This window comes from Paenibacillus sp. MZ04-78.2, assembly GCF_024213375.1.
Lineage (GTDB): Bacteria > Bacillota > Bacilli > Paenibacillales > NBRC-103111 > Paenibacillus_G.
Map to the genome: position 1 here is coordinate 1 of NZ_JANAVJ010000017.1, position 57,671 is coordinate 57,671.

General features: G+C 53.9%; 51 protein-coding genes (1 of these 51 running past the window's edge). 11 read left to right on the top strand and 40 right to left on the bottom strand.

All coding sequences use genetic code 11. The features are described from left to right. From NLX71_RS14060 to NLX71_RS14155, 20 genes are all read right to left on the bottom strand, one after another. A partial coding sequence (locus NLX71_RS14060; RefSeq protein WP_254364306.1) for a transposase occupies positions 1–307 on the bottom strand: 307 nt, incomplete at its 3' end. A 350-nt stretch (positions 308–657) separates the two neighbouring features. Next, on the bottom strand, positions 658–1,113 hold the full coding sequence (locus NLX71_RS14065) for a DUF6630 family protein (protein ID WP_254364307.1): 456 nt from the start codon (positions 1,111–1,113) through the stop codon (positions 658–660). A 21-nt stretch (positions 1,114–1,134) separates the two neighbouring features. Then, positions 1,135–2,109: a hypothetical protein gene (locus NLX71_RS14070; protein ID WP_254364308.1), complete on the bottom strand. Its 975-nt coding sequence runs from the start codon at positions 2,107–2,109 to the stop codon at positions 1,135–1,137. Between the two features lie 21 nt (positions 2,110–2,130). Then, complete coding sequence (locus tag NLX71_RS14075) at positions 2,131–5,145, bottom strand: phage late control D family protein (RefSeq protein ID WP_254364309.1); 3,015 nt, start codon at positions 5,143–5,145, stop codon at positions 2,131–2,133. 21 nt (positions 5,146–5,166) lie between these two features. Next, a complete protein-coding gene (locus tag NLX71_RS14080) occupies positions 5,167–5,583 on the bottom strand; it encodes a DUF4280 domain-containing protein (protein ID WP_254364310.1) in 417 nt (138 codons plus the stop codon). A 63-nt stretch (positions 5,584–5,646) separates the two neighbouring features. Further along, positions 5,647–6,171 carry a hypothetical protein gene (locus tag NLX71_RS14085; RefSeq protein ID WP_254364311.1) on the bottom strand — a complete coding sequence of 175 codons (525 nt, stop codon included), beginning with the start codon at positions 6,169–6,171 and terminating at the stop codon, positions 5,647–5,649. Position 6,172: 1 nt separating this feature from the next. Next, positions 6,173–6,784 (bottom strand): hypothetical protein, encoded by a 612-nt coding sequence (locus tag NLX71_RS14090; RefSeq protein WP_254364312.1) that lies wholly within the window; start codon positions 6,782–6,784, stop codon positions 6,173–6,175. After that, on the bottom strand, positions 6,781–8,196 hold the full coding sequence (locus NLX71_RS14095) for a contractile injection system protein, VgrG/Pvc8 family (RefSeq protein ID WP_254364313.1): 1,416 nt from the start codon (positions 8,194–8,196) through the stop codon (positions 6,781–6,783). Before NLX71_RS14095 ends, NLX71_RS14090 begins: the two co-directional genes overlap by 4 nt. Beyond that, positions 8,193–8,792: a hypothetical protein gene (locus tag NLX71_RS14100; protein ID WP_254364314.1), complete on the bottom strand. Its 600-nt coding sequence runs from the start codon at positions 8,790–8,792 to the stop codon at positions 8,193–8,195. The genes NLX71_RS14095 and NLX71_RS14100 overlap by 4 nt, the downstream gene beginning before the upstream one ends. 23 nt (positions 8,793–8,815) lie before the next feature. After that, the gene (locus tag NLX71_RS14105) at positions 8,816–9,589 is read right to left on the bottom strand and encodes a DNA and RNA helicase (RefSeq protein ID WP_254364315.1); all 774 of its coding nucleotides are present in this window, start codon (positions 9,587–9,589) and stop codon (positions 8,816–8,818) included. 10 nt (positions 9,590–9,599) lie between these two features. After that, positions 9,600–12,248 carry an acetate and sugar kinases/Hsc70/actin family protein gene (locus NLX71_RS14110; RefSeq protein WP_254364316.1) on the bottom strand — a complete coding sequence of 883 codons (2,649 nt, stop codon included), beginning with the start codon at positions 12,246–12,248 and terminating at the stop codon, positions 9,600–9,602. A gap of 198 nt (positions 12,249–12,446) precedes the next feature. Next, positions 12,447–13,145: an iron-dependent peroxidase gene (locus tag NLX71_RS14115; protein ID WP_254364317.1), complete on the bottom strand. Its 699-nt coding sequence runs from the start codon at positions 13,143–13,145 to the stop codon at positions 12,447–12,449. Continuing rightward, positions 13,136–14,413, bottom strand: a complete 1,278-nt coding sequence (locus NLX71_RS14120) for a normocyte-binding protein (protein WP_254364318.1) — start codon at positions 14,411–14,413, stop codon at positions 13,136–13,138. Before NLX71_RS14120 ends, NLX71_RS14115 begins: the two co-directional genes overlap by 10 nt. Positions 14,414–14,419: 6 nt before the next feature. Further along, the gene (locus tag NLX71_RS14125; protein WP_254364319.1) at positions 14,420–16,135 is read right to left on the bottom strand and encodes a serine/threonine protein phosphatase; all 1,716 of its coding nucleotides are present in this window, start codon (positions 16,133–16,135) and stop codon (positions 14,420–14,422) included. A 6-nt stretch (positions 16,136–16,141) separates the two neighbouring features. Next, positions 16,142–16,993 (bottom strand): PP2C family protein-serine/threonine phosphatase, encoded by an 852-nt coding sequence (locus tag NLX71_RS14130; RefSeq protein WP_254364320.1) that lies wholly within the window; start codon positions 16,991–16,993, stop codon positions 16,142–16,144. Then, positions 16,993–17,523, bottom strand: a complete 531-nt coding sequence (locus tag NLX71_RS14135) for an FHA domain-containing protein (protein WP_254364321.1) — start codon at positions 17,521–17,523, stop codon at positions 16,993–16,995. The genes NLX71_RS14130 and NLX71_RS14135 overlap by 1 nt, the downstream gene beginning before the upstream one ends. Before the next feature lie 51 nt (positions 17,524–17,574). Continuing rightward, on the bottom strand, positions 17,575–18,126 hold the full coding sequence (locus tag NLX71_RS14140; RefSeq protein WP_254364322.1) for an FHA domain-containing protein: 552 nt from the start codon (positions 18,124–18,126) through the stop codon (positions 17,575–17,577). 27 nt (positions 18,127–18,153) lie between these two features. Further along, the gene (locus NLX71_RS14145) at positions 18,154–18,597 is read right to left on the bottom strand and encodes a DnaJ domain-containing protein (RefSeq protein WP_254364323.1); all 444 of its coding nucleotides are present in this window, start codon (positions 18,595–18,597) and stop codon (positions 18,154–18,156) included. An 89-nt stretch (positions 18,598–18,686) separates the two neighbouring features. Continuing rightward, positions 18,687–19,112: a membrane-associated protease 1 gene (locus tag NLX71_RS14150; protein ID WP_254364324.1), complete on the bottom strand. Its 426-nt coding sequence runs from the start codon at positions 19,110–19,112 to the stop codon at positions 18,687–18,689. 122 nt (positions 19,113–19,234) lie between these two features. Continuing rightward, entirely contained in the window at positions 19,235–21,406 is a 2,172-nt protein-coding gene (locus NLX71_RS14155; protein WP_254364325.1) for a zinc-binding metallopeptidase family protein, read from the bottom strand. Positions 21,407–21,865: 459 nt separating this feature from the next. Between NLX71_RS14155 and NLX71_RS14160 the strand changes: the two genes are divergently transcribed. Continuing rightward, positions 21,866–23,845, top strand: coding sequence for a VWA domain-containing protein (locus NLX71_RS14160; protein ID WP_254364326.1), 1,980 nt, complete (start codon positions 21,866–21,868; stop codon positions 23,843–23,845). 280 nt (positions 23,846–24,125) lie between these two features. Here NLX71_RS14160 and NLX71_RS14165 read toward each other — a convergent pair whose 3' ends face one another. Beyond that, on the bottom strand, positions 24,126–25,055 hold the full coding sequence (locus NLX71_RS14165) for a serine/threonine protein kinase (RefSeq protein WP_254364327.1): 930 nt from the start codon (positions 25,053–25,055) through the stop codon (positions 24,126–24,128). 170 nt (positions 25,056–25,225) lie between these two features. Further along, positions 25,226–25,411 carry a hypothetical protein gene (locus NLX71_RS14170; protein ID WP_254364328.1) on the bottom strand — a complete coding sequence of 62 codons (186 nt, stop codon included), beginning with the start codon at positions 25,409–25,411 and terminating at the stop codon, positions 25,226–25,228. 184 nt (positions 25,412–25,595) lie between these two features. On the opposite strand from NLX71_RS14170, the gene NLX71_RS14175 reads away from it, so the two are divergent. Both NLX71_RS14175 and pdxK read left to right on the top strand, forming a co-directional pair. Next, the gene (locus NLX71_RS14175; RefSeq protein WP_254364329.1) at positions 25,596–26,732 is read left to right on the top strand and encodes a glycerate kinase; all 1,137 of its coding nucleotides are present in this window, start codon (positions 25,596–25,598) and stop codon (positions 26,730–26,732) included. A 111-nt stretch (positions 26,733–26,843) separates the two neighbouring features. Further along, positions 26,844–27,653, top strand: a complete 810-nt coding sequence (gene pdxK, locus NLX71_RS14180) for a pyridoxine/pyridoxal/pyridoxamine kinase (protein ID WP_254364330.1) — start codon at positions 26,844–26,846, stop codon at positions 27,651–27,653. Between the two features lie 77 nt (positions 27,654–27,730). Here pdxK and NLX71_RS14185 read toward each other — a convergent pair whose 3' ends face one another. Beyond that, the gene (locus NLX71_RS14185; protein WP_254364331.1) at positions 27,731–28,156 is read right to left on the bottom strand and encodes a TetR family transcriptional regulator C-terminal domain-containing protein; all 426 of its coding nucleotides are present in this window, start codon (positions 28,154–28,156) and stop codon (positions 27,731–27,733) included. Between the two features lie 267 nt (positions 28,157–28,423). On the opposite strand from NLX71_RS14185, the gene NLX71_RS14190 reads away from it, so the two are divergent. The 4 genes from NLX71_RS14190 (at position 28,424) to NLX71_RS14205 (ending at position 33,862) form a co-directional block, all read left to right on the top strand. Beyond that, positions 28,424–29,194 (top strand): ANT(4')-I family aminoglycoside nucleotidyltransferase, encoded by a 771-nt coding sequence (locus tag NLX71_RS14190; protein ID WP_254364332.1) that lies wholly within the window; start codon positions 28,424–28,426, stop codon positions 29,192–29,194. Further along, complete coding sequence (locus NLX71_RS14195) at positions 29,188–29,517, top strand: GNAT family N-acetyltransferase (protein WP_309248953.1); 330 nt, start codon at positions 29,188–29,190, stop codon at positions 29,515–29,517. The genes NLX71_RS14190 and NLX71_RS14195 overlap by 7 nt, the downstream gene beginning before the upstream one ends. A 340-nt stretch (positions 29,518–29,857) precedes the next feature. Next, positions 29,858–32,998: a GNAT family N-acetyltransferase gene (locus tag NLX71_RS14200; protein ID WP_254364334.1), complete on the top strand. Its 3,141-nt coding sequence runs from the start codon at positions 29,858–29,860 to the stop codon at positions 32,996–32,998. Positions 32,999–33,004: 6 nt separating this feature from the next. Next, the gene (locus tag NLX71_RS14205; protein ID WP_254364335.1) at positions 33,005–33,862 is read left to right on the top strand and encodes an amidohydrolase family protein; all 858 of its coding nucleotides are present in this window, start codon (positions 33,005–33,007) and stop codon (positions 33,860–33,862) included. Positions 33,863–34,023: 161 nt separating this feature from the next. Here NLX71_RS14205 and NLX71_RS14210 read toward each other — a convergent pair whose 3' ends face one another. From NLX71_RS14210 to NLX71_RS14225, 4 genes are all read right to left on the bottom strand, one after another. After that, positions 34,024–35,250 (bottom strand): RtcB family protein, encoded by a 1,227-nt coding sequence (locus NLX71_RS14210; RefSeq protein ID WP_254364336.1) that lies wholly within the window; start codon positions 35,248–35,250, stop codon positions 34,024–34,026. Between the two features lie 43 nt (positions 35,251–35,293). Next, positions 35,294–35,599 (bottom strand): hypothetical protein, encoded by a 306-nt coding sequence (locus tag NLX71_RS14215; protein ID WP_254364337.1) that lies wholly within the window; start codon positions 35,597–35,599, stop codon positions 35,294–35,296. Next, on the bottom strand, positions 35,600–36,388 hold the full coding sequence (locus tag NLX71_RS14220) for a nucleotidyltransferase domain-containing protein (protein WP_254364338.1): 789 nt from the start codon (positions 36,386–36,388) through the stop codon (positions 35,600–35,602). Between the two features lie 193 nt (positions 36,389–36,581). Continuing rightward, positions 36,582–38,090 carry a TROVE domain-containing protein gene (locus tag NLX71_RS14225; protein WP_254364339.1) on the bottom strand — a complete coding sequence of 503 codons (1,509 nt, stop codon included), beginning with the start codon at positions 38,088–38,090 and terminating at the stop codon, positions 36,582–36,584. A gap of 471 nt (positions 38,091–38,561) precedes the next feature. Here NLX71_RS14225 and NLX71_RS14230 point away from each other — a divergent pair, with 471 nt between their 5' ends. The 3 genes from NLX71_RS14230 (at position 38,562) to NLX71_RS14240 (ending at position 41,054) form a co-directional block, all read left to right on the top strand. Then, the gene (locus tag NLX71_RS14230; protein WP_254364340.1) at positions 38,562–39,878 is read left to right on the top strand and encodes a helix-turn-helix transcriptional regulator; all 1,317 of its coding nucleotides are present in this window, start codon (positions 38,562–38,564) and stop codon (positions 39,876–39,878) included. Next, positions 39,865–40,686, top strand: a complete 822-nt coding sequence (locus NLX71_RS14235) for a WYL domain-containing protein (RefSeq protein WP_254364341.1) — start codon at positions 39,865–39,867, stop codon at positions 40,684–40,686. The genes NLX71_RS14230 and NLX71_RS14235 overlap by 14 nt, the downstream gene beginning before the upstream one ends. A 170-nt stretch (positions 40,687–40,856) precedes the next feature. After that, positions 40,857–41,054, top strand: coding sequence for a hypothetical protein (locus tag NLX71_RS14240; RefSeq protein WP_254364343.1), 198 nt, complete (start codon positions 40,857–40,859; stop codon positions 41,052–41,054). Between the two features lie 135 nt (positions 41,055–41,189). Here NLX71_RS14240 and NLX71_RS14245 read toward each other — a convergent pair whose 3' ends face one another. The 4 genes from NLX71_RS14245 to NLX71_RS14260 form a co-directional block, all read right to left on the bottom strand. Further along, complete coding sequence (locus NLX71_RS14245; RefSeq protein WP_254364344.1) at positions 41,190–42,449, bottom strand: Gfo/Idh/MocA family protein; 1,260 nt, start codon at positions 42,447–42,449, stop codon at positions 41,190–41,192. 51 nt (positions 42,450–42,500) lie between these two features. Further along, positions 42,501–44,069, bottom strand: coding sequence for an extracellular solute-binding protein (locus tag NLX71_RS14250; protein ID WP_254364345.1), 1,569 nt, complete (start codon positions 44,067–44,069; stop codon positions 42,501–42,503). 69 nt (positions 44,070–44,138) lie between these two features. Next, entirely contained in the window at positions 44,139–45,023 is an 885-nt protein-coding gene (locus NLX71_RS14255; protein ID WP_254364347.1) for a carbohydrate ABC transporter permease, read from the bottom strand. A 51-nt stretch (positions 45,024–45,074) separates the two neighbouring features. Next, the gene (locus tag NLX71_RS14260; RefSeq protein WP_375377926.1) at positions 45,075–46,064 is read right to left on the bottom strand and encodes an ABC transporter permease; all 990 of its coding nucleotides are present in this window, start codon (positions 46,062–46,064) and stop codon (positions 45,075–45,077) included. Positions 46,065–46,323: 259 nt separating this feature from the next. On the opposite strand from NLX71_RS14260, the gene NLX71_RS14265 reads away from it, so the two are divergent. Next, a complete protein-coding gene (locus NLX71_RS14265) occupies positions 46,324–48,555 on the top strand; it encodes a helix-turn-helix domain-containing protein (protein ID WP_254364348.1) in 2,232 nt (743 codons plus the stop codon). Between the two features lie 95 nt (positions 48,556–48,650). On the opposite strand, the gene NLX71_RS14270 is transcribed toward NLX71_RS14265, so the two are convergent. From NLX71_RS14270 to NLX71_RS14310, 9 genes are all read right to left on the bottom strand, one after another. Further along, positions 48,651–49,247, bottom strand: coding sequence for an SDR family NAD(P)-dependent oxidoreductase (locus NLX71_RS14270; RefSeq protein ID WP_254364349.1), 597 nt, complete (start codon positions 49,245–49,247; stop codon positions 48,651–48,653). Continuing rightward, on the bottom strand, positions 49,210–50,313 hold the full coding sequence (locus NLX71_RS14275) for a Gfo/Idh/MocA family protein (RefSeq protein ID WP_254364351.1): 1,104 nt from the start codon (positions 50,311–50,313) through the stop codon (positions 49,210–49,212). Before NLX71_RS14275 ends, NLX71_RS14270 begins: the two co-directional genes overlap by 38 nt. Before the next feature lie 26 nt (positions 50,314–50,339). Further along, positions 50,340–51,437, bottom strand: coding sequence for a Gfo/Idh/MocA family protein (locus tag NLX71_RS14280; RefSeq protein ID WP_254364352.1), 1,098 nt, complete (start codon positions 51,435–51,437; stop codon positions 50,340–50,342). Positions 51,438–51,461: 24 nt separating this feature from the next. Further along, positions 51,462–52,310: a sugar phosphate isomerase/epimerase family protein gene (locus tag NLX71_RS14285; RefSeq protein WP_254364353.1), complete on the bottom strand. Its 849-nt coding sequence runs from the start codon at positions 52,308–52,310 to the stop codon at positions 51,462–51,464. A gap of 27 nt (positions 52,311–52,337) precedes the next feature. Beyond that, positions 52,338–53,675 carry an MFS transporter gene (locus NLX71_RS14290; RefSeq protein ID WP_254364355.1) on the bottom strand — a complete coding sequence of 446 codons (1,338 nt, stop codon included), beginning with the start codon at positions 53,673–53,675 and terminating at the stop codon, positions 52,338–52,340. A 301-nt stretch (positions 53,676–53,976) separates the two neighbouring features. Beyond that, positions 53,977–54,987, bottom strand: coding sequence for a LacI family DNA-binding transcriptional regulator (locus NLX71_RS14295; RefSeq protein ID WP_254364356.1), 1,011 nt, complete (start codon positions 54,985–54,987; stop codon positions 53,977–53,979). A gap of 151 nt (positions 54,988–55,138) precedes the next feature. Further along, positions 55,139–55,600, bottom strand: a complete 462-nt coding sequence (locus NLX71_RS26820; RefSeq protein ID WP_254364357.1) for a carbohydrate-binding protein — start codon at positions 55,598–55,600, stop codon at positions 55,139–55,141. Positions 55,601–55,752: 152 nt separating this feature from the next. Further along, positions 55,753–57,408: an AMP-binding protein gene (locus NLX71_RS14305; protein ID WP_254364358.1), complete on the bottom strand. Its 1,656-nt coding sequence runs from the start codon at positions 57,406–57,408 to the stop codon at positions 55,753–55,755. A gap of 17 nt (positions 57,409–57,425) precedes the next feature. Next, positions 57,426–57,671, bottom strand: the end of a protein-coding gene (locus NLX71_RS14310; RefSeq protein WP_254364360.1) for an NADPH-dependent 2,4-dienoyl-CoA reductase. Its footprint extends 1,716 nt past the window's final position; the window shows 246 of its 1,962 coding nt (coding positions 1,717–1,962); its start codon lies off the right edge, out of view; the stop codon is at positions 57,426–57,428.

Below are 57,671 nucleotides of genomic sequence, written 5' to 3' on the forward strand. Positions count from 1 at the left end.
GGTTTATCTTTTTTACGAGGTCACGCAGAATCGATATTTCCAGATCTTTTTCGCCAAGCAATTTCTTCAGTTTGTCGTTCTCATGTTCCAACTCTTGAAATTCTTTGGGTGATGGCGCATAGGACGCTGCCTTCTTCGCTTCAGGAGCGGCCTTTTTCCAACCTACTTGCTGAGATTGACGAATCCATCGGGATAGCATCTTACCGTCAATTCCATGTCTTCTTGCGACCTGACTGGCATTTCCAGCTTCAAGCGCTTCCTGGATGAGCTGCTGTTTAAATTCCATGCTGTAACTTTTCCGCTTCATCTTTTCATCCCTCCACTTCAGGTTATTTCACATTGTAATGGATTAAGAGAAAAGACTCAAAGGTAATTTCGGGGCTTTAGAGGAACATCATCGCCACGCTATACATCCTGGCGGGCAAATTGAACTTTGCCTTAAAATAAGAAAAGAATTGGCAACAGTACGGAGCCACGTATCGCTCTCTTCTGAACCAATTCCCTTGTCCGACTTCAAAGAGTTTCTGGAAATTCATATGGCTTATTTACGCTCGAAGCATCGCTAGCGCCGAAGAGCCATATTTCTTATTTTCGCATACTCGTTGCCTATATGGGTACGAAATACAAAACTCTATGAATGAACAGTATTCTAACATCTTAATCGTAATATTGTATATATCTTTCTTTTGAAGGGATTCTTTCATCATGCAACAGATTTACTTGCAGTAATTTGGTTTTATTCTCTAACTTAGCAATAAATAGTGCATAAAAGTCACCAGAGGTTGGATATGAAAATAGGCCATATCCCTTTTGAGATATTATCTTGTTAGTTTCCCTGATCTTTTCAGGTAAATAGTCATATTGAAAATCTCCTAATTCCTCCAGTTCATCTTGTGAAGCTAATTCTAGATTATGAATAAATTCATAATCTAGAATATAGTTCACTATCTCCTGATACTGCTCGCCTTTGTAATCGAGATACAGAATTTTTTTTGTAGACAGTCCATATTTTAATATGCACTCGTGTATATCGAACGCCTCTGGATTCCCTAAAATAGCTTCTACATCTTTCCTATCCTCAAATATAAGCTGTACGATATCTCTACCAGACATTTTGATATCCTCCGTTAATATTTATTGAAACAATTCCCCATGTTTATTGGGAATATATTCGGGATAGTTCTTGCGGTAGAAGTTATCGATGAGGCTCAGCAAAGGGTCCCATTGTGGATATGGTTCAGGGTCTCTTATCTCCATTTTCGCTTCGGGTGTGCTCATCAGTAGATCGTCAAATTGGTTGGGAACCGGCAAACCCAGTTTATTTCTTACATAAATAAGGAACAAAATTTCATATGGATAGAATGCATATCCAAAGTCACCAAATTCAATCGATTGACCTATTTCTGAGGCCAATGTACAATGGAACAATGACATTTTTCCAATCAAAGCCTCAATTTCTTCGCTATTAGGAGTTGACCATCGTGCCAATACTTCATTATAAATATCAAGATCTTCGGGTATTAAGCCGCATTGCAGTCCTGCTTCCTTAAACGTTTCTTTTACAACAAGATGCAATTTTTGATTTGTTCCCACAATGATTTTATTTCTATATTGCAAATATAGCTCTAGTAAAAACCAGATATGCTTATTCACATCATTTGCTTCCATTAAGTGTCCACCGAAATGTTCAACAATAAAATCAAATAAAATATTTTCTTCTTTCTCCCATCCAAACATCGTGAAATGAATTAAGGTTATGATGACTTCCCTAAACGAATATCCCAAAATCATCTTAGGATACCGGATTTTATAAAGATTTTGCCCCATGCACTGATAAAATATTACCATTTGCATTTTTTTAAATCCATTTATGTTATTTCTACCATGAATCAGCACATCATCTTTCCACTGTGATAAGTAATAAGCGAAAATTTTGTTGAGATTTACTAGTAATACATGATCTTTCCCTGTATCATTCGACTCAACTATACTCTCAATCTTACTTCTGCTAATGTTATATTTTTCACTGACATCTTCAAATTTAATCCCATCAACAAAATTTTTGCTATATCTTTTATACGCCATCTTTAATTTTTTTTCATTTATCATTATACCCCTCCTGAAAATTAATTATTCTATTTCTTTATTCCAGTCTTTTACCTTTAATTCGTCAACACCAAATCCAATTTTAGTTATCTTTATATCTGTTTCTACTCTAATAAAATTTAATTCTAAGCCAGGGTTCTCCTCTATTAAATCTTCCAATTTTTCCCTAAAACCGGCATATCTCGAATCCTTGCTAGTAAGCATTTGTTGCAAATATTCCTTCCCACCCAATTTTTGTTTTCCGGAATAAGTAAAACTAGCAGAATCGGATGCTTTCGATTCAATCATTGTTAACTTTGGCGGCGGACCCTTCGATAAAAATGTCGCATCTATGCCGTTTCTACCGGCTTGGAATATTGCTGATATGTCATCACCTAAGTCATTATTTTTTGCTACTATTTTCGCTACTTCTTCCCCAAAGTCACCTTTGTCATGGCTAAAATTTTTAAAGTTATCGATTTTTCTTTCATACTCCTTTGCAGCCCCCAAGTCATAATGATTACTAATATCATTTTTCTTATCCAACTTGTTGGCCAATTTATTTCTTTCTTTTGTTAATCTTTTGACTTCTTTGTCGTTTCCTTCTTTTTTCAATCTTTCTAGTTCTTCATCTAACTTTTTAATTTCTTTTGAGATATCGTCGGGTTTGTTACTGCCAGACCCACCTTTACCCGTCCCCTTAGAAGGTGGATGACCACCACCAGAACCACCTGAACTACTCTTCATAACATTATCAAGCTTATTCTTCAAGCCTTCCAAAGTTTCCTTCAATGCATTGTCTGCATTCCTGAAACTATTGGACAATCCTTCATTTCCCATACGCGGCATATTCGCATATTGGTGCTTTGGAGGGAGGATCAAACTATTTCCAAGCTTCTCAAGTTGTTCTCTTACATTACTGCCAATGTGTCTCAGATCTTTCTTTAACGCTCCCTCAAACTCCTTCGCGATACCGGCCAACCCTTTTTGTTCTATTTCCACATAAATCCTGGCTAACGTGCTGCCGTTTTCACTACGGCCAGTTATATATTTGCTGAAGTTTTGGGGAATGTCCTTTACGCTGTCCGAGATCCATTTGTTCATAAAGCCAATTCTCATTTGGATAGCCCCGCCTGCCGCCTTAAGCACCACTGGATCAAGGAGCCCTGCTGTTACAAAGCTTACACTCGCTTCTTCAAACATTTTTCTCCAGCTAAATTTTTCCCCGTCCATCGCTTGTTTCATGATGCTTTCTGCAGCGCCGACCATCCCCTGATACGTCATTCGCCTGCCTAGGGAAGCAAATGCCCCAAATGGACCAAAGATGGCGCCGGATACCGCCCCGACAGTCGTATCCCGAAAAGCTTCCCACGTATAAGCCCTCGTATCACTTACTTGACCTCGGCTGATGTCCGAGATTGCTTTTCCGGCTACTGCTGCCGTACCGGATATGGCTGCGGTCATAGCAACGGCTCCGATTATGACACCAGCGGCTCCCATTGTAGCCACCGTGGCAACCGCAACAATTGTTACCACCGCTACCACCGCTAATCCAGCCGCAACATTGGTCCACAATTTATCCCAATCGAACTTCGGCGGGGGCGGGGGTTCACCCTTCTTTGGCTCATCCGCAAACGGCGCATACTCGGTCCGGTCTCGTCCAAGCACCGCTACATGCTCCCCGAGCAGGTGATACTCGTTCTCGATCGAGAAACCGCTTTGGGCGGTGAGCTTCTTGACAAGCACCTGGCTTTGGGCATGAATGCGAATGCACTTCGGCGTAAACAGCGTAATATCGTCCTTCGCATTCAACACCAGCTTCTTATGGCTCGTCATCGTGACGCCCGTCGCATCGTCGAAGCTCAGCTTGAGCGGTTCCTTGCTGCCACTGACGATATTGATCGCCGTCGGAGACAGTTCCAGCTCGCTTCCGTGCTCCGTGCCGAAATAGCGGATGTTCGGGTCGCCCGTCTTGGCGCAGCTGTCCCCGTTCTTGCGCACACAGCCGACCGCAAGCGCCCGCTCTCCCGTGGCGTCGGGCAAGTACAAGGTCGCATGCGTGCCGACCTTCGGCATACCGTACATGGCGTTGACCGTTGGCGGCGCAAAAGGAAACCAATGCGATGCAGACGGGGCTTGTTCCTTGTCGATGTCCAGACGAAGCTGAACTTGTTCGCCCTTGACGGCCAACACTTCGCCTTCCAATGAAAGCCCGGTCAGCTTCGGGTTTAACAGCCTCTCCTGACGCACGCCCTCCCGCCGGGAAAGCCGGTACGTATAGACAAACTGTCCCCGGTCCATCCGGGCTAATACCTCACTGACCACAAGCCGTTTATTGCGGAACATCACTTCGTCGCCGATGGCATACCGCGTGCCGCTTTCAATCTCGCAACTGTAGAAATCGGTCGGATGCAAACCCGCTTCGTAGCCGCCCGCCCTTTGAAATGCTTCAAAGTCCCGACGGGCTATGTACGGAAGGTCGTTGGGCAGTTCATAGTTTCTTCCTTCGGGCATCCCAAAGATAAACCTCGGTCTTGCTTCCAATATATCACAGACGAGAACGGTATGAAAATGGCTGGCGAGCCGCTTCAACAGCTCCCAATCCGTCTCGTCGTATTGGAACACCGGCTCCCCGATGCTCGTCTTTTCGCCCGTATGATGGATGACGTCGTGGCCCGGATACGCCTTGATGATGTCTTCCACGAGAGTGGTATACGTCATCCCCGTATTCTGAAAAGAACGGCGATTACGCTTCAGGTCCATCAGATGGCTGCCCGATGTTCCCTCGATTTGGATCGTGTATACCTCGTTCGTATTCGTGATGCACACGTCGGTGACCAAACCTTTAAAAATCGCAGTCTCGCTTTCCCCGTTTTTCTCGTACACATGAATTTCATCGTGCGACGAAGCGTCCAAGACAGCTTTTATATGGTCTCTGTCCTCGACATGCCCTCGCACAAGAAGGCGCGCATGCTCGCTGGGCTTCCACACAAGCTGTACATCCTCGATGTGTTGCAGCCGGTACGGCGATTGAACCCGGATTTGATCGAAACCTTTCATGATCGTCAGCCTCCGCTTAGATTACTCATCGTGCTGCCCGTCGCTTCTGAAGTAAATGACGCCGCCCCAGTTGCAGACGAGCAAAGAATCGGTCGTCAGCGCTGGTTGGCTATCCACTTTTGTTTCCCCTTTTGTGTTAACCCATTTGTCCAAAAATTCGGGCATACACGGTTTACCCGTGATCGTTTCACCGATCTCGGCAATAAAATACACCGTCTCCCCGCTTGGATTACGTTCCCCTTGGCAGGCTCCAAAATGCGGAATATTCTCATGCGGCTTGCCATCCGTTTCATTCATAATGGGCTTGCCGTTTACGAACGACCCATGGCTCCTCGGCAGGTTGATCCGCCGCGGGTTGCTGCCGCAGGTGCATTGCATGCGCGCCCCTCTGACCACGTACCTCGGCGGAGTCGTAGCTCCTTCCTGCATATCCAACATGAATCCCCCCTGTCTCCACTGCTCCTGTCTATTTCACAGCTTTTTCACTATCTACTACCGCATTTATTCCACATTTGCTTTCTCCAGCCGCACACCTGCAAAATCCCGGCGCAAGATGCTCTCCGCCACGTCAAGACGAACCGCCACAAGGGGGGAATCGCTCTCTTGGACGCGTACTATCTTTTTGCCCTTCAGCTTCTCTTCCCATAAAATCGGCTTTTTGACGATGCTTCTGTCGGGGGACCATTCGCTGCTCAGACTGAGCACCATGTCCTCTGGGAAGATCGGAAGGAAATAGTGTTTCTGCTGCCGCCCTTTCAGATCGAGCAGCGGTGTATATTTAAACCACGCATCGGGCTCATACATAGCGAGGACTTGTTTGAGTTTCTCGGAAACCAGATAAAGCTGCCGATCCATCACATCGAGAAACTCGCTCTCTGGCCCTGCCTTCACGTAGAAAACAATAGGGTCCGGAATCTTGTGCGCGCTCCGCCACCGAATGTCTCTCGTATCGACTTTGCTTCGTACCTGCTCTAGCACCGGCACGTCCGTATAACGATCATCTTGCTTCAACCAGAAATAGTCCATGTTACTGCACCGCCCCGCCGGACGCTTCATACAGCAGTTCGCTTTGGTCCATGTACTCGCCGACGAACAATTGCAGCTTCGCCGACTTGCCCATCTGACGGTAAGCATCGCTTTCGATAAGCGACGGTACGAAACCTTGTATCCATCCCACAGCCAAGAGGTGATACTTGTAGGCTTCAATCAGCTTGATCTTCTCGATGTCCATCGAAGTGATCTTTCTCGCATACGCTTTTCGCGTCTCCCCAAGCTCCCCCATCCGACGGAACAGCGGCGCGAAAATAAAATCCGCGGACCAGTAAGACGCGCATTCTTCCGGATCGAGAAACCAGTTTTCGTCGTAGGCGTCAATCCGGTACTCGGCTGTATCCGCCATGATACTCGTCCGCATAAAAGATATATACACGTAATGAATATCTCCTTTGTTCCCCTCTTCCTGCAGCTTGGCCGCTTGCCTGCATACCGCTTCAAAGGCAGCCAGAAAACCTTGTTCAATAAGCTCCTTCTCCTGCCGATACCGCTCGTCGATCTCCGGAAGATCGAACTGCCACCGGTCGAACACATGCTGTTCCAGCAAGTCTTGCAGCGCTTCGTCTTTCGTCATCACCCGGTTCATTTGATATTGACCTTCCCGCCGCTTAAGGTAACGTGATCGGCAATGTTCAGGTTTGCATCCGCTTGCTTCAATTCGATCCCGGCTTCGCCTTGCAGCAGGATGCGCGCTTCTCCTGTAATTTCGATGTCGTCCTTGGCAGTCAGCACGATTTTTTTGTCGCTGTTGATCTCGATGCCGCCGCTATCCGTCAGGCGCATCAGCAGATTGCCGTTGCCGATAATTTCAATGGCGCCCGGTTTGAACACCACTTGCTTGCCGTATTTGGTGCTGATGCTTTTGATTGACGGGTCGCTTCGTTTCGCCGGGTCGGAGGAGGCCACGTCGACCGAGCTTGCGACAAAGGCGTTACTTTCCCGTTCGTCAGGAAAATAGAGACGCACTTCGTCGCCGGCTTCCGGCATGCAATACCAGCCGCTTCCGTCCGGGGAAGAATAGACGGTCGAGTACGGAAACCACATCGCCCCGGCATCGTGTCCCCTGTCGATATGCAGCCCCACCTTCACTTTGTCCTTGGACACGCCCCGCACCTTGCCAAACAGCGAAGCGCCCGACAAGGCATGCGCATAGGTGGTGGGGCAGCTTGCGCCTTGCTTGTCCCGCAGCTCGTAATGACTGACGAGCGTATCGCCTTCGAGCTTCGTTTCCGCTCGCGTCACGTAGAGCGTCCGCTGCCGAAACGCAACGGGGCTCCCAAGCTCGATCAGCCTGCGGCTTGTCACTTTATAGCGGATGCTGCTCTCGTCGCCAACTCCCGGCAAGCCGTTCGCGGCATGCTGCTTGGTTTCCTTCAGGTCCCTGCGAATAGTGTAATTGTATTCGTCCAGCTTCACCGGCTCGCCCAAATCGGGAAGCCCGACATAATAGTGTGGACCTTTGTGCATACCGATCGGCGTAAGCGGAGCATGAACATGGGATGCGAGCCGCTTGGCAAACTGCCAGTCGGTTTCCTGGTATTGTACGATAAGTCCCCCAATGGTCTTGCCACCCGAAGCCGCATCAATGACATCACCATTTGCATAGGTCCCGGTCAATTGCGCGAACAGGTCGCGGTAAGCCAAGCCGACGTTTTGAAAAGACCGGCTCTTTTTCTGAAGATCCATGAAGAGGGTAGTGCTCGTCGCCTCAATCGTTAATGTGCGGACATTACGGTTCGCCTGCACGGACATTTGGGTGACGATGCCTTGAAACAGGACGATTTTGTGATCGCCGTCTTGCACATACACTTCCAACTGCTCCTGATCGTCGGCCTCGTCGACGTATTGATCGAGCTTCTCTTCCGGTACAATACCGCTTAGGGACAGCTTGACATGCTCATTCAATTGCTTATTCAGCGTCAATTCGAGCAGCCGCTCGAATTGATACGGGGCGACCACAACGTTGGCACTTGTATAAACGAGCTGATTTTGGCTCATGCTTGCTCCTCTCCGTCATCCGGCGGTAACACGTGAACGGTGCGGATGACTTGGAACGCGATGTCCCTCCACTGGGCGTAATCGGCATAACGGCAGCTGAACGTCCCCATCCCGGTTTTACCGTGGAAGACGAAGAAAAAGAAAAGCTGATACATAAATCCGTCCAAAGCGGGGCTCTTAAATTCGAAATACCCGATCTTCTTCCCGTTCGTCTCTTCCGTGCCGTCCGAAAAGAACAGATAGGTCGGGTTCGTCCGCCGGATGCTGGCTTTCATGCCGCCGGTCAATTCCTCGACCCACTCTTCCTGCAGGTCGTGGTCGATCCGGTTTAAGGTGAACGCGATACTGCCGGTCTCGTCGGATTTGATGATCGGCGGCCGTGCTTCGTACGGGTATTTCACTTTCCGCACCTGCTCCGGCATATCCGTAAAATCCTGCGGGATATACATCGTCAGCTTGCCGTCGAAAAACGCTTGCTCCTCGAACGTATAGTACCTGTTTCCTACCCTCACCGGTCCCGTGAGAATATCGTTCGGCTGCTTCGCTTGCTCCGCTTCGTTCAGCAGCGCCTGAATTTTCTCATCCATAAATTCCATTCCGCTCACCGTCCCTCGCTCAATTAATCGACAATCATCCGCCGCGGACCGCCGGGCCTTATTTCCGGCCCCCGGCGGTTTCCGCCTTGGACGTCGTCCAATATGCGTCCCAAATACTTGTGAATCTGCCCGTTGTCGTACGCCTTATAGCCCATGCCGAGCCGGGTCCCGATATAATGCAGGATCAGCTCGCGGTCGACGGCTTCCTGGCTCATGCACTGCATCGCAAAAGCGATGTCGTACGGGTTCGTGCTGCCCCGGCTGAGCAGCTGGCCGGCAAAATACCGCAGCAACGCAGGGTGAACGCCGCGCTGCCCGACGCCCGCATAAGCCGCGTGGATCACGTTCCACGTATTGAACTCGGTCGCGAAGTCCGCGAAGCTCTGGTACTCCGACCGCAGCTTCGCGCCCTCCTTCAGCTTGAACCGGCCAAGCTCCAGCTCGCTGTCGTCGGCAGTCGCCTCGTCCAAGACGAGCTCTGCGCCGTACACCGTATAATCGCTTTGCTCCTCCATTGCGTGAAAGCGGACTTTGAGCACCGTCTCCTTGCCCGTCGCAGCGTAAGGCACCTGCTGCTCCTCCACCAGCGTATACAGCCGGCCGCCGTGCTTGACGATCCCGCAGCCGACCACAAACTGTTCCGCTTCCACTCTTACATCGACTCCCGCTACGATCCCGTCCGAGTACGACTGAAAATACAGGTCCGCAAGCTGCCTCGGATAATCCCTCAGGCTTTCCAGCATCTCCCGCTTCAGAATCCGGCCTTTATGAAAATTCGGATATATATTGGAGAACATGCGCTACCTCCTATTTCCAGCCGTCAAAGAAATCAAGCTCCGACAGATCGTTTTCAAATGCAAAAAACCGCTTGCTTCCCAAGTACAGCTGCTCGTCCTCCCGCGCAACCGGCACCACATGGAAGCCCCACTCATTGTCCTCCGCGAACACGAAAAACTTGACCTCGCCGTTCTGGATGGAATCCGTGTCGTCCTGCGGAATCTTGGCCCCGTACCGTCCGGCGATGTCCTCGTAGCGGATCGGCTCGAAGCTGCCCGGCTCGTTGGCATACGAATACTTGTGTCGCACCGCGCCGTCGCTTCCCTTCAAGAAGAACTCCACCTCCTTAACCTCGAACGGTCGGGAAATGGACCCCTGCACCTGATTCAGCCTTTCCTGGCTGCTGATCAAGAGCTTTTCCTGCCGGCTGTGGGTGAAGGCGCTGACGGTATAAGGGACGACCGGCGCGTGATTCGTAATATATGCCTCGATCGTGCCCGCCTTCCTCGCGCTGAGATAACGGATCGCGCCCCGCAGGCAAGCCAGCTTCAACTCCGGAACACTATCGCTTTCCTCAGTTTTTTGCCGGAATTCGATGCTGCGGCCCGGAACGAATTCCTTCAGCGCTTCGCGGAAGCTGTCGATGCGGCACGATTGGCCGGTCAGCTTGATGATCGAATATTCCTGCAGCCGCCCATCCTGGTAGAAATCTTCCAGAAACTTGCGCACGATGTCGTAAATATCCGCTTTGATCAACAGGTTGATCTCATTAATATTGAACACGACGCGGGGGAACTCGTAGATATCCTTCATGCGGCCGCTCTCGTAGGCGGACAGGCACCAGCGGTCCACCGCCGTAATTTTCAAATCCTGCTCCTGCCGGTCCCCGATCTGCGAATCGAACCGGTTGCGCAGAATGCCCGTCTTGCGGAAAAACTCTTTCTTCATGCTGTCGGCGATTTCCCACAAAAAGTAATAATTACTTTTTACCCGCAGGTATTCTTCCCGCGTCCGGTTTTCGTAATCCTTGAACCGTGTCGGAATGATGCGCTCCGCTTCCCGGTAGCGCGCTTCGAACCGCTCGTAGACCGATTCGACGCCGAATTCGTCTACATGCCGGAACAAATCGGGGCCGGGAATGCCGATCAGGCTGTCGATATCCGGCACGCTGCCGCCCTTGGTGTAATAATCGGCAAAGACGATTTTCATGAACTGCAAAATCCGGTAAGTAATGTTGTTGCCGCCGAAGTTGGTGTCGCCATTCTCGTAGGCCGTATGAATATCCAGCTTGTAGGAGATGTGACCGTCCTCGATCCGAAACCGGCACGAAGACAAATCCGTCGTTCCTCCGCCGCAGTCGATGACGAGCGCATTGTACGTTTCGCCGTCCATAAACGTATTTTTCTCGATCTGATCGGCGATCGTATTGAACAGCACGGCCATCCCTTCGTCGAGCGCATCCTCCGATTCGATACGGTAATCCGGCAGCAGCTCTGCGAACATTTCGGCGAACTGCGTCCTCAGCTTCACGGGGCTGGAAATGTGCAGCTTGCGGAAGCGGCACTTGAATTGATGCTCCGCCGTTTCGATCACGTGAAGCAGATACGCGCGCAGAATGTCGTTTCTGCGGACGACCGCCGTATTTCCTTGCCCGTCCACAATTTCCTCGGGAAGCTTATACCGGTTGACCCAGCGCTTGATGCCGTGAAAGACGGTAGCATGTCCGGTATACCCGTTCTTCTTCATAAATTTCATAGCTTCGTGGCCAAAATAATAGTTTACCTGCTGCGTGTCCGAGCAGTCTGCTACGGCGACAATCGTCGGCAGCAGCTCGATCCATTCCTCCCGTTTGCCGCTGGCCACCGGGAATTTCACCAGATTGATGCAGTTCAGCCGAAGCGTTCCGTTCAACAGATCATGCCGGGAAGGGTTCGAAATGTAGCTGCTGTCCAGATAAGCGCCCGCCGTTGTATTGGACGTACCAAAATCGACGGCCAGCACCGCATCGGTTTCTTCCAGGTCCCGGATTTCCAGCTCCGGAATCGGAATCCGCCAGTAGTGCAGATTCGTAGGCGGCAGCGGCTTGCTGCGAGCGTAGGTCTGGTATACATATTCCGAATCCTGCTTGCGGAACAGCAGGAAGCTGTAGTTTTTGTTCGAGGTACGGCGAAATGACATTTCCTTGGAAGCCGTCAGGCAGTACATGCCCGGGTCCGGCCCGTCCTTGACCAGATTCATAATGCCGCACAGCTCCATATGATCGTTGACGAGCAGCACGTTCGATTCGGTGACGGCGCCCGGAGCTTTGACCCGGTATTGGTCCAGTATATCTACCTTTAGTCCGTCGTACAGCGTCACCTTGGCCGGAATTTGAATGCTGCCGTCATCCGGCAGCGGCGTGTTCAAATACCGGGCGATCGCCGCCTCCACGCGCTCCCATCCATGCTCGTCGTAGCTTTGGATGAGCAGGCTTTGCTCCGCGCTGCGGTATTTCAGAATCGTGCGGATGAGCGCCTCGCGGTCGAGCGGGCCCGAGAGCCCTTCGACCAGCTTTTCCTTATGGCAGATGCTCCGCAATTGCAGCGTCGTCATCTCCGACAGCTCGTCCCGCGTGTACTTGACCTTGCTCGTCTCTTCCGTGCCGCCGTTCTTCGGCGAGCTTAGCTTATACGTTCTCATGTCTCCGCTCCTTCCGTAGGACCAAGTCCGGTGAATACCTGTTCGCTGCGCAAGCGGATCATTCTTCCGATCGCTCTTGTCCCCCGATTCTTGGATTCAATAACCCATTTAGCGGGGAGAATCCGGGGACAAAGGCGAACGCTAACGCTTCTCCAGAACGATTCCGCTCACTCCGCTCGTATTCACCGAACTTTAAAATTAATATATAGCGATATGATCCACGCGCATCGTATCTTCAACGTCCACTATGCCGAAATGATTATCCCAATACGTCTCCGTATGAAAACGCACGGGCAGAAACAGGTCCTTGATCAGTTCCAGCTTCGCCCGTGTGATCTCATTCTCCCGCTGTCCCACATAGAACAACAGTTCGTCCTTTTCCTCGCAGTTCGCGTAAATCGTCGAATGCTTGAACAATTTCCGCATCGTATCCTTCAGCAGATACACCGCTTCCCCCGTCTCGTACAGCCGCAGCAAATTGCAGGCCACAACTTCCTGCTCCTCCCGGTTCAGCAGCTTCAGCCGGTCCCGGACGCCGTCGCCGAACAGCCCCGCTTCCATATCCCGGAGCACGAACCGGATATAAAATTCCCGCTTGTTCATGCCCTGCATGAGGTCGATATCGGTCAAAAAATGCATCGCAAGATCGAACAGCGTGCGCCGGAATTCCGTATCCTCTTGATTATTAATATCGAACAAATCGCGGAAAATATCGTAAAACCGGTAATACGGATTCACTTCGACCGTACGCTCTTCGACCGTGCGGGCATTCAGCGTTTCCGTGCTCAGCTCCATATAAGGCGAGTACACTTTGGCGGGGGCAAAATAAAGGTCGTCCTTCGGCGTGCCCTCGTCCGCAGCCCGAATGACCAGATCCCATACGTAATTCAAGCCCATTCCCCTTCGCAGACGTATTCTGGAAAATACATTTGGATTTCCGAAACGACGAAGCTCATCAAATCCTGCAAAATAAAGCTCCCGCTCCGGCGGGCTCTAAAACGGAGCCGCATCCGTTTTTTGTCGTTCTCCACCCTCACGTTGTCGCTGATGAACGGGTTCATCCCGTAGGTGACTTCCTTCCCATCCGCCTCGTCCCTAATCTCGACCTGCACCAGCTCAAGGTCGTCCGAAGCTTCGAAGGAGCCCGCGATCCGCGCAATCTCGCCCTTCGCCCGGACGACGACCGGGTGCTTGCGGGAGAAGCGGCCGGTGAAGCTGCTTTTCCGCTTGTTCGAAACGAGCTCGTAAGCCAACCGGCCCAGCTTCGTCGGCGTCGGCTGCGTAATTTTCAGCACGTTCCAGTTCCCGGATTTGTCCTGCGGTGACACGATGGTCAGCTCCTCCGGCATCCGCTTAATATACCGGATCAGCTCCTCGTCCCCGTCGACCAAATAGCCGTGCTGCGTCCCCGTTTTGCGCAAGGACAGCACATGCTCGAAATTAATCCGGTCGGCAGCCGGCACCGGGAAGCCTACGTTTTTGAGCTCCAAGCGCTCAATGTTCCACATCGGCACCATGTCCAGCTTCTTGTACGCTTCGAATTCCTCAAGGAATATCCGGACTTCAAGCAGCTCCTCCTCCGCACTTGTCGGCTGCTCCCCGCCGGTCCACAGCACGTCGAAAAACTTGCCCGCGTACGGATGATTCACCGTCTTCCACGGCACGTTGTTTTTTTGGAAAATAAAATAGAGTTTTTCCAGCTCGCGGATATACGTGAGGTTTTGCCGCAGGCGCACCTGAATGGCCCGGGTGCCTCCGGTAGTCACGATTTCTCCCCGGAACGTGCGCTTGCCGCGAAGCAGCTCCTTCAGCTTGGAGTAATCGCACTGCAAAAACAGCGTCATCAGCAGCGCCTCTTCCCCCCGCTGCATTTGCTCCGTCACGCTCCGCAGGTCGCACGTTTTCGGCTCGGTGTCGGCGGCAAGCATCGGGTACAGAAACTCGTGAATCGGATCGATCTCTTCCCGGGCACACAAGGTCACATAGATGTCGTCCCGGTCCTCCTGGTCCTCCACCTCGTTAAACACGCGCTCCTCCAGCTTGCGGTTCAAGTCCTCCTGATACTCCACCAGGTTCAAAAAGACGCTCGTCACAATCTGCTTCAAGAGCTTGCGCTGTTCGAGATCCTCCATTCGGCTCAGCCTGTCCAGCAAGATGTCTTTCATGGGAACTCACTTGCCTCCTCCCTCGGTCTTCTCGGCCTGACCGCCGCTTGCCGCCGCTTTGGCCCCGCCTTGGCCGGCAGCCCCTTGGCTTGCCGCGCCCGCTTCGCCCGCGCCTTGAGCTGCCGGAGCGCGTCCGCCGCCTCCCGCAGCTCCGTCGGCACCGGCCGTCTGGGGCGGGGGCGGAGGCGGATTCAGCTTTTCCTGCGCCTTCGTTATTTTTCGCTCGACGCCGAGCACCTTCTCCAGCATGTTGATTTCCTGATAAATCTCCTGCGCCATCGCGTAAGAGGTCACGGCCTGCTCGTAAGCCTGTGCCGTATAGCTCTGATCGCCCTTCTTCTCCAGCTTGTCGGCGTCCAGTTGCTTCTTTTCTTTAAACACACCGGCGATCTTCTCATCCGCCGCTTCCAGCTTCGCCGCCAGCTCCTTTGCCCCGCTTGCAAAATCGGCCTGCTGCGCTTCCTTTTTCGCTTTCGCGAAAGTTTCCTTCGCGCCTTCGTAATCCTGCGCTTGCAGCTTCTGATCCCCCTGCTTCATCAGCTCCGTAATTTGCTGGTAGGTGCGGGCTTTGGCGATTTTGGCCTCCAGATCCTTCTCATCGTACAGGCTTTGCTGCTTGGCTTCCTTCTGCGCCTTCTCGTAGCTCTCCAGCGCCTTGGCATAATTCCCGTCTTTGAAGGAGCCGTCGCCGTCCACGATGAGCTGCGCTGTCTTTTGCTTTTTGCCGATGAGCCGCATATGGACGATGTCGTTCACTTTGATCGCCGCATTGCGTGCTTCGCTGTATTCCTTGACCGCGTTCGGATAATCCTTCTCCTGCACCGCCTCGTCGCCGCTTTTTTCACGCTCGAAGATGGCCGCCGCCGCCTCCACTTTGGCCTTGGCGGTCTTGTATGTATAATAATAGGCGCCTCCTCCCAGCAGCAGGAGAGGAATCAGCACCAGTGCGATCCTTTTAATAATTTTCCATTTCTTCTTCGGGTCTTCCTTGAACACTTTGTTGACATAAACGGCCGCAGCCGTGTAATTCGGCACTTGCTTGTTCTGCCGGCTGAGCAGCACATCCTCCAGCGTATCGACAAGCTCCGCCGGCTCCTTGACCTCTTCCAGCGCATCCAGCATCTCCGCGCCGTCTACGTTTTCCCATACCCCCGGCGTACAGAGCAGCAGGACGTCGCCTTCGGACAGCAGCGTCTTCTTGGAAACGAACGGCTCGAAAGCGCCCGGCTTCCCCAAATACCACAGCAGATTGTGCCGTTCCTCGTGCTTGTCCAGCCGATCCTCCGACAGCTCTCCCGCATCGGCCATCGACCGCGCCAAGCTCTGATCCTTGCTGTTCGTATGCAGTCTTCCATTGCGAAATTGATACAGCCGGGTGTTCCCGGCCACCGCCCATACCATCCGGGTATAGTCCGTAGCGACCAGTGTCAGACTGACCTTACGCCGGACCCGGCGGCTTTCGATCTGCAGCAATTCGTGCGCTTCCCACAAATACCGTTTCAGCTTGCGCCGGGATAGCGTCGGGCGGTCGAGAAAGCTGCCAAGCACGCTCTTGACCGCCAGCTCGGCGCTTTCTTTCTCCGTATCGGAATCGAGCCCCCGGGCAATCACATAGCAAGCTTTACCGTCCTGCTCCGTAAACGCAAAATAATCCTTGTTGCGGATAAACGTTCCCGCCTCGGATAGAAAGCTCGTTTTGAAATCGCTGTTTTCCTTACGCATCGGGTTCTACCAGCCTTTTTCCAAAATCACGACCGTCGCATTGTCTTGGTGCGCGAGCTGCTTCCGCTCGACCGCTTCGATGATTTCCTGGGCGGCTTCGTAGGCGGAAATCGGCTTGGACAAAATGTCCTCCAGCTCCACTTCCGTGAGCGTATTGTACACGCCGTCGCTGCACAGCATGACTTTGTCCCTCTTTTTCAGCCGGACGGGCTCCGTGCCGATCTCGATATTTTTGAAGCCTTCATAGCCCAAATAATTGACCAACTGGTTCTTCTTCGGACTGTCCAGCGCCTCGTCCCTCGTAATTTCCCCGGATACGAAGCGTTCCTCGAGCACCGATTCCAGAATGTGCTTCTGATTGACGTCAATGAAGTCCCCGTTCCGGAAAATTTTGATGAGACTGTCCCCCACCGCTCCCCAGTGAAGATTGCCGCCTTCCACCACAACGGCGACCAGTGTCGTTCCGCCCTGCGCCCCTTTCAGGGTGTGCATGATTTCCGCATTGCTCGCTACCGCCGCATTCGCAAAAAACTCGGGAAGCTCCCGAATATGCTCCAGCTTGAGAAACTGCTTGACGAACGTCGTCACGGCAGCCGTACTCGCCGCCCTGCCTCCCGACAGTCCGCTGATGCCGTCGGCCAGAACGGCGATCGTCCCGTGCGGGCTGACGAAGGTGGAGAAATAATCGTCCTGCTCCTCGCGCGCCCCGATCGTCTGTCCGTTGCCGATCTCGATCTTCGGAACAGCGCTGTCCTGATGAAGCAGACCTCTCCGGATGCGGAACAAAACCACAAGGACGCAGACGCAGGTCCAAACGATGACATAAGGCAACCATTCGTGTTGTTCCGGCATGCTCATCATTCCTTATCCGATTGATCTTGGTCCCACTCGAAATGCACTCCGCATAACGGAATGAACAGAAACTTGCTGTGTCCGAGCTGCACGACGTCATACGCGGTTAATTCGACCGGCGTGTAGACCGCTTCGTTGTTATGGTAAGCGAGCCCCGACGCATCGCCCGGCAGCAGGAAAAAGTTCCGTTTCTTCGGGTCGTACACGACGACCGCGTGATTCCGGCGGGAGATGGTATTGTCCCCAATGATCCGGATGTGCATATCCTCGGCCCGGCCGATGAAATTTTTCTCCGCCATGATCCGGTAATCTTGTCCTTGCTGCGGCCCTTCGATGCAGACGAGCCACCCGGTCACCGGCTCGATGCCTTCGGACTCCCCCAGATAAGGCATCGTCTTTTCGTCCTCCTGGACTCTTGCCGCTTTCTTTCCCTCGGCTTTGGAAGCCGGCTCCACGACCATGCTGCAATAGGGGCATATGGTGCCGTGCTTTCTCGTACTGAACATGTGTCCGTTGGCGCATCTTGTCAAACTCATGGATATCGATTCCCCCGTCTGCTTCTTCTCAACGCTCAAACCCGAAATGCCCTACTTGACCAACAGCCTCGTATTGGCAATGTAAAGCGTATCGCCCGAATGCACTTGCTCGGGCGCATCGCCGTTCAGCAGCCGCTTGCCGCTTTCGCCGCGTTTCTTGATGCCGACGCCGTTGCTGGATTCGAGGTCTTCGATATACCAGTTGCCGGAAACGTAATTCAGCACCGCGTGCTGCTTGCTGACCAAGGCGGCATACTCGGTGCCCGACAAATCGATCTGCACCTCGAGATCGGAAGAGCTTTTCCCGATCAGGAGCGACGTCTCCCCGTGAATGTACCATTCCTTGATCCGTTCGCCGTCGTCGCCGAGCAGCGCCAGCTTCGTAATCGCCGCTTCCTTCTTGACTGCGGGCGCCGACACAGCCGCACGCCCGTACTTACGCCAAGCCATCCCCGCCAAGCCGATGATGAAAAAGACAGCGACGAACAGCCTCAGGGCGACGTTGGTGTTCCATATATACGTATAAACCAGGGTAAAAGCCGCGACCAGCGCGATCAGCACGTTGACTACGGTTACCCATACGGATTTTTTTTCGCTCAACATTGGTTCCCCCGTTGGAACAGGATGTGCTTATTTTTTTCGGATGCCAAAATACTTCTCGAACATGGCCGTCGTATCGACCGGATTTTTCGTCTCGCTCTTGTTCTTGATCCCGGCTTCCCCGCCTTTGGGATGATAGCCGAAAAAACGCTCGAATTGCTTTTCCATATCTTTCAGATCAAACTGGGGCTGGCCGCTCTCGGCGCGCCGCTCCTTCGTCTTGGCGCCCGCGCCGGATGACGAACCGGCCTTGCTTTCCTGCTTGCGGTCCAGACGTTCGTCGTAGGCTTGCCTTGCCGACGCGTCGGACAAGGTCTGATACGCTTCGGTCACTTGCTTGAACTTCAGCTCCGCCTGCTTGCTGCCGCCGTTGGCGTCGGGATGATGCAGCTTGGCGAGCCGCTTGTAGGCCTTCTTGATTTCTTCGGAGGAGACGCTGCGTTCAACCTCCAGAATCTCGTAGTAATTGTTCATCGGATTCATCCTTACCGCCGGAAATGGAGAAAGTTAAGGGGCGGAAAGACCCCTTAACTCCTAGTGCTTGCAATAACCGGTCAAGCCGATTATACGGTATATCCGCCTTCGATTGTGGCGAATTCCGTTTTGTCTTTCTTTTGCTTGATGAAGAGCGTGAACGTGCCTACGCCTTCCGTGTCGCCGAAGCGCTCTTGGTAGTCCACGACGAACGCGTTCGGGAAGTAAATTTTGCGCACCACTTGGCTGGCAGCGATCACTTCCAGCGTCACTTTGCGGTAGCAGTCGGACTTCTCAGCCGGTACGAGCGACCACAAAGCAAGCTTCATCGTGTCGTCGGCGCTGTCGCCGTCCGTCGCAGTGATGATTTTGCCGGAGATTTTCAGGAACGCGCCTACGTCGGTCGATCTCGCGTTGGAGTCGTTCGGCGTATCCGTGTCGTAAACCACCGATTGAATGTTGTCCATGCCCAATTCGATTGTTTCTGCGCCTTCTACTTTCAGTCTGAAGCCCATTGATAAATCCTCCCTAAAGGTAAGTATGGTCCCCGACAGCGTCTCGCGCTGCCGGGATTTATGTTGAAAGGGGAGCTTGCGAAAGCTCTCCTTTAACAACCGCATAAGTTTGTTCAGCATCGTTACGCTTTAACCGGGGTGGTCCCTTTCGTGATCATCACCTCAAGGTTCTTCACGTTGCCGTTGAAGACCAGATCGATATGACACATGTTGCTCTTATCGTCGATAATGTAGCTCATGTCGTCCCCGTCCTGGATGATCGAGTTGACGTACCCCCGCGTACCGAGCCATTTGCTCTTTTGGCTGCTCGGATTGTTGCTGAAAAATTTAACGATGTTGTCGTGTTTGAAGTCGCCGGTCTGGAAGCGCAGGATGCGTTCGATGTACGTGCTGACCAGCGTCTTGTAGATCGAATCGAAGCCGTCGTCGGTCGACGCAAGGCTTCGCGCCTTGTAGACGGTAATGCGCTTGATGTCTTTGCCCTGCAGCTGCGCGTTCTCGGAAGAGAACACGAAGCCGAAGTTTTTCCGGTTGATCGAATCCTTGATGTTGTTCGTGAAGCCGGAAATTTCCTTCGCCATCGTCGTGATGGCACGCAGACCGTTCTCCCCGGCCTCGATATCGAAGCGCACGCCCGGGAACTCCCGGCTTACCGTCTTGAACGATTCGCGCAAATATTCCGGGCACTGGTAAGCCGCCACGATCCCCGTCGCCACATAGGCTGCGCCGACGTAGACGCCCTCGATCCAGAGCTTCAGAATGTCTTCCTTCTCCTGCGACAGCTTGACGCCGCCGTCCTCGGTTTGCAGCATTTTGCTGTCGATGACGACCCCGGACTTGTCCTTCGGAATAATCGTGAAGTTCGGCACGCACGGCACCGCGAATTCGCTATATTCCTTGCGGACCAGCACGCCGCACTTGTCGATGTACTTGTCGATGCCGGCGGTCGCCATGCTGTTGAACGTCGTCTCCTCGCCGGTCTCGAAGTTGAAGAACACCTGCACTTTGAAGTCCTTGATCACCTGCAGCAGCATCGTGAGCGATTCCATCGTGTTGCCGTCCTGCTTGGCCACCTTTTCGTTGCCTCGGAACCGCTCCCGGCTCACCTTCGAAGCGCCGGAAGAATCGAGCTGCACCGAAGGGACGATACCGAACCAGATCGTATCGGTGAAATCGTTCTTCGCGTTGACCGTGTTCAGGTACGTTTCCAGCCTCGGAATGTTGCTGCTTTTCACGATCATGTCCAGCTTGGAGTTCGTGATCAGCATCGAAGGCTGCATCCCTTTGTTTTTGGTGGAGTATTGGTCAAAAAACATTTTGATGCCCAATAATTTTTCCACCAAAGGCTTGACGGTCTTCACGAACTCGTCCTTGGCGTTCTTGTAGAACTCCAGATACGTGTTGTAGTTCTGCACTTCCTTCTCGGTATCGATCTCGCTCTGTACCGCAGGCAGCGGGCAGAACGTCCGTACGACCAGGTCTTTGACATAAGCGGATGGTGTATCCGACACGGACTCGTAATCGTCCTCGAATACGCCGATCAGGCCGCTCGTGCTGTTGTCGTCCGCGATCATGAGCTGCATCGTGTCCGATTTCGGCGATTCGATAATTTTCAGTTCGCCGGAATCGCCGATCATCAGCATCCCGATCTGGATCGCTTCGGATTCGTTTTCTTCCTGCGCCCCTCCGAGCAGAAGACGGGTCTTGATGTCTTCGATCGCCAGCGGAAGCATGGCCATGACGTTATTATAGTTTTTGCTGGCGTCCTCGAACATGATGTTGAGCTTGTCCCCGAGGTCCAGCTTTTTCGGATCGCCGTCGTCCAGCTTGTCGTATTGAGTGTACAAATAATGGATTTCCTTGCGCACCTGGCGGATGTCGTCCATTACTTTTTTCGGGGAGATCATGTCGAGCAGGTTCTCGAACTTGAAGTCCACGTTAGGAATGCCTTGGCTGCGCTTCGTATCGATCAGCGTAAACAGCATTTTCAGAAAATCGTTGCTTTGGTCGATCTTGATCTCCGAAATGCTGTCCTCGGAAATCCCTTCCGGCTTCTTGAGCGTGTACATGACCTTCTGGTTGGCTGCATTGAAGAACGAGTACACGGTCGGCGAAAACTTGTCCAAAAACTCGTCGAAGCTGCGAACGAGCAGATGCTGGTTAATCTCCTTGATCGTATCGTCGCTTAAGCTGTCGATGCCTCTGACGTCCCCGACGATCGTGACGAGATCAAGCTTTTCCGGATTGATCTCTTCGAAGAGCATGGTGCGGTTCGTTTGATTGATGATGTCCATTGAGCTGTCGGCTATAAAAACTTGCCGGACCCGGCATATGATTCTTATAGCCTACTCCTTTCCGAGCATTTTGGGATGAAGACCGGAAACACAGGTCTAATCATAGAGTTTTGTGTTTTATTTTGTCAACCATGGATTTTTATAGTCATTGAATCCTAGATAATCAAGGACTATAGTCCTATTTTTGAGCAAACACATTTATTTTTCAGCCCTTCTGTTATATGCTGAATTAACCATATAAATCCATCCTTTCATTCCCTTTTTCATCACCTCCCTTTCAAAAATGTGTCGAACTTAACAAAATTGTATTTTTTTACTACTCCCTAATTGTACTATATTTTTCGGTAAAGACATACCGATAGTTTAGAGTTATTTTGGTGAACTTTCACACATTTTACAAATGAAGGGTGAGTTTTAATGGTTGGGGAACTGCATACAAGAAGGCGCGTCCCGGTTGGAATGCGAATTTTGGCGATTGCTGTCATGTTGTCGCTGCTATTCGTCCCGCTCGGATCGGCGTTTGCCGAAGGCGATTCGAATCCGGGCTTCGACGCGGTGTTCGTGATGGACGTCAGTTATTCGATGAACGCCACGGACCGGGACCGGATCGCTGCGGAAGTCATCAAAATGTTTATGGACATGAGCGAGGCCGCCCGCACCCAAGTCGGGTTTGCCGCCTACAACCATAAAATCGTCGAGGCGCAGCCGCTCGCCCCGCTAACCCAGGAGGAGCAAAAAAATCTGCTCAAAAGGAAAATCGCGGAGCTGCGTTTCTCCGGCTATACGGATCTCGGCCTCGGGCTGAGCAAAGGGGCCGAGCTTGTCGGGAGCGGCAAAGGCGGCGGACGTCCGTTTATGATTCTGCTGTCGGATGGCGGGACGGACTTTGGACCTATTTATACAGGAAGATCGGTCGAGGATTCGAACAAAGACGTGGAGCGCGTGATCGCGGAAGCGCAGTCGAAGGGCTACCCCATCTACACCGTCGGGCTTAATCATGACGGCTCGGTCAACGCGCCGCAGCTCGAAACGATCGCCGCCAAGACGGGGGGCACGTCGTTCATCACGGAAAGCGCGGGTGATCTGCCGGAAATTTTCAACAACATTTTCGCCAAGCAAATCCGCTCCGTGCTCGTCCCCGTCGCAGCTGTCACAGCCACCGGGGAGCTGCAGGAAGTGACGGTCAACATTCCGAACGGCAGCATGAACGAAGCCAATATCGTGCTGTTGTCGGAGCATCCGATCACCGAAACGCATCTGTACTACAATTCGAAAAACATCCGATTCGTAAAGTCGGACAAATACTCGCTGCTCAAAATTCCCCAGCCGCAAAAGGGCGCCTTTCTGCTGAAATTCAAAGCGAAGCCCGGGGATTTTGTGAAAATCAGCCTGCTCGGCAACTACGGCCTCAAGGCGGGAATGGAGCTTGCCCAGCCGGTCAAGGGCGTGCCGTCGACCGTTTCCGCCTTCCTGCTGCGCCATGCGGACGGAACCAAGCTGGCCGACGCCGACGTGTACCAATCGATGAAGGCCGAGCTGATCGTGAAAGACTTGCAGACGAATAAAGAAGAACGGACGCCGATGAAGCTGAACGGAAACGGCTTCGAAGTGCAGACGGTCTTCCCGCACTCCGGCAAGTATCAAGCCCGCGTGTTTCTGAGCAGCCCGGATTTTTACCGGGAAACGGCGGTCAGCGAACTAAATATCGCGAACACGGCGCCCGAACCGATCAGCAGCGGAGCCATCGAGCTGACGAAGGAAGACGGAGACGCCAAAATAGACCTTAAGAACTATTTTCGCGATGTGAATCAGGACAAGCTGAGCTATACGATCGCCTCCAACAGCAACGCCAAGCTGGCCGACTTCGCGGTGGACGGCGATACGTTAACCGTCGCTTCCATGCACGCCGGCAAAGCGGTCCTGACGATGACGGTAACGGACGACGAGGGAGCTTCCGTCACCTCAGACCTCGTCATCAACGTGCACTCCGTCGTGCAGCGTTATTTGATTATCGCGGGCATCGTGCTCGCCGTGCTGCTGGCCGCTTGGGCCGTTTATTGGCTGCTTCGTCCGAAGCCCCGCTTTGTCGGAAGGCTGGAAGGGTACTTCCTCAATACGGCGAGCGGCAGCGATATACCGGTGAAGTACTGGCCTCTCGCTTCATTCGAGAAGCGCCAGATCAGCCTGCGCGAGCTGTTCGCCAGCCTCGACGTCAACGAGCCGCTGCCGGAGGCGGAGCGCATCATCATCGAAGCCGGGAAGAACGGCACGATCCTGCTGCGGCACAACACGCGCTGCACGATTGAAAAGGGCAAGACGCCGATCCCCCGCAACAAAAAGGAATCGATCAGCTACAACGAGAAAATTTACATCACGTTCGAGGACCGGCTGACGGAAATCGAGCTGCGGTATAAAGAAGTAAAACCCAACACCCTGTAGAGGGGGTTGGGTTTTTGTCGCTCCATCGCGGGGGTGGCCAGGGGGAGTTGGGCAAAAGCTGTGGATTCGGCGAGAACGCGCCCGGGCCGCTTTTTTCTCTTCGGGGCGTTCGGGCGGAAGTTGTCGGGCAATCCTCGTGCTCCCTGACATTTGAGTGGAAGCTGACCTAACCGTGTCGAAAAATATTCTGCCGTGCCTGCGAAGCATCGATAACGCACCGCAGTTCCTCTAAGCGGAGGCACAGCGAGCAAATGAACCGAATAGCGCCACCGCAGCTCCGCTATTTTTCGGACGGCTCCGGACGATTCCGCCGCATCCCGGCTTTCAGGCGCATATATTCCAGCCGCAAAGCGGCCTTGAGCAGCTTCAGCGACGGACATCTTCTGCGCGGCTGAACGGCAAGCCCCCATCGGATCATCCCCGACAGCAGCAGGCCGATCTCCGGGTTCGCGGTTCTGGCGCTTTCCATGCGGTCCTCGATCAGCCGCTCGGAAACGTCCATCGGAACGCGCCCGGTGAAGCTGTAGTATAAAATCGCGGCAGCGCTGAACAGATCGGCCTTTTTCCCTTGCCGGGCCTTTTCCGAATACAGCTCCAGCGGGGAGAAGCCGGCCGTTGTAAAAATCGGACGGACGTCCGGCTCCGCGAGCGATACGGCCGAACCGAAATCCAGCAGCACCGGCCGGCCTTCTTCCGAAATCAGCACATTCCCCGGCTTCAAATCCCGGTGAATGAGGCCTTGCCGGTGTACGAAGTCCACCGTATCCAGAAACGGCAGCAGAACGTTCCGGATCAATTGCGCCGCCGAAGGCTTCACCTCCCGGATAAAGTCCACGAGCGGCTTGCCCGGGCAATAACGGGTCACCAGATAGCTCGTCCCGTTTTCTTCGAAATGGTCGATATATTCAACGATATGCCTATGCCGGAGCCGGCTTAGAATCGAGGCTTCCCTCCGGAAGGCATCGTTCAGTTCTTCAAACTTCCGGCGGCTCGAAGGACGGCGGCATAAGACCGCCTTCCCGTCCATATCTCTTAAAGCCAGACTTCCGGGATAAAATTCCTTGATCACCAGCCTCTCTTCTCCCTTGGCCGGGCATCCGCTATAAACGATGGACAGTTCGCTGGAAGCCAGCCGTTCTTCGATCCGGTAGGCGCCGCCTTTGAGCAGCGTATGCCGCCCAAGGCACACATCATCAAGATCTGGGGTCATCCAAAATTGCTCCTTCATTCCGAACATTCGCCTTACTTCGATTGAGGTACAGGCTCGCAAGCCCCTTTCCCATCTTATCACAAGGAACGAAATTGGGAACCGTTGGATTTTCCGCGTGGGCGCTTGTGATCAAACGGCCGCGAGGTTCCGCAAGCGGCAGCACTGGCTGCTTACTTCGCGAAGCCCCGAAACAAGACCTTGATTTTCTCGGCAAGGTGACGACCGCCGCCCCTCACCTCCACCGTCTCCACCAACAAAGCGACAAGCAGCTTCGACTTGCAGGCCGCAAGCGTCAGCAGCAGCGCGACAAACAGGACGCTCCATCCGGCGCCCCTCGCAACTGTTCGATGAGTCAATCTCAGCACTCCCTCTCTCTATCCACTCGTTTCCATTGTAGCCAAGCGTCGGCGGAAGGAGAACGGATAGCTTCCTGATATTTCCCTTACGAAACGCTGACCGGGACCGGCCGGAAATGTTGGATACCGCTTTTGGCGCGGTGGTATAATCGTTTTATCTAAATTACCCGCGGGGGAATGGCATATGAAAATCGTGATTGCGCCGGATTCGTTCAAAGGCTCGCTGTCCGCTCTGCAGCTGTGCAGAGCCGTAAGCTCCGGCATTCGGAGCGTTGTCCCGGATGCCGACATCGTCGAGCTTCCGGTCGCGGACGGCGGAGAAGGCACGGTAGACAGCCTTGTGCATGCTTGCGGCGGTACCCGGGTGGAAGCAGAGGTTCGCGGCCCGCTCGGAGAGTCGGTCACGGCCGTCTACGGCATCCTGAAGGACGGCACCGCCGTCGTCGAAATGGCGCAGGCGTCCGGGCTGCCGCTCGTTCCCGAATTTCGGCGCAACCCTCTTGCCACCTCCTCCTACGGGACGGGCGAGCTGATTCGGGCCGCGTTGGACCGCGGATGCCGGAAGTTCCTCATCGGGCTCGGCGGCAGCGCGACGAACGACGGCGGGGCCGGCATGCTGGAGGCGCTCGGCGTCCGATGGTACGGAGCGGACGGCGTCCCGTTGCCCTCCGGGGGCGGCGCGCTCGGCGGGCTCGCCGACTTCGACGCCTCCGGCATGGACCCGCGTCTCGCAGAATGCCGCTTCGTGGCGGCGACGGACGTCCGCAACCCGCTCTGCGGGCCGGAGGGCGCTTCCGCCGTCTTCGGCCCGCAGAAGGGCGCGACGCCGGACATGGCGCAAGCGCTGGACCGGGCGCTGCGGCAGTGGGCCGACGTCATTCGCCGGCAAACAGGCATCGACGTGCTGACGCTGCCCGGCGGCGGCGCGGCCGGCGGCATGGGGGCCGGATTGCATGCGTTCCTCGGCGCGCAGCTTCGCTCCGGCATCGACATCGTGCTGGAGAAGGCGAAGTTTGAAGCGCAGCTTCGGGACGCCGACTGGGTAATCACCGGCGAAGGCCGGCTGGACGGGCAAACGCTGTCCGGCAAAGCGATTGCCGGTATTTGCCGCAAGGCCCGGGACGCGGGAGTACCGGTGGTCGCCTTGTGCGGCAGTCTGGAGCTGCCCGCAGAGCAGCTGGACGAACTCGGACTGACGGCGGCTTTTTCCATCGTGCGCAAGCCTTGCGACTTGCAGGAAGCGGTCGGGCGCGCCGCGGAGTGGGCGAGCGAGGCGGCAGCCCAAATGATGCGCCTGCTGCAAGGCGCCAAGCGGCGATAGTCATCTTTTGGCATTTTTTGGGGAAATCCGCGAATTTTCGATTGAAATTTTGCGCCAACATGATAGGATAGGTCATAAATGCAACATCATTCATCCGGGGAGAGAAGTATAATGAGCATACCAAAAGCGTTAACCATTGCCGGCTCCGATACAAGCGGCGGCGCCGGAATTCAAGCCGATTTAAAAACGTTCCAGGAACGCGACGTCTACGGAATGACGGTTCTTACGACGGTCGTCACGATGGACCCAAACAACCAATGGCACCACGGCGTTCATCCGATCGCTTTGCCTACCGTCGAGGCCCAACTGCAAACCGTGCTTGACGGCGTAGGCGTCGATGCGCTCAAGACGGGCATGCTCGGCTCGGTCGAGCTGATCGAGCTCATTACGCATACACTCAAAGGCAAAGGGTTACAGCGTATCGTTGTGGACCCTGTGATGGTCTGCAAAGGCAACGACGAGGCGCTCCATCCCGAATCCACCGTTGCGCTGCGGGAGCTGCTCGTCCCGATCGCGGACGTCGTCACTCCGAATTTGTTCGAAGCGGCGCAGCTTGCGAACCGTCCGCCGATTCAAACGCTGGAGGACATGAAAGAAGCGGCGCAGATCATCCATGCGACAGGCGTCAAGTACGTCCTGATCAAAGGCGGGGCGAAGCTGAATCATCCGCAGGCGGTCGACTTGCTTTATGACGGAAAGGCATTCGAGCTGTACGAATCGGACAAAATTTCCACCACCTATACGCATGGAGCCGGATGCACATACTCCGCGGCCATTACGGCCGAGCTTGCCAAAGGCGCCGACGTCAAAGAAGCGGTCGGCGCCGCAAAACGCTTCATCAGCGCGGCCATCCGGCACGGCTTTCCGCTGAACGGCTTTGTCGGCCCGACCCGCCATTCGGCGCTGCGCCAGTTCGGGTAAGCCGTGAATTCATGTTTTTCCATATCAAAGAGCCTGTCTCCGAGACAGGCTCTTTATCCTTTCTGCCAGCGACAGCGTTACGGCACAAGCAAGCTGTCCAAATGCCGCGCAACGATCCCTGCAATTTCTTCCGCAAGCACGACCTCGGATGCGATGACGCCGTGTACGAGCAAACCGTCCACCAACGCGTGGAACCGCTTCGCTTCCAGCTCCGTGTCAAGCCCCGGCTTCAGCAGCTGCGACTGGGCGAGGGCTTCGAGGATGTTACGGAACACGTCCCGCAGCGAATCGTGAATTTCCCGGCTCAGCGGCCTCAATTCCGGCTCGGTCAAAGCAAAAGTCGAAAAGGCAATCCAGATTTGACTTTCCGCCAAACGGTCTTCGTCCAACGGCACGATTTGACCGATAAGCGCTTCGATATTTTCCTGGGGATCGCCGTCTTGCGGAAGCGACTGTATACGTTTTTTTATCCGTTCGGCGACCAGCCGCATGGAGAAAGCCAATAAAGCCGACGCGCTGGGCGGTCATACTGGGGATCGACTTTATATGGAGCTTCAGCTATACCTTCTGGCCGAAAAAAGCATAGCCGGATTTTGTAGAAACCTTATTCCCCTCGCGCGCGTAAGAATAAGACAATCGTACATTTTAGCCAAAAGGAGATCGATGCTCATGCCTCGCCTAAAAGTCCCCCGTTAACCCCGGGGACCGCCGCCTCCGTTCGAAGCAATGCGCGAAACAAACATTATTTTTATCAAGGAGCGTGCAAACGAATGAACGGACCACAGGCGGTAACCAAAGATGAAAGACGGGCCATTGGCCATAACATTGCTGACCGGCTTAAACAGGTATACGGCGACAAAATAAAAGCGATCGGCCTCTACGGCTCTATGGCGCGAGGCACCGACGGACCTTACTCCGACATCGAAATGCTTTGCGTTCTACGCACGGAAGACGGAGAAGAACCGATCGACTTCAGCCACGAATGGGCGGCCGGCGCCTGGAAAGCGGAGGTAAACGTGTACAGCGAGGAGGAGCTGCTGAAGTACGCGAAGACCGTCGAAGATTCATGGCCCTTATCCCACGGCGCCTTCCTTACGGCTCTGCCGCTGTACGACCCGGACGGCTTTTTCGATGACCTGATAGCGGCGGTCCAGTCGCCGGACGAAGCCGATTTCCGCGAAAGCATCCACGGCATTCTGGTCGGCGAAATGTTCGAATTCGCCGGCAAATGGCGCAATGCCAACGCCCAAGGCCCGCGGACGTACCTGCCTTATCTGGCCATGGAGACCGCGCAATACGCCGCGATGCTCATCGGGCTTCATCATCGGACGACCTACTCTACGGGAGCCAAGGTCATTCCCGAAGCAATGACCCTGCCCGACCGGCCGGAAGGCTTTGATGCGCTGGCACAGCTCGTGCTGTCCGGCGAGCTATCCGACCCGGACCGTGTCTTCCTGACGTGCGAAGCTTTCTGGAACGGCCTGCAAGCGTGGGCGGAAGAGCGTGATTATGGGTTTACCACGGAACAAATTCCATTTTAACAAAATTCAATCCATCCTATCAAACACGCGCAATTTGTCTAGACGGCAAGCCTGTTGGATTTTTTATGTGGGTTCCAAAGACAAAAGGGAAAATATCGATTTGGCGTTTTATGGTGGATCAGAACTATCAGAACAAAGGTATTGGGCGCAAAGCTTTACTGCTGGCCCTTGATGAAATTAGACAGACAGATGGATTGGAAGAAATCGAGATCTGCTACAATCCCAATAATCCTGTAGCGAAAGACTTCTACGCCAACTTTGGTTTCGTTGACGTCGGTATGGACGAAGACGGAGATGACATGTTAGCCATCATTAAAATATAACAAATCCATCATGATTTATCATTAAACCTAAAAAGAACAAGCTCACCCTAATGGGTGACTTATCGTTCTAGCCGACGGATCACTTGTCCGTCGGCTTTTTCTTTCCCACCAGTGTTCCGTTACATTCCGGGCAGAAGAATTCCGGGTCTTGAAATGTTCGAGAAGCAGGGGGCTCCCGATCCGCAGAAATGGTCCCTTCATTTCTCCTCTGCCGCCGCTTACTGCTTCGCCGCGGGAGCGATCTTCCCCTTCTTTTTTCCCGAGCCTGAAACCTTCCTCCCTTCTTGGACGTATATCCATCATCTTCTCTATTTTTTCAGTAGCCGAGGTGGAAGTTAAAATGACAACACAAGTGAACATCGTACATTACCATCCTGATTATGCGTCGAGCTTAGCCGAGATGTGGAACCGGAGCCAAGACGAATGGGGCGGAGGATCGGCCGTCCGGACAGCCGAGCAAGTTCGCCGGGACCAGGAAAACTCGGACGCCTTGGCCGTCTTTCTCGCCGTCTGCGACGATCAAGTCGTCGGATACTGCAACCTGGGCGAATACCGCGAGGATACCGGCGCACTGTACATCCCGCTGTTGAACGTACGCCCGGACTACCATGGCCTCAAAATCGGCAAAATGCTCGTGCTGCGGGCGGTGGAGGAAACGATCCGCCTGGGCTGGCCGCGTGTCGATTTGTATACTTGGGAAGCTAATATGAAGGCGGTGCCGCTGTACAAAAAATGCGGCTTTTTCTGGGAAGACCGCGAGGACTCGACGCATTTCATGAATTTCATCCCCCAAGTGGCGGCTTGCGAAGCGCTTGCCCCCTATCTTAAGGATATCGATTGGTACGCCGACTTGACGCGGACGATCGAAGTGAAGCCGGACGGCCATAAAGTGAACGGCTTCGATATATACACTTACGCATGGTCCAAAAACGGACAAACGCTTCGCGTCGATATCGAGCGCAAAGGCCGCGGCATCTGTCTCATCGAAACGGAGGACTACTTGCTTTCCGCAACCGCGGAGCAGGCCGAGCCGGTGTTCGGCAGCGAGTACGTTATCGAATACCGCATCGTGAACAAATCGGGCGCCCCGCTGAAGCTTGAGCTTCAGGGCGAACCGGACGGCAATGTCGCATTCGATTGGAAAGGCGAGTTGCAGGTGGAAGGCGAGGAACGAATCTCCGCGCGCTTCTTCGTCGGAGCCATCGAGGAAGAGCAGAGCGAATCGCGCACCTGCCCTGCCGTGCAGACGCGGGTACGAATTAACGGGCTGGAGGCGCTGCTCAAGGTTGGCATCGTGCCGAAATTTCCGGCCAGCCTGACGATGCAGGTGCCGGATGCGAGGCATGCGCTTGGCGGGGATTACGTCCTGTACCTCGATATGCAAAACCATTTCCCGGTAACGGCCTCGTTCTTCTTCGAGCTGCCGGAACAGGCTTGGCTTGCGCTCGGACAGCGGACTTTCGAAGCCCGCTTGGAAGCGAAGGAGCGTATATCTTTGGCGGTTCCGTACCGCCTGCTCGACTACGGCTTCTATCAAGCCCCGATTCAAGTCCGGGCGATTCCGGACAACGGGCCGGAGGTAACGTTCACCCGCTTTGTTGGCGGAGCCTTCGCAGGCCCCGGGGCGATGTTTACCGGAGAGACGGAAAACAACCGGGTTGCCGTAAACGGCAGCTATGAAATCGAATACGATAAGGATCAAAATGAAACAGTCCTTCAGACATGGAGCCGGAAGGGCGAACAACTCACGCTGTCGCCGCCGTCCATAGGCAAGCCGTATTCCGCCGAATTTACCGGCAAGAAGCCGGTACGTGTCGAGCCCAAAGAGGAGCGGGGAGCGGTCGGCTATCGTCTAACGTATCGTTCGGATAGTTTCCCGCAGCTGCTCATGCATCTCCATACGCTGCTTTACGCTGACGGAACGGCGAAGCTGTGGCAGGAGCTGGAAAACGACTCGAACGCTCCCGTCGTCAGCGAAATGTGGGTATCCCAGCGCTTCGAATCCGACTTGTACGGAGTCGTACTGCCTTACGACGGTCAAATCGTCGAAACGACCGACTCGCACGGCCTCGATTACGAGTACTGGGACGGCGCCAAAGTTAGCGAGCCTTGGCTCTTCGTACGCGGCGCAAGAAGCGCATACGGAATTTGCTGGTCCGGCAACCACCGGATGAGATTGGGAGAGTGGTATCTGGAGCTGGAAACTTGCTTCGGACAGCTGGAAGCCGGGGAAACGAAAACGTCGGATACGATCTTCATGTCTATGGGCGGGTTCGACGATTGGACCTCGTTCCGGGAATTTGCCCTGAAGCGCATCGGACAAGAAACGACGGCGCCGCCAATCCGTAGCGTGGAGCTGACGGCCAACGAAGGAAATCCGTTCGTGCCGCCGGATGCGGAAGAAATGCCGGTCGTGCTTCGGGATATGAAGCAGACCGTATGGGAAGGCGAGCTCTTCGCCCGCTATATGGATGCAGCCGAAACGGAGGAGCGGGTGCTTTTGTCGCCCGACGACGAGGCGACGGAAGCCCGCTTCATGCTGCCTCCGCCGGAATCCCGCTGCTGCGTGGTCCAGGTAGAAGCGCGGCTCGACGCGCATGAAGAGGCTTATCATGCCGCATTGTTCCCCGTTTCCAGCGATGAAATCAGCAGCACGACATCGACCGAAGCCGGTTATTCGGTGCTTGAGGTCGATAATGGAATCATTCGCATCTCGGCTTCGGTCGACTATTCCCCCGGGTTACGTTCGCTTTCGGTCGATGGCCGGGAATGGCTCGCTTCCGGGTTTCCCGAATACGGGGCGAAGTCGTGGTGGAATCCTTGGATCGGCGGCTTGTCGGGTCACTTCAACGAGATGGGTCCGTTATCCGTGCGCAATGAAGAGCATTCCTCCGACTTTGTCCGCCTCTCCGACGAGAAAGGCAACGTGTGGTCAGGCATTCGGGTCCGCCAATCCATCCGGAACCACGATACGTTCAAAGGGACGATCATGGACAGCTATTATTTGATGCTCCCCGGAGTGCCGGTGCTCGCTTATATGACGGACATTCATCAGAACACCGGAACGTATTTGGATAAATCGGTGCTCAGCGAGCTGTTCCTTCGTCTCGACGAGACAGGCGGCTATGGGTGGCTGCAAACCTGCGCTCCGAACGGAAAAACGCTGCGTTACCCGCTCGGAAAAGGGGAGCTCAGCGTACACGAAACGAAGGATTACGTATTCGGCCTGGATAGCCAGACCGGGGTCATGCACATCGTGACGGATGAAGAAGCCAACCGCCCTTCGGTCAACACGAACAAGGAAATCTGCTGCCTGTCGCTCACGCGGAATGTTCGCCTGCCTCACGGAAGCGTGAGCCGGTCGGCTCCGGTGTTCCTCGTATTCCCGGACACCCCGCTGCCGGCGGACAGCTTGAAGGCTTTACGAAGACTCTCCTTCCCTATTATACTTGAAGCCAATGACACGAAAAAAGGAGAGTAATACGGAATGAAAATCATTGATGCGCACATGCACTTGTCTCATATTGCTTCGTTCAAGGAAACCGCAGAAAGCCGTTCGTTCGTCGATTACTCCGTTGACGGGCTGCTGCGCGAATACGCCGAGAACGGTGTTGTGCTCGGCATCGGCATGGGGGTGACGGAGACCGCCGCCGGAGGCTTCCCCGACCGGGAAGCCCCGACGCCGATGGGACTTGATATGGTGGAGTCGTATCCGGGGCAGATCGTGTACTGCCCCGGCGTTAACCCGTTCAAGCTGGGCAACGCCGAACTGGATGCCTTGGAGCAGGCGCTGCAGCGGCCGGAGGCGGTCGGGATCAAAATTTACCTCGGCTACTATCCGTACTATGCCTATGATGACGTCTACCAGCCAGTGTACGAGCTGGCGAAGCAGTACAAGGTCCCGGTCGTCTATCATACGGGCGATACGTACTCGGAGCGCGGCCTGCTGAAATATTCGCACCCGCTGACGGTGGACGAGGTTGCCGTCGCCCACCGCGACGTCAACTTCATGATCGCCCACTTCGGAGACCCGTGGGTGCTGGACGGAGCCGAGATCGTCTACAAGAACCGCAACGTATTCGCCGATTTGTCCGGCCTGATGGTTGGCGATGCCGCGGAATGCGCGCGGCTCAAGGATTCTCCGCTCTTCTTCGCCCATTTGCGCCATGCGGTTACGTTTTGCGACCATTATGAGAAAATGCTGTTTGGCACCGACTGGCCGCTTGCCCCGGTACAGCCTTATCTGCAATTCGTGCAGGAGCTGATTCCGGAGGCGTATCACGAGCATGTCTTTTACAAAACCGCCCTGCGCGTGTTTCCGAAAATCGCTCCGTTTGTGGAGTAACGCCCCTACGCATAAACGAACAAAAAAATCCCCGCCTCGTCGATGGCAGCGACGGCGGGGATTCAAATTATATGTTAAGTAACGGGATCTTCTTTAGTATGCCCCGACAAGCTTAAGCGCACCTTAAAAAAAGCTCAAAATTCGATTAAAAATTAGCGCGGCTAGTCCTTATACGGATCGAACTCGTCCGCCCCGGCCATGCATACGCCGATCGGCTTCAGCACATGCAGCACCTCGATCGTCTCCGTATGGGCGTCCAGCACATCCTGAAGCTTCCGGTACACGAACGGGCTCTCGTCCGTTCCGGCTCCGCGAAGCTCGACGCCGAAGCTCCGCACGGCTTCCTGCATTTGCGCCTCCGAGATGAGTCCGCCCGTGCGGACGCGTGTCTTCCAGTTCATTTTGCCGGCCGCTTGCGTGCGGCTCATTATTCTTCCCGCGCCGTGCACCGTGCTGTAGAAGGCCGCACGGTTTTCCTCCGTATCTTTTCCCCGGACAATGACCGAGATATCGCCCATGCTCCCGCCAATGAATCCAAGCTGGCCGGGAGCGGACGGCGTCGCCCCTTTGCGCACGACGACCGTTTCACGGCCGCTGTGGGTCTCTTTCCACGCATAATTGTGGTGATTATGCACCTTGAATTCCGCGTCCGCTCCCAGAATCGCCAGCACCTGACGAATGACGGCGTCTCTTCCGGCGTACGCGTACCGCCCGGCCAGCTTCATGGCACGGTAATACATATCGCCAAGCTCACTGTCCAGATCGAGCAGCACCGGCGGCTGGTCCATCTTTTCCCCCGGAGCCTTGGCCATAAACTCCCGTCCCGCTGCAAGGTTCATAAACCCGCTGGCCGTCTTATGCCCGAATCCGCGGCTGCCGAAGTGATTGCCGATCCACAGCCTCCCCGTCCCCGCTTCCTCGAACAAATCGACGAAGTGATTCCCGCTGCCTACGGTCCCTAACTGGTCGCGGGCGAGCGCCTTCAGCTTATCGTGCTCCTGACGCCCGATGGCGGCATACACCGACCAGTCCGGATCGTCGAACAGCTCGTGATCCACCTTCTCGCTGTTTACGCGCCCGATGCCGAACGAAACGTTTCGTGCGATGTCGTCCATGATGCGCGCCAGCCTGGGCCGGATATCCGCTGCGAGCAGGTTCGTTCGCACCGCTTTGTTCCCGCATCCGATATCGTACCCGACGCCGGACGGCGAGATTTGTCCCTCGTAGACGATCACCCCGCCGATCGGCTGGCTGTAGCCCTTGTGGTGGTCCGCCATCAGCAGCGCCTGCACGACATTTCCGTGCTCCGCGCATGTTTTGGCTTGCGCCAAGGCGCCTGCCTCCGGGTTCCCCCAGACGCGGACGCCGTCTTTAATTTGATAAGCCATGCCGTCAGCTCCTTTTCCTGCAAAAGCTTCGCAATTCGTTCCTTTACTTGTTCATTCGGCTCGGAGGCGACCAGTTCCTGCAAAGCGCCCGCCACTTCCTCTCGATTTTGGACGGCCAACCTTCATCGCGGATGACGTTCTCGCACAGCCGCTTGCAGGCTTTGCGCAGGTCGCCGGACCAGCCTCTGCCGTACCGTTGTTCCCAACGCTGCTCGTCTCCGTTTAAAAAATCATAAATATCCGTCACAACCGACAGCTGTGCTGCGGTCACACACATCGTCTGCGAATGCCTTAGAAAATCGCCTACCGCTGACGATGCATCCTCATAGTCGTCGGTTGTCATCGTCAATCACCTGTTCTCCCACACTTCGCTAAGCACGGCACGGAACAGCCCGTCAAGCTCGCGGGCCTGTGCGCCTTCGGCGCTGTTCAAATGAACGGCCGTGCGCTCGAAATGATTCATTTTTTGTTCCAAAAACTCGTTGATGGGGTTGATCCTTGGCTCGTAGTCCATTTCGTCTCCCGCCATTTTGCGTTCCACCAGCTTGAGAATGACCTGTTTCAGCTCGCTGCCCTCCGGCACCAAGCGGTCCACCAGCACGTCGAATTCCATCGGCGGCATCGCGTGAAACCGCTCGATCCATTCGCAGGCCAGAACCGGACGAAGCACGTAAAAATATTTTTTGATTTTCACCTGCTCCCCCTGCAAGTATTCGCGGTAATTTCCCTTTGCCATATTAAGATAGTGATACATGCACGACTTCGGGGAAAAGGTCAGCGGCGACATGCTGCGGATACGCTCCGCTGCAGAAAATTTCTCGAAGTACGGGATCGGCGATTGCAGCCATTCCAGCAGCGGCGGGTTCGACTTGCGGAATAAATTCAGCGCCTTCTTCAAATCCCAGCCGTTGATATCGAGCTTGTCGCTGATTGGCCGCTCGATCACGTCCCGTTGATCAAATATGGATAAGTACCATTCGACAGGCCGGACGTACAGGAAACGGACATCGTAGTCGCTGTCCTTTGACGGGAATCCCCATGCCCGGCTGCCTGATTCGCAGGCGTACAGGATGCGCACCTGCTCCTGCCGCTCGATCTGGTAGAGTTCTTCTAATATAGGTTGACGAAAGTCGGTCATCGCGGTTCTCCTCCTTCGGATCGTGATGCTGCTATATGTAAAAAAAGCCATCGACCTCAGTGGTCCATGGCCCGATGCTCTTATAGATGGTTTTACGGCGTGTGCCGGACATGGCCGACTGGCGTAAAATGGCATCTGAATAGGACCGATGAGATGCGGAAGTCGAATCTGTGTTGTTTGTACTTCGGGATCGTTACTTTTCGGTGCCACCCAGCTCCATGGCGTCGATCTTCCCGGTCATGTCCGAGTAGCCCTGTACCGCTTGCGCAATATAGGACAGCACGGTATCGCTCCAACCGTAAATATAGAACGTGTTCCGGTCGGCAGGCGGCGCCATCGCATAGCGGTACGGCGCAATGTCGACAATGAACGCTTTGACCTGCGGGTTCACCTTGGCGCGGTATTTTGCCAGTTCGGCGTAGAACGAGCTTCCGCTGTTCTGCTGCTCATCCGTGATCATGATGATCTGATCGACCCGCTTGTTTTCATTAAACAGCTTGCGCACAGGCGCGCCGGTATCGGTTCCGCCGCGGGAACGAATGCGGTCCGCTTGCGTTAAGATGCTGTCGTGACGCGACGGCTTGGCATCCGTCACTTTCGTATCGAACAGCCAGAACAACGAGTTCCCCTGTGTCTTCTTGTACAGCGCCAAGGCGAATACGGACCCGATCTGCAAATACTCCCCCTGCATGGAACCGGAAATATCGAGGAAAATCGCCGTGTTCTCGCCGATCTCCGGCAAGTTCGCAAACGTAAGCTCCACCGCATCCCGAAGCGGGTCGCGCAGCTCCGGACGCTCTACCTCCCGGAACGCCTTGGCGAACCGGAATGGCAAAATTTTCGCTTTGCGCAGCGCCTCAGCGTTCGTCAGACGCTCCACCGCAAACGTCAGATTGGCTTTCTTCTCGAACACGCCCGCGCGATCCAGCGCGTTCAAGTGGCGCAGCAGCGCAAACGTAGGCATCTGGCGCAGCAATGCCTCCCAGACGGCCTTGGACGGCTTGATCGCCCCCGTCACCGTTTCGTACGGCAGCTTTCCGCGTTCGATGCAAGCGAGCCGCTCGGCCTCGCTTCTCGCCCGCTTCAATTGCTCCAACGCCTCCACCTGCGGGAGCATGGCGAGACTTGTCTCCTGCCCGCGCAGGTAACGGAACAGCGCCTGCTGCTTGAGATCGACCGGCTTCGGATGCGCCGTCGCGATCGCGTCGCCCAAGCTAAATCCGCGTCCCCGGCCGTTGTACTTCAGCGCCCAATATTCGGATACCCCGGACAGGAAGCGGGCAACCTGCCGTTTCACGGCCCGGCCGCCCTGCCCGCGGCCAAGTCCCCGCAGGATCGTCAGGAAGTCGGACAAATCCGAAGGAATCCGGACCACCTGGTCGAACACTCTGGCGAATACATCCGGCCGGTAAGACGACAGGATGGCCAGTCCGAACAGCGGCTGCAGCCGCATAAATCCCTCGTTGCGGGCGAACACCAGCGCTTTGGCCATAAATTGCGGATTTTGCCGCGCCATTTCGTGGTGCAGCTCCAGCGCGTCCTGCAGCAGCTCGTTTTGATCGGCGTAAAATGTATTTCCTAGCGTATTGGTCAACAGCGTCTGCACGTACTGCTCTTTGGCTGAACGCGCATAAGCGGGAAATCCGTCTTTGTTATATTTCGTCGGCAACATGGCGCCGAACATTTTTTTAGCGGAACTCATAGTTGGAACCCTCCCCGGCGCCTTGCCGTAATATGAACTTAATAAGAACGAAGCGAGGAAAAAACGAAAAGGCGCATGGCGTTTCTGACGCGCCCGGCTTTTGCCGTCAATCAGTCGAAGGAGCCCTTTCAAGCGCCTCGCTTCGGTATTCCTATTCATGAAAGATCCCCGAGGAAGTGGGTGGAAAGGTACATAACCGCTCTATCCCCTGAGCTATTCCGCCATATAGCGGAAGCCGGACTCGAACCGGCGACCTGTCGCTTAAGAGGCGAAGTAACCCTTCCAAGCGCCTCGGTGATCTTTTGGCGTAAAGCTTTTGCCTTTCGGCGTCGGCCTTACGTGTACTATCATCGCTTATTTTCGGCCCCGCGAACATGGCGAAAGTATTACGACATGAGAAAAGTTTTCCTTTTTCTCCAATTCCCTTCCCTGTTACAATAAAAGGAACTGCTACGAAAGCGGAGGTTGTCCATGGCCAGAGAAAGCTTCGATAAAGAAATCCAGTTTTTGCGCATGCTGGTGCTGACCAGCGGTGCCTACAGCCGCCAGCAATTCGCTCAGCGGCTCGGCATCTCCGTACATACCTTCGACAAGACGATCCGGCGGCTGAAGGACATCGTGAACACGGTGTACCAACAGCTCCCGCAGGAGCAGGGCAAAGAATTCGCCGAAACGCTCCGCTTCAGCTACTACGAGTCCGCCGACCCGATGCTGCTGTTCTTATACCGCGCCAAATCGCTCAAGGAATCCGAAAGCCACCGGCTGTCGCTGCTGCTCGCCGCCATGCAGGAGGAGGCCCGGACCGTCATGGAGCTGCTCGATGCGTGCTGCAGCGACCTTCCCGAGGAGCTTCCGCTGCCCGACGAGAAAACGATTCGCTCGGACCTGAAATATTTGGAGGAAGTCGGCGTTATCGTAAAAGAGCCTGGGGGACGGCCTTACCGGTACCGGGTTCACGACCGACTCGTCAAGGGCCTGACCTACGAGGAGCTGCTCGATCTCTACGATTACGTCGACATTATGGCGAATACGCAGGTGCCGTCCGTTCAAGGCTATCTGCTGCGGGATAGTGTGAAGAAGGCTTTGCAGCAAGCGGGCAACGCGGATAACGTCACCGGAGAGCCTTTTCTGTACAAGTACCATTATTACTCGCGCATTCTGGATGAAGCGCATTTGTTCACCCTGCTTGGAGCCATTCGGCAGCGCCGGAAGGTGCGGTTTCTCTATTTCTCGCCCAAGACGCGCAAAAGCTACGCTTCGAAAAATACAAACCCGCTGTTCGAACGCGAAACCGAGGGAAAAGAGGTGGTGATGCTGCCGCTCAAGGTGATCTACGATCACCAATACGGCCGGTGGTATTTGCTTGGCTCGGAGACCCAGCGGGGGATCGTGAAGTTCCGTTTGGAAGGCTTGACGCAACTGAACGAGGACGAGGACGTATCGGAAGAAACGTTCAACGACAAGCTGCGACTGTTGGAGGAAAAAACCCGCTACAGCTGGCTTATCGATACGGGGAGGCCGCTTACGGTGCGGGTGCGGTTTTTCAGCCCGGAGGCCCCGCAGCCCAATTTCGTCAAGGAGCGCGTGCTGCTCCAAGGGCAATGGGGTCACATTACGAAGGAAGAAGAAGCTTCCTTTATCTATGAAATTAAGGTCCATGGGACAGGCGAGATCAAGCCTTGGCTGCGGAGCTTCGGCTCCAGCTGCGAGGTACTTGAGCCGGAGCACCTGCGCCGGGAGTTAATTGAAGAGTGGAAGGAGATCGAAGCGTATTATGAATCCGTTTGAGAAAATTTTTAATTACCAGGTCATGTCGCGCCTGCACGAAACGGGCACGCTCGCCGTCACCTCCCATGAGCGGACATGGCTTAAGGCGATGCTGGAGCACCCGGCGTCCGGAGAAGCTTTTACTCCCGAGACATTGAAGAAGCTGCAAAGCACGCTCGAAGGCGACCTTGCGCTGGATATGAAGGAAGGCTTCTGGGAAAAGGCCAAAAGCAAGGATCAGCAGGTATACCATCCGCTTCTGCGCCCCTTGCGGCGAATCATGCTGCGGAAGAGCGGCATTCTCATGAACCACCGGATCAGAGACGGACGGATGTTCGAGGAGCAGCCGGGCTTTCCGTTCAAGCTGGAATATTCGATGGTCAAACGGGAGTGGTACTTGATCTGGTATCATCTCCGCTATCGGACGCTGATGAATACGAAGCTGCAGCATATCGTGGAGCTTGCGGAACAGCCGGTTTCCGGGGAGGAAGCTACTGCTGTCGAAGCGGACATCAACCGCATGCTGGAGAGCCGGAAGGAATCGGCGGTCATCGAGGTGGTGCGCCGGTATAACAGCGAGCTGTCCCGCATCCTGTACGCCTTCTCGTGCTTCGAGAAGCAGATCGGGTACGATGAAGCGGCAGACAGCTACACGATCCGGCTGACGTTCCTTGGGGACGAGAGCGAATATATTTTGTCCAAGCTACGCTTTCTCGGCATGCGGGTCCGGGTGGTCGAAGGCGACAAGCTCAAGCGGCGCATGCGGGAATCGGCGGCCAAGGCGCTGAGCCGATACGGGGTAACGGAGGAGCCGCAGGTTGTTCTGTGAGCGGCGGAAACCTTCGCAAAACCAATAGAGGAACCCAGATGCGCTAAGATACTTCCAATAGTCCCATTCCGAAAATTAGAGGAACTCAGGTGCGCAATCCCCCCGTATTGACGGCATAATCCGGTGAATCCGGCATCATTCGCCTGAATAGCACCAAAAGGAGGTGTCCTATGTACGCGGTTTATTGGCCTAATGTGATTTTGTTCGCCCTACTTTTCCTGGCCTTTCCGATCTATGTCGTTTACCGGCTGCAAACGATCTCCCGCAAGCTATCCCGTATCGAACAGCAGCTTCTCGACCAGAAGCGGGCGGAGATCAAGGCGGAGAACGCCCGCATCGCAAAATCGCAAGAGCCCCCCACCGCCTAAAGGCAGCAGCCCTTAAGCGATAGGGAGCTCTCTCGCGTAGCATACATAGCTTTCGCTGCGGTCCGTTCCGCCAGAAAGCGCTCTTTCAACGCACGATGATCGGGCGTCCGCTCGCATAAGCTCAAGGCCGACGACTTAGGTCGCCGCTACAACCTGCTTGTAATAATCGTCGATGAGAACGGCCTTGCCGCCGTTCAAGCGGGACTCTTCCGCCGCGAACGCCATCAAGTGGCTGCGCACGGAGGCGCTGGCCGAGGTCAGGCTTTCCCCGCCGGCGTTGTTCCGCACCTCGCGCAGGAAGCTGCGCACAATGCCGCTGTCTCCGCCGCCGTGGCCGCTCACCTGCGGCGGGATTTCGATCTCCGTCTTCTGGTGCGTCAAAAAATCCATCAACGTAATGCTGCTCTCTTCCCCGCGAAGCTCGCCGAGCGTGCCCATAATCTGGATGCGGCGCTCTTGCTCCCGCGTAAAGCCGCACATGCTGAACATCGCCGTAGCTCCGCTCGCGAATTCCATGTTGACCACCTGATGATCGACTACATTGTTGTCGCACTTGTAGACGCAGCGGCCGTACGGTGACTCGCGCAGGCCCTTCACGATATTTTCCCGCGTCAGCTCCTCCGTATAATGCCGCGCCCATGCCTTGCCTTCGCCCAGATAGAACCGGGGAGCGGAGTAAGGACATTCCGCCTCCACCGCGCACCCGTCGATACAGTAATCCGTCGATCCGGCAGGCGCATTCCCCGAATGAAAATGCATCAGCGAACCGAACGAGCTGACCTTCTCGCACGGCTGGTCCATCAGCCATGACAGCACATCCATGTCATGACACGATTTTGCCAGAATCATCGGACTGGATTTGTCCGAGTTGTTCCAGTTGCCGCGAACGAAGCTGTGCGCGATATGCCAATAGCCGACATTTTCGTTCAGTTGAATCGACACGACCTCACCGATGCGGCCTTCGTCGATGATCTTTTTCAAGGTGGCCCAGAACGGTGTGTAGCGCAGCACATGGCAGATCGTCAGCAGCCGGTCGTTCGCCAAGGCCCTCCGTTCCATCTCCACGCACTCACGCGGGTCCGGCGACATCGGCTTTTCGAGCAGCACGTGGTATTTCAGATCCAGCGCCTGCAGCGTCGGTTCATAGTGCATCCGGTCCTGGGTGCAGATCATCGCGATATCGGCCATCTGCGGACGGCTGAGCAGCTCCTCCCACGTCTCGAAGCAGTTTTCCCGGGAAATACCGTGCTCGGCTGCGAACTTGTTCCGGCGCTCGGCGTTAGGCTCGGCGACGGCTACGAACTTCAATTCATGCGGACAATCGAGCGCGTACCGCGCATAGCCGCCGGCCCCTCTCGCTCCGGCTCCGATCAAGACGGCTGTCATTGGTTTCATGCTCTCGGGCTCCTTTTTCCGAATATCGTACTCGCTTGCCGGGCTTAAGCCTTACTGCCAGCCGACCTTGGCGTTGTTGTCCTTCACCAGCTTATTCACTTCGTCGACGACTTCCTTGCCGCCTTTTGCCATAAACTCGTCTATCATCTTATCCCAATCCGAAAACGGCCGCTGGCCGACGATCATTTTCGTTTTCTCGTCATTTAGGAACTGGGATAGCTCAGTCCATTTCGTGTTGTACAGCGGCGATTGAACGCCCATCACAGGGCTGAGATAAATTTTGGACGTCTTGAGATAGGCGACCACCGATTCGTTAAACTGCCTTTCGAGCGGCGACTTCGAGCCTTTGATGAACACTTCCAGGTCTTGGTCGTTCGGCGCCCAGCCTTCGGTGTGGATATATGCGCTCGGCGCGACATTGGAACGGTTTTCCTTAACTGGAATCGGTACACCGTCTTCCATTTTGTAGCCTTTGCCTTCTTTGCCGTTCAGCCAATCGTACTTCTCATTCTTCGCATTGCGCTGGTCCGCCGGTGTGAATTCGCGGAAATAGTCCATGATTTCGAGAATGCGCTGCACTTTCTCCGGATCGTTCTTCAGCTTGGCGCTCAGCAGATACATTTTGTAGTACCCGGCCAGCGAGCGGATACCCTGCGTGCCGTCCGGCGCTTTGAAGGCCGGAAGTGGCGCAAGCACCGCATTCGGCGCGTTCTCGGCCAGCGTCTTGTAGTTGATCAGATTGCCGCCCGGCTCCTCGTACCAGATCCCGACTTTTCCGGCGTTGAATGCCTTGAACACGTCGTTGTAATTCGTGACGGCCCAGTCTTTCTTGATCGCGCCTTCCTTGTACAGGTCCGCCAAGAATTTGACGACCTCCTTGCTGCCTTCGCCGAAGTCGGGGATGTACTGTCCGTTCTTGTCCTTTTCGTACCAAGCGCCGTAATACGGGCTGAACGTCGGGCTGTAGTAAATGTTTTTGGCCAACCCGAGGCCGATCGTGTCGGCCTTGCCGTTGCCGTCTGGGTCCTGCTTAGTAAACGCGATAGCGACTTTTTTCAGCTCTTCGTAATTCGTCGGCATCGCCAGCCCCAGCTTATCGAGCCAATCCTTGCGGATGACCGGCTTTTTGCCTCCCTTGGCGTTGAAGAAATAAGGAACCGCGTATACTTTGCCGCTCACCTTGAGCATATCCCAGACGTTGGAAGGCACCGGCTTGAATGAGTTGTATTTGTCGAGATAGTCGTTCAGCGGGAGAAAAGCGCCCTGCTTCGCCCATTTCATATAATTGGCGTCCACCAGTTCCATGCCGATCACGTCCGGAATATCGCCGGAGGCCATCGTCACGCTGAGCTTCTCGTCATACGTATCCCAAGGCACATACTGCGGCTTGAAGTCGACGTTGAACTTCTCGTTGATCGCTTTGACCGCTTCGCTGTCCGGCCCCGGCACCGGATTTTCCCACGTGCCGGAGAACCAGGTGATCGTAATCTTTTTATTTTTGGCATCCGCGCTGCCTTTGCCGGCGTCCGCCGCACCCGAGTTCGCTCCTCCGGAGCAAGCTGTCATACTGCCCGCTACGGCGAGCGAAAGCAGAACGGAAACAGACCGTTTTATTGTCATGGCTGCATATCCTCCTTAAGGTGTAATGCTATGGTACATCAGTCAAACCGATTCTCCAACCCCCTGCTTCTAGCCTTTGACCGAGCCCAACATCACCCCTTTCGCAAAATGCTTTTGCAGAAACGGATACAGCACGAGAATCGGGATCGTCGATACCAGAATCGCCGCCATGCCGATCGTTTCCGCAGGCGGAACCTGCAGCCCCCGGGCCGCCTGCACCCCTTCGGACAAAATATTGCCCGCCTGGCTCAAAATCACGATCTGACGCAGCATAACCTGCACCGTCCATTTGGCCGGATCGTTCAAATAAAGCAGCGCCGAGAAATACGTGTTCCAATGGGCCACGGCGGAGAACAGCCCGAAGGCCGCCAGCGCCGGCTTGGACAGCGGAAGAATGATACGGGCGTAAATTTGCAGGTCGTTGGCCCCGTCGATCAGGGCCGACTCCGTCAGCTCTTGCGGAATATTGAGAAAAAACTGCCGCATGACGATCAGATTGTACGAGTTGATGGCGACGGGGAGAATTAACGCCCAATACGAGTTGATCAGGCCAGTGGCGCTGACGATCATATACGTCGGGATAATGCCCGCCCCGAAAACGAACGTGAACAGGACGAGGAACAGAAACAACCGTTTGCCGAGAATGTTGCGCGATAAAGCGTAAGCCATCATCGAAGTCAGCAGCAGGTTGACGAACGTGCCCACGACGGTGACGAAGACGGTCACTCCAAGCGAGCGCACGAACGAATCCGATTGAAAAATATAGGCGTACGCATCGAGCACAAAGCTTGTCGGAACGAGCAGCAGCTCGGTCTTCACGTACTCCGTGTAGGAAGTAAACGACACGATAGTCATATAGTAGAACGGGAACAGCATCAGCAGCGCGATGATCACGAGAAGCGCCCCGTTGACGGCCCCGAACGCTTTTTCCTGCCATGTGCGATTACGAATCATAGCGTTGTTTGCACCTCCGTATCTTGCTTTATGCCACAGCCGCGGGTAAGATTAGAACACGCCTTCTTCGCCGAAGCGTTTAGCCAGACGGTTCGCCCCGATAATAAGGAGCAGACCTACGAGCGATTTGAACAAACCGACCGCGGTGGCGAAGCTGTAGTCGGATTCGGTCAGTCCTTTGACGTACACATACGTGTCGAGCACGTCGCCCACCGATTTGTTGAATGGGTTGAGCATCAGGAAAATCTGTTCAAAGCCCGAATCGAGCACGCTGCCGAGCCGCAATATTAGCAAAATCACAATCGTGCCGCGAATCGCAGGCAGCGTAATATGCCAGATTTGCCGCCAGCGGTTCGCTCCGTCGATGACGGCCGCTTCGTACTGGCTCGGGTCTACGGCGGCCAACGCCGCGAGGAAGAGGATCGTGCCCCAGCCGGATTCCTTCCAGATCACTTCGAGCACGACGAGTGGCATGAACCAGCCCGGCTCCTGAAGGAAGGCAACGGGTTCGATGCCGAACAATACGTGCAGCAGCTTGTTCACCAGGCCTTCGGACTGGAGGAACACCGTCACCATGCCGATCACGACGACCCAAGAAATGAAGTGCGGCAGGTAAACGATCGATTGAATGAGGCGCTTGAACCATTCGCGGCGCACCTCGTTGAGCATCACAGCGAGCACGATCGGGACCGGAAAGGCGAAGGCGATTTGCAGCAAGGACAAGTACAGTGTATTCCAGAGCACCCGCAAAACTTCCTTGTCCTCGAAGATGCGCTCAAAGTGCTTCAGTCCGACCCACTCGCTGTCCCAGAACCCTTGAAATGCGCTATAATCTTGAAAAGCCATCATATTTCCGGCCATGGGCAAGTACTTGTATACGATAAAGTACACCAGGCCCGGGAACAGCAGCAGATACAAGTAACGCTCTTTCCACATCCGGGACAACAGCAGTTGCCGACGCGAGCTGCCGGACACGGACTCCGCTGCAATACGGGAAGGGTTCGGATCGGGCGATGAATTGGCTGTGAATTCCGTTTCCATAAGAAAACTCCTTTCTCGGTTTCATTGGGACTAGCGGCAGGTTCGCACCCATTATCTTGGAACCGCTTCCAGTCTATTTGAGACTTAAGGGCCGCCCCCATCCCGGGGCTGTAATGTTATAATATAGTGAGACATCGTCGCCGAAAACCGTCGCTATTGCCGTTTTATCACGGTTTTCGGGATTTCCGTAAATCCGTGAAGCATTCGAAAAACAGACCTATTTGCATCTGAACCGCCGCACGAAGGGAGTAAACCGCCTTTGCCAAGCATCCTCCGCATCAAAATGAAAGCGCGTTCCGTCTTTTTTAAGCTGCTGCTCAGCTTTCTCGGGGTGATCGTTCTTTTGGTCATCTTCGAGCTCTTGACCTATGGAGTTTTCCGGCAAAGCCTCCGCGATGAAATCATCAAATACAATACGGTCAACCTGACAAATACGACGAACGATTACGAGAAGCATTTCGAGCTGCTGGAGAAAACGATGCTCAATTTGTACCTGAACCCGCGGCTGCAGGAGCTGAATAGCAAGCCGTATCTCGATTACGTGGCGGCCAACAAGGTGACGGACTATCTCAGCAATACCGTATCGAATCAGGCGCTGTACTTGAACAATTTGTTCATCTATGACGTCAAGCATTCGCTGATGCTGGAGAAATCGCGAGGCGCGAGCCCCGAATCCATGTTCACCGAATATTATGTCAATCCCGTTTACACCTACACGTTCTGGAAAAAGCAATTCGAGGAGGGCGGCCCGATGACGATCTATCCGGCCGCTTCCTACCTGCGGAACGACTCGCCGGGCGATACAACCGGTCCGGTCTGGCCTATGCTGGTCAAAAGCCGGTTTTATCCGGATTTCATGATGCTGGCTTTTGTCGATGCCGACCGTATGTTTCAAGCGTTCCACCGCTCGGTCAACGACAACTTTTACGTCTTGGACGCCAGCGGCCGTCTGCTGTTCGCTTCGGGCTCCGGAGCCGATAAGCCCCTGCCTGCTCTGCCTCCGGGACAAGATTGGGTGAAGACGGATAACCAGTACTTCTTCTACACCACCGGACCGAAAACCGGATTCACCTATGTGAATCTCGTGCCGGACGGCCATATTTCGTCCCAATTGATCAAGCTGAATCTGACCTTCGTCGCCGTCCTGCTCGTCGCCATCGCCGCAAGCGTCACGGTGTCCGTCTTGTTCACCGTCCGGTTCAACAACCCGGTTCAACGCATCGTCGATTCGATCAAAAGCTTGAACGAGCAGGACACCGTGCCCCGGCACGACAACGAATTCGAGCTCATTCGCGGCAATATCGGCTTTTTGCTCCAGCAGCGGCATTTGCGGCATCAGGATCTGGAGGAGAAGCATGCGCTGCTGCGCTATCACAGCTATATGAACAAGCTGAAAAAAATCCGCGGGCTGCCGGTCGCCAGTGCGGAGCAGCTAAGCGAACAGAAGCCGTTCCGGGTCGTTCTGTTCCATCTCTCGTTCAATCACCCGTTTCACACGGAAATTCAAGCGGAAGAGGAACGCGCCGCGTCATACATTCGCGAATACATTAACCATGTCGTCACGAAAGAGCTGGAAGGGTCGCTCACGTTCCAAATCGAGCGAAATCAGATTTTATCGATCGTCCATCCGGCGCCGGGAGAGGAAGACCGCCTGCGCATGACGCTGGACGGCATCGTCGGCGTGCTGAGCACGGACAAAGCCTACTGCTTCCTCACCATTGCCGTCAGTCCGCTGCATGTGCATACCGCAAGCCTGACCGACGCCTACGAAGAGGCGCTGGGGATGATCCGTCACCGGCCGTTCGACGACGAAACGGTCGTGCTTGAAGCGCACAACGTCCCGAAGGAGCCGTTCGTCGTGCCCGATGCGCTGATGCAGGAGATTAAAGCGAATTTGCAGGCGGGGAACTCCGCGAATGTTCTGCAGGCGCTGCGGCGACTCATGGCGCAGATGGAGAAAAGAAAGGCCGATGCGCTCGCCTTCCACGAGTTTGCCCGCGAAATCACGCATAAAACGACCCGATTGCTGCATGGCATGGGGCTGGACAGCGGAACATTAACGGACTTGGAGCCGGAGCTGCTTCATACCGTCTCCAAGCTGGAACGTTATTTCGAAGCGATGATTGGCGAAGCCTGTCGGCGCATCAACAATAAAAAAGAATCGGCCGACCCGATTATTACCGGTGCGACCGTTTATGTGACGGAGCGATATACGGAGGATATTACGCTGGACCTTGTCGCCTCTTGGCTCAACATTACGGGGGGCTACTTGTCCACTTATTTTAAAGAAAAAACGGGCATCAACTTCCTCGATTTCGTGAACGACGTGCGCATCGGCAAAGCGAAGGAGCTGCTGCGGCAGACCGATCTGCGCATTCAGGATATCGCCGGGCGGGTAGGCTATCAGAACATGAACTCGTTCAACCGGATGTTCAAGAAGATTACCGGTGTTACGCCGAGCGAGTACCGGCGGTCGGGGACGCAGGTGTAAGCGAGCCGGGGGTCCAATTTTTCCATCGCGCCGTGAAATCTGCATCGAATCAACATAAAAGAGCCGTTTTATCGGCTCTTGAACACAATTGTTTATTACCACTCTACTTGCCTAAAATCCTTTAAAAATACACCGGTCAATGGTCTTTCTACGTCTTTTCCTTCATATATTGGATCGCAGATTCTAGCGGCAGCATCATCAAAATCCAAGGGTAACTGAATCTTCCGATCATTTTTCACCTGATCCGGGAACTGGTTTGAGACCCAACCGGGATCTACACTGGTAATGAAAATTCGATGTTTCTTATACTCTTTGGACATGGTCAGGGTCATCATGTTGAGGGAAGCTTTTGCCATGTTGGTGTGGACGTGGTAACCGCCCTTTCTTTTCATATTAAATCTGCCTTCTGATGCGGATACATTTACGATAAAACGATTCCGGTGCGGACTTCTTAACATCGCATCTTTCAACTTTGTATTTATCAAAAACGGAGCAGTGACGTTGATTAGCTGTACTTCGAGCATTTCAACATTTTCCGCCGCAGCGCCATAAAAAGCAGCCAGAGCCGACAGAACTTGTAGAAAAGTTCTGTCGGCTCTGGCTTTAGTTTGTGCAGCTGCATTTTTTCTTATTGAAGTCCCCGAAACAAGAAGTTTAACGATCCAATCCGTTCCTCGGCTGATCGAGTGCAAGCGGCTCCGTTCTGTCACACGAACTTTGCAGTTCGTAGTGCCTTCCTTCGTCAGAAGAAATATAAAATCCGTTTATCGCCTCAAGCACATGGTAGGCGAGTTGACCGTTTGCGCGGTGCCTTCTCCCGTTCCGGATCGCATAGGCCATATCCATGGCTCCCAAGCCGCGGCTATTCGCCGTAAACCCATGTGTCAACGGAACTTCCGTAAACTCGGTCTGATCGTGGCGCTTTACAAGTACGGGGCCATCGAACGTGTTGGGATCAGGCACAATCATTGACCCTGTCGTCCCGTGAACTTCAATGGAAGGCGTCTTCGTTCCCCAAACATCAAAGCTCGTAACAATTGTGCCGACCGCCCCGTTGCGGAATTCGATCAACCCAGCGATATGGGTCGGCGTGGTAACCGGAAACTTGCGGCCGTAGCCCCCCTCGGTCATCACCGAACGTTCTGCGAACGTCGTACGTGTAAGTCCCGACACTTTCTTGATCGGCCCGATCAGATGAACTAGAGCCGTCAAATAATACGGACCCATATCAAACATCGGTCCCGCGCCCTTCTGATACAAAAATTCCGGATTCGGATGAAAACTTTCGGGACCGTGGTACATCAAAAAGGCAGTCGCTGCAATCGGTTCGCCGATCCAGCCGTCCTCAATCAGCTTGCGGCTTGATTGCAGTCCGCCTCCCAGGAAAGTGTCCGGAGCCGAGCCCACAAGCAGCCCCTTCTCCTGGGCCAAGGAGAGAATCTTTTTCCCATCCTCCAATTCGATCGCCAGTGGCTTTTCCCCGTACACATGTTTTCCAGCTGCCAATGCACGCAGATGGAGCTGTGCATGGGTAGTTGGAGTGGTTAAGATAATGACCATCTCAATCTCAGGATCGTCCAGTAATTCGTCTACCGAATAGACCTTGGGAATTTGGTACCTTTCTGCCTGAGCTTTTGCTCTATCTGCATCTAAATCCGCGCAAGCGACAATATCGAGGATGTCAAATTTCTGTTTCGCCTCGAAATAAATCGAACTGATGTTGCCGCAACCGATAATGCCTGCTTTTACTTTATTCATGGCATCGTTTCCCTTCCTGTCGAAAATCAAGAAAGCTCGACGGCTTTGCCTGTCTTGGCCGACTCATAGACGGCTTCGAGAATCTGTGTGACCACGTATGCCTGTTCCGGCTTAACAAGCGGCTCCCTGTCATATAATACCGCTTCAATCCATTGCTTTGCTTCCAGATCGCCGGCGTTTATCGACGAGCCTTCGTAGTAAGAGACCCCACCGCCATTCGAGGTGTTCGTCTCAATCATTTGGCCGTACTTCGTCGAGTTAAACGTTACATAACCTTTGCCTTCCCAGGCCTCACCGAGCATCTCTGCCCCGGCTTCGGTTCCGCACAGCGTTACTTGCGCCTCCTTCGCATTAATCATGTTCAGCGCCCATGATGCCTCCAAATGGATTGTCGCCCCGTTTTCCATCTTGATAAATCCGAACGCCGAATCCTCTACTCCGAATTCTTCGGTATTCCACGGTCCGAAAATATTGCCCTCTGACTTGTCTTTCAGCTTGTGAAATACGCTGCCAACGACCAACTTCGGCTTATAGTTGTCCATCATCCACAGCGTCAAATCGAGTGCGTGCGTCCCGATGTCGATTAAAGGACCGCCGCCCTGCTTGTCCTTGTCCATAAATACGCCCCAGGTGGGAACTCCCCGGCGACGGATGGCGTGTGCTTTCGCGACGTATACTTCACCAAGATCGCCGTTCTTGCACGCTTCATGAAGTGTAAGGGAATCGTTGCGGAAACGGTTCTGATAACCGATTGTCAGCTTCTTTCCCGTCCGTTCAGCAGCTTCAAGCATCTTCTTCGCTTCAGCCGAATTGATCGCCATCGGCTTTTCGCACATGACGTGCTTGCCTGCTTCCAACGAAGCCACTGTTATTTCCGAGTGCGAGTTGTTTGGCGTCAGTACATGGATGATATCAATAGAGCCGTCCTCTAATAGTTCACGGTAATCCGTATATACCTTAGCATCCTCCGATCCGTACTGCGCGGCCGCCTTGACCGCTCTCTCCTCAACGATGTCGCAGAATGCGGTCATTACCGCCATATCTTTCAGTTTATATAACGAAGGCAAATGCTTGCCGTTCGCGATGCCTCCGCAGCCGATGATTCCGATTTTTAATAGTGCCATTTTCAATAGGCCTCCTTTAATAGATTAAGATTGCATAAGCAGCTTTTGGATATTATCGAAGCTCTCTTTTACGCTAACCAGCTCGTCTTTCACTGTGACGTCCTGTTCAACGATGATGTATTTGACCGAACCCAATTCCTGGGCTTTACGTAGAATCGAAGGAATATCCATGATACCTGTTCCGATTTCTACAAAGTCTTCCTTGTTGAACGCGGAAAACACCTTGTCCGCGTCCAACTCGCCGGACACCTTCTCCAGCAAGTTGACCGGATGGGCAGTGGCACTTAAATCTTTTTGATGCAGTAACCCGCAGCGGTTGCCCAGTTTCTCCATATAAGCTACTGGATCGACGCCTCCACGCTGCGCCCAAAACGTATCGAGCTCGAAACTTACGTATTCGGGGTCCGTATTTTCCAACAGCGTATCCATTATTGACTGTCCTTCGAAACGCTGAAATTCATGATAATGATTGTGGAAGTAGAGCTGGATGCCGGAATCCTTGCACTTCTTACCAGAAGTGTTCAACCATTTTGCTAGTTCGATTGCATCCTGCCTGCTTTTAAAAAAGTAAATCGGTATGACAACGCCCTCGCTGCCCAGTTCGACGTTGTAGCGGATAACCTCGTTCCAATCAAGGTTGGGATGATGTGCAACATGGCTGGTGACAACTCTCAGCCCCATCGTGTCCATGCTTTTTTTCAAGTCCTTCGCCGTGTACTCCACTTCGAAGCGCCCATCGCTTGACGTGTTGTGGAAAGCAAATTCAACGTTCTTGTACCCGATTTGGGCAACCTTTTCCAATGTTCCCAAGTGATCTTTGGCCAAAGCTTCTCTTACTGAGAACAATTGCAGACCTACCGGAATGTTAATCATCTAAATATTCTCTCCTTTTTTTGGATATTAAACGTACGTTTTGTTATTCAGTTCGCGCATAATGGAAGGATGCTGCTTGTCCAGCTTATACATGACCAGGAATACAATTTGAAGGGCTGTAAACGCGATCGGGCCAACATACATGAGTGTCCGGATCATCGAGACCGCACTGTCTGTCAGATGATTAGGGTCGTAATTCACCCACCCCAGCGCATAAGCCACGAACGAAGCGCCGACTGCGCTGCCGAACTTGGTCGCGAAACTGTAAGCTGAATACAGCGTTCCTTCCGTTCGCTGCCCGAACTTCCATTCGTGGTAATCGGCGGTGTCGGCCAGCATAGCAAAATTGGCCGGCGTGTGTATTCCAATAAGCGTGTTGGCAATGAAGAATAATAAAAGGTACAGCACCGGTGAACCGTTCTCGAGAAAAATCATCATAACGAACAGAATTATTGAAGCCGACAAGACCAGAATGCTCCCGTTACGCTTGCCAAGTGGTTTCAGAATAAACGGCGCGACTGCCCCCCCGACGAAAGTCGCGACATTTGCCAACGTCAAATACAGTGGGACCATGTAAGGCTGCTCCAGTACATATGTGACAAAGTAAACCAAAACACCGAACATGGTGCCCAAACGCAAGAAGAGGAACAGCGAGTTTAGCGCAATCATCACCCACGGCCGATTCTTCAGCAAATTGAGCAGAGATTTTCCAACGCTTTCGTCGCTTTTAAGGCCACTATTGTCAAACCTCTCCTTGCAATTTTTAAATACGATATAGAACAGAATCATTCCGACAACAGCGTATACCGTCATCGTAATTGGGTAGCCAACTTTCTCGTCCCCGCCGCCGAATGCTTGAACCAGGGGCTGCGTGCAGGCGGATACAATGATAGCTCCGAGTGCCATACCCATCATCCGGAAGCTTCCCAACTGCGTCTTCTCATCCGAGTTCTTCGTCATCAGTGGCATCAGTGCCCCATATGGCACGTTAATTGCTGAATACAGAATACCGAGTACAAGATACGTAAGGTAAGCGTAAACAAGTTTTCCGCCCTCCGAAATATTCGGCGTAATGAACGTAATGACGCTCAAAACGGCAAACGGCACGGAGACGTATAGTAGGTAAGGCCTCGTTTTACCATGCTTGGTTTTCGTTTTGTCGATCAGAACGCCTATGAACGGATCGATTATGGCATCGAGAATCCTGGTGATAAGGAATAGTGTTCCAACCACTCCTGCAGCTAGACCGTACACATTGGTATAGAAGTACAAAAGATAACTGGTAATCATCCCCCATACGAAATTGGAGGCTAAATCACCAAGACCGTAACTGACTTTCTCTTTTAACGATAGTTTGTCGTTCACGTATCCACCACTTTCAGAGATTCAATCAGTATGGTTTTTCAACTCCATTTTTAAAGTTCTTTTTCTTTTACTCAGCGATGTAACGGATTACATTTTTTGAAACAATCAGTGCTTCGGTTACTTTTTATTTTTGCGTCCACATCCTAACCAATACAATGGATAACATTTTATAGTGAATCAAACATGTAATCCATTACATTTTATTAAAGATGTAATCCATTACATTTTCTTGCTAAAAATATAATCTAAGCTGTAATCGATTACACCCATATTATAGTCATTTTTGCCGAAAAAGCAACTTTTATCTCTTAACCACAGTGGAATTTCGAATGACAAGCTGGGCTGGAAGAAGAACGGCATTCGTCTCAGGTTCTTTTCCGTTTATTTTGCGCATTAATATTTCCATCGCCATATGTCCGAGTTCATACTTGGGCTGCCGCATAGTCGTCAGCGGAGGTGCGCTCATCAACGCTTCCATCGTATCGTCGAAGCCAACTATCGCAAGATCCTCTGGAACAGAATACCCCAGGTTTCGAGCTGCATTCGCGCAACCAACGGCCATGGTGTCGTTGATGCAGAATACTGCAGTGGGACGTGAGGTATTCTCCTCAAGCAATTCCTTCGTCAGGCGAACTCCGCTTTCGTAGCTGAAATCTCCGTATTTAATAAGATTCGCATCGTAAGAAATTCCCGCTTCCTGCAAAGCAAGCCCGTATCCCTGCTCTCTCAACAGTGCAGTCTGCCCTTCATTTCGGCTGATCATGGCAATGCGTCTATGACCTAGCTTCACTAAATAAGTAACCGCGTCACGGGCTCCCTTCTCATTGTCGACTGATACGTAAGGAGTGCCAGTGTTACCCATCCACTCTAGACACTGAACAATAGGATAGTCCCGATTCAGTTGGCGAAGCTCCTGAGCGGTTAAAGTTGTTCCAAATGTGATCACTCCGTCGACAAATCGATTTTTCAGCAACTGAAGGAGCTGTTCTTCCTTGTTTTTACTACCCGAAGTGGAACATATGATCGTACTGTACTCATAATTCCGGGCGGACTCCTCCACCCCTTTGTACACTTCTTTCAACATTGGATAATCCAGGCTAGATAGGAGGATCATAATCCTTTTGGTCCGATCCCGTCTTAAATCCCTTCCGAGGAGATTAGGCTGATATTTCAACTGTCTAATCGCTTCCTGCACCTTAACTCGGGTGCGCTCCTTGACACGTGGGCTATTGTTGAGTACCCGGGATACCGTTGCTACCGAGACCCCTGCCGACTGCGCTACATCTTGAATAGTTACGACTTTTTTTCTCATTGCAATTCGCTCCATTAATTCTTCATATCACCATTATATTCAAAGGTGTGGCCTATTGCCAGTTATGCTTAACAATGTGATGTAGTGCAGGAAGATATTTGCAACGCCCCATCAAGCACAGGCAATCCTGCGTTCGATGGGGCGTTTTCGATTATATAGAGAATTTAACTTTCCCGTCGAAAATCCATTCCTCCGTAGCAGACGCTCGCGCGAACAAGCGCTCCGTGCCTTGCTCCTCGGCATACTTCCGCTCTTCCTCCGTAATCGGAATCATCCAGAGCAGATTGACCGGATCGCCGCCGATCTCCGGCAGGGCTATAGCCGGCGCATGCGGCGGCTCCCATCCCGGCAGCGAGGTATTGGCCTGAAGCGCTTTATACGTTTTGCCGCCAAAGGATACGAGGTCATTGACCTTATACGCCACGTACGTCGCCCATGGCTGCACCGTCGATTTCGTATCTGTCGTAACCGTGACCGGGTTGCTTGCAGCCGATACGTTGTCTGCCGCATCCTTCGCTCTGACCGTGAAGGTATAGGCCGTTCCGGCGGTCAGTCCGCTTACCGTGGCCGTTGTTCCTGCAACCGATGCGGCTAAGGCGGAGCCATTATACACATCGTGCCCGGTAACGCCGGTGTTGTCTGTGGAGGCGTTCCATCACAAGGTTACGCTCGAATGCGTTTTGCCCGTCGAAGTCAATCCGGACGGCGCGGTCGGCAGCTGCGTATCTTGCTGCGGCACGCTACAAAACCGCTCTCGCCATCCGTCTACGTCTTTTGAATCTGATTCGCCCGCTCGTACAGCACCCTCCGCAGCAATTTGCCCGATCCGGTCTTGGGTAGACCGCTCAAAAACTCGACTTTCCGCGGATATTTGTATACGGCCATATGCTCTTTGGCCCAATCGACGATGTCTTGCTCCGACACTCTTCCGACCGCTTCATCCTTGAGCACGATATACGCTTTCACTTCCTCGCCCCGGTAATCGTGGGCTACGCCAACGACGCACACTTCTTTAATCGCGGCATGCTTGTGCATGATGCTCTCCACCTCGTTAGGGAAGACGGAGAAGCCCGACGATTTGATCAGTTCCTTTTTCCGGCCGGAAATATGGACGTAGCCGTCCTCGTCCACGCAGCCTAAATCCCCGGTTAAAAACCATCCGTCGACGAACGCGTCAGCCGTAGCCTGCGGATTTTTCCAATAGCCCTTCATGACCATCGGTCCTTTGAAAGCGAGCTCTCCCTGCTGTCCGGGCGGCACCTCCACGGTCGGGTCATCTATGGCAACGACGCGAACATCCGCATCCATCAGCGGGATGCCGGCTGAGCCGATCCTTGCGTTATCCATAAAGTTCATCGTAATCTGGGCCGTTGTCTCGCTCAGCCCGTAGCCTTCAAGCAGCCGGGTACGGGTGACTTCGTAGAAACGCTCAAAGATCGGCTTCGGCACCGGAGCGCCCCCCGACAGGCAGCCCGACAGGGAGGACAGATCGTAATTCGCCGCGTTCGGGTGGTTAATGACCGCGATATTCATCGTAGCCGTGCTTACCCAATGCTGGATTCGCAGCTTGTGAATCGCTTCCAGAACGACGTCCGGCACAAAACGGTGGAACAGCATGATCGCTCCCCTATTGCAAAGCGGCGACCCCATGCAGTTGATCAGGCCGATAACATGAAACAAAGGCATCGCCGCCAGATGGCGGTCGCGCGGCTTCGTTCCCACCCCGTCCCTGAACGAAAACGCGTTCGCTACAATATTGCGGTGCGTCAGCTCGGCGCCTTTGGGCATGCCTGTCGTTCCCGAAGTGTATTGCAGCACGGCGGTATCGTCCAAGCACGCATTGGCCGGAGGAATCGGATCGTCGTAATGGATCAATTCCAGAATGCGCTCCTCCCCCGGCAGCCTGTTTATCGTTCTCTCCATTGACGCGAACGACATTGGGAATTCCGGATAATCCGGGGCAAAATCCGTCAACGCCGTCGAGATGATCCGTAGCCCGGGAAACTCCGGCAAAATCGGACACAAATGCTCCAGCAAATTTTCCTGAATGAAGATGGCCTTAGGCTCGGCGTCTCCCAGCAGATGGCTCAGCTCTGCCCGCTTGAACATCGGATTCATGGGCACCGCTATCGCGCCCAGACGCTGGACGGCCAGAAACGCCATGATAAACTGCGGGCTGTTCTCCATATAGAGAGCGACGGTATCGCCCTTGCCCACGCCTCTTGCATGCAGTTGGGAGGCAAGCTGCAAGTACATGTCCGCCAGCTCGCCATACGTGATCCTCTTGCCGTAGAAGTAAACCGCCGTATCGTCGGGATTCGTTCGCGCATGTTCCTCCACATAGTTTTCCAAGACCTTGTCTTCAAAGATGAAATGCCGTGGAATATCTTTGGGCCACACCTTGTACCATGCTTTTTCCATGCTACCCCTCCATATCGTTATTCGGTCTTCGCAAGCCTGCCTTCCTCGTAAGCAATACATGCGCCTTCATAGATGGCTCGCTTGGCATCCAGCTCTCCTGGGAATCGCGCCCCGCCGATCTTGACGACAGGAATGCCCGCCCGCTGTACGAACTGGTCGTCCCACGCTTCGGATAATTGTCCGGCGGCAAGAATGACGGTGTCGGCGGGAATTTTTTTCGTTTCCGGCCCGCGCTCCGTCTGGAGCTGTATGACAACTCCGTC

Coding starts and splice junctions, on each gene's coding strand:
- NLX71_RS14065 (WP_254364307.1), bottom strand. CDS start 1,113: ATGTCTGGTAGAGATATCGTACAGCTTATATTTGAGGATAGGAAAGAT.
- NLX71_RS14070 (WP_254364308.1), bottom strand. CDS start 2,109: ATGATAAATGAAAAAAAATTAAAGATGGCGTATAAAAGATATAGCAAA.
- NLX71_RS14075 (WP_254364309.1), bottom strand. CDS start 5,145: ATGAAAGGTTTCGATCAAATCCGGGTTCAATCGCCGTACCGGCTGCAA.
- NLX71_RS14080 (WP_254364310.1), bottom strand. CDS start 5,583: ATGTTGGATATGCAGGAAGGAGCTACGACTCCGCCGAGGTACGTGGTC.
- NLX71_RS14085 (WP_254364311.1), bottom strand. CDS start 6,171: ATGGACTATTTCTGGTTGAAGCAAGATGATCGTTATACGGACGTGCCG.
- NLX71_RS14090 (WP_254364312.1), bottom strand. CDS start 6,784: ATGAACCGGGTGATGACGAAAGACGAAGCGCTGCAAGACTTGCTGGAA.
- NLX71_RS14095 (WP_254364313.1), bottom strand. CDS start 8,196: ATGAGCCAAAATCAGCTCGTTTATACAAGTGCCAACGTTGTGGTCGCC.
- NLX71_RS14100 (WP_254364314.1), bottom strand. CDS start 8,792: ATGGAATTTATGGATGAGAAAATTCAGGCGCTGCTGAACGAAGCGGAG.
- NLX71_RS14105 (WP_254364315.1), bottom strand. CDS start 9,589: ATGTTCTCCAATATATATCCGAATTTTCATAAAGGCCGGATTCTGAAG.
- NLX71_RS14110 (WP_254364316.1), bottom strand. CDS start 12,248: ATGAGAACGTATAAGCTAAGCTCGCCGAAGAACGGCGGCACGGAAGAG.
- NLX71_RS14115 (WP_254364317.1), bottom strand. CDS start 13,145: ATGGGCTTGAATTACGTATGGGATCTGGTCATTCGGGCTGCGGACGAG.
- NLX71_RS14120 (WP_254364318.1), bottom strand. CDS start 14,413: ATGAAAGACATCTTGCTGGACAGGCTGAGCCGAATGGAGGATCTCGAA.
- NLX71_RS14125 (WP_254364319.1), bottom strand. CDS start 16,135: ATGCGTAAGGAAAACAGCGATTTCAAAACGAGCTTTCTATCCGAGGCG.
- NLX71_RS14130 (WP_254364320.1), bottom strand. CDS start 16,993: ATGAGCATGCCGGAACAACACGAATGGTTGCCTTATGTCATCGTTTGG.
- NLX71_RS14135 (WP_254364321.1), bottom strand. CDS start 17,523: ATGAGTTTGACAAGATGCGCCAACGGACACATGTTCAGTACGAGAAAG.
- NLX71_RS14140 (WP_254364322.1), bottom strand. CDS start 18,126: ATGTTGAGCGAAAAAAAATCCGTATGGGTAACCGTAGTCAACGTGCTG.
- NLX71_RS14145 (WP_254364323.1), bottom strand. CDS start 18,597: ATGAACAATTACTACGAGATTCTGGAGGTTGAACGCAGCGTCTCCTCC.
- NLX71_RS14150 (WP_254364324.1), bottom strand. CDS start 19,112: ATGGGCTTCAGACTGAAAGTAGAAGGCGCAGAAACAATCGAATTGGGC.
- NLX71_RS14155 (WP_254364325.1), bottom strand. CDS start 21,406: ATGGACATCATCAATCAAACGAACCGCACCATGCTCTTCGAAGAGATC.
- NLX71_RS14160 (WP_254364326.1), top strand. CDS start 21,866: ATGCGAATTTTGGCGATTGCTGTCATGTTGTCGCTGCTATTCGTCCCG.
- NLX71_RS14165 (WP_254364327.1), bottom strand. CDS start 25,055: ATGACCCCAGATCTTGATGATGTGTGCCTTGGGCGGCATACGCTGCTC.
- NLX71_RS14175 (WP_254364329.1), top strand. CDS start 25,596: ATGAAAATCGTGATTGCGCCGGATTCGTTCAAAGGCTCGCTGTCCGCT.
- pdxK (WP_254364330.1), top strand. CDS start 26,844: ATGAGCATACCAAAAGCGTTAACCATTGCCGGCTCCGATACAAGCGGC.
- NLX71_RS14190 (WP_254364332.1), top strand. CDS start 28,424: ATGAACGGACCACAGGCGGTAACCAAAGATGAAAGACGGGCCATTGGC.
- NLX71_RS14200 (WP_254364334.1), top strand. CDS start 29,858: ATGACAACACAAGTGAACATCGTACATTACCATCCTGATTATGCGTCG.
- NLX71_RS14205 (WP_254364335.1), top strand. CDS start 33,005: ATGAAAATCATTGATGCGCACATGCACTTGTCTCATATTGCTTCGTTC.
- NLX71_RS14210 (WP_254364336.1), bottom strand. CDS start 35,250: ATGGCTTATCAAATTAAAGACGGCGTCCGCGTCTGGGGGAACCCGGAG.
- NLX71_RS14220 (WP_254364338.1), bottom strand. CDS start 36,388: ATGACCGACTTTCGTCAACCTATATTAGAAGAACTCTACCAGATCGAG.
- NLX71_RS14225 (WP_254364339.1), bottom strand. CDS start 38,090: ATGAGTTCCGCTAAAAAAATGTTCGGCGCCATGTTGCCGACGAAATAT.
- NLX71_RS14230 (WP_254364340.1), top strand. CDS start 38,562: ATGGCCAGAGAAAGCTTCGATAAAGAAATCCAGTTTTTGCGCATGCTG.
- NLX71_RS14235 (WP_254364341.1), top strand. CDS start 39,865: ATGAATCCGTTTGAGAAAATTTTTAATTACCAGGTCATGTCGCGCCTG.
- NLX71_RS14240 (WP_254364343.1), top strand. CDS start 40,857: ATGTACGCGGTTTATTGGCCTAATGTGATTTTGTTCGCCCTACTTTTC.
- NLX71_RS14245 (WP_254364344.1), bottom strand. CDS start 42,449: ATGAAACCAATGACAGCCGTCTTGATCGGAGCCGGAGCGAGAGGGGCC.
- NLX71_RS14250 (WP_254364345.1), bottom strand. CDS start 44,069: ATGACAATAAAACGGTCTGTTTCCGTTCTGCTTTCGCTCGCCGTAGCG.
- NLX71_RS14255 (WP_254364347.1), bottom strand. CDS start 45,023: ATGATTCGTAATCGCACATGGCAGGAAAAAGCGTTCGGGGCCGTCAAC.
- NLX71_RS14260 (WP_375377926.1), bottom strand. CDS start 46,064: ATGGAAACGGAATTCACAGCCAATTCATCGCCCGATCCGAACCCTTCC.
- NLX71_RS14275 (WP_254364351.1), bottom strand. CDS start 50,313: ATGAATAAAGTAAAAGCAGGCATTATCGGTTGCGGCAACATCAGTTCG.
- NLX71_RS14280 (WP_254364352.1), bottom strand. CDS start 51,437: ATGGCACTATTAAAAATCGGAATCATCGGCTGCGGAGGCATCGCGAAC.
- NLX71_RS14285 (WP_254364353.1), bottom strand. CDS start 52,310: ATGATTAACATTCCGGTAGGTCTGCAATTGTTCTCAGTAAGAGAAGCT.
- NLX71_RS14295 (WP_254364356.1), bottom strand. CDS start 54,987: ATGAGAAAAAAAGTCGTAACTATTCAAGATGTAGCGCAGTCGGCAGGG.
- NLX71_RS14305 (WP_254364358.1), bottom strand. CDS start 57,408: ATGGAAAAAGCATGGTACAAGGTGTGGCCCAAAGATATTCCACGGCAT.